General features: G+C 70.7%; 44 protein-coding genes and 1 riboswitch (1 of these 45 running past the window's edge). Of the genes, 23 read left to right on the top strand and 21 right to left on the bottom strand.

Annotated elements, in window-relative coordinates:
- Positions 1-1,005 carry the 3' portion of an ABC transporter transmembrane domain-containing protein gene (locus tag ACT3SQ_RS12080; protein WP_444501746.1) on the top strand. The gene continues 786 nt to the left of window position 1, outside the view, so 1,005 of the gene's 1,791 nt are visible here — the last part of the coding sequence; the start codon falls outside the window, past its left edge; the stop codon is at positions 1,003-1,005.
- Positions 1,002-2,834, top strand: coding sequence for an ABC transporter ATP-binding protein (locus ACT3SQ_RS12075; RefSeq protein ID WP_444601157.1), 1,833 nt, complete (start codon positions 1,002-1,004; stop codon positions 2,832-2,834). Before ACT3SQ_RS12080 ends, ACT3SQ_RS12075 begins: the two co-directional genes overlap by 4 nt.
- A gap of 58 nt (positions 2,835-2,892) precedes the next feature.
- Here the strand turns inward: ACT3SQ_RS12075 and ACT3SQ_RS12070 are convergent, their stop codons facing one another.
- Positions 2,893-4,278: a hypothetical protein gene (locus ACT3SQ_RS12070; RefSeq protein ID WP_442331708.1), complete on the bottom strand. Its 1,386-nt coding sequence runs from the start codon at positions 4,276-4,278 to the stop codon at positions 2,893-2,895.
- 129 nt (positions 4,279-4,407) lie between these two features.
- Here ACT3SQ_RS12070 and ACT3SQ_RS12065 point away from each other — a divergent pair, with 129 nt between their 5' ends.
- Complete coding sequence (locus ACT3SQ_RS12065) at positions 4,408-5,760, top strand: serine/threonine-protein kinase (protein ID WP_442331707.1); 1,353 nt, start codon at positions 4,408-4,410, stop codon at positions 5,758-5,760.
- Positions 5,761-5,811: 51 nt separating this feature from the next.
- Here ACT3SQ_RS12065 and ACT3SQ_RS12060 read toward each other — a convergent pair whose 3' ends face one another.
- Entirely contained in the window at positions 5,812-6,492 is a 681-nt protein-coding gene (locus ACT3SQ_RS12060; RefSeq protein WP_441444138.1) for a response regulator, read from the bottom strand.
- A gap of 38 nt (positions 6,493-6,530) precedes the next feature.
- On the opposite strand from ACT3SQ_RS12060, the gene ACT3SQ_RS12055 reads away from it, so the two are divergent.
- The 6 genes from ACT3SQ_RS12055 (at position 6,531) to ACT3SQ_RS12030 (ending at position 14,639) form a co-directional block, all read left to right on the top strand.
- Positions 6,531-8,369 (top strand): sensor histidine kinase, encoded by a 1,839-nt coding sequence (locus ACT3SQ_RS12055; RefSeq protein WP_444601156.1) that lies wholly within the window; start codon positions 6,531-6,533, stop codon positions 8,367-8,369.
- 62 nt (positions 8,370-8,431) lie between these two features.
- Positions 8,432-9,553 carry a fatty acid desaturase family protein gene (locus ACT3SQ_RS12050; RefSeq protein ID WP_444501745.1) on the top strand — a complete coding sequence of 374 codons (1,122 nt, stop codon included), beginning with the start codon at positions 8,432-8,434 and terminating at the stop codon, positions 9,551-9,553.
- A 139-nt stretch (positions 9,554-9,692) separates the two neighbouring features.
- Positions 9,693-10,346, top strand: a complete 654-nt coding sequence (locus tag ACT3SQ_RS12045; protein ID WP_441444141.1) for a DUF402 domain-containing protein — start codon at positions 9,693-9,695, stop codon at positions 10,344-10,346.
- 70 nt (positions 10,347-10,416) lie between these two features.
- Positions 10,417-12,966 carry an aminopeptidase N gene (gene pepN / locus ACT3SQ_RS12040; protein ID WP_441444142.1) on the top strand — a complete coding sequence of 850 codons (2,550 nt, stop codon included), beginning with the start codon at positions 10,417-10,419 and terminating at the stop codon, positions 12,964-12,966.
- 218 nt (positions 12,967-13,184) lie between these two features.
- Complete coding sequence (locus ACT3SQ_RS12035) at positions 13,185-14,135, top strand: mechanosensitive ion channel family protein (protein WP_441444143.1); 951 nt, start codon at positions 13,185-13,187, stop codon at positions 14,133-14,135.
- Between the two features lie 54 nt (positions 14,136-14,189).
- Complete coding sequence (locus ACT3SQ_RS12030) at positions 14,190-14,639, top strand: globin (protein WP_441444144.1); 450 nt, start codon at positions 14,190-14,192, stop codon at positions 14,637-14,639.
- A 7-nt stretch (positions 14,640-14,646) separates the two neighbouring features.
- Here ACT3SQ_RS12030 and ACT3SQ_RS12025 read toward each other — a convergent pair whose 3' ends face one another.
- Positions 14,647-15,177: an acyl-CoA thioesterase gene (locus tag ACT3SQ_RS12025; protein WP_441444145.1), complete on the bottom strand. Its 531-nt coding sequence runs from the start codon at positions 15,175-15,177 to the stop codon at positions 14,647-14,649.
- A gap of 40 nt (positions 15,178-15,217) precedes the next feature.
- Between ACT3SQ_RS12025 and ACT3SQ_RS12020 the strand changes: the two genes are divergently transcribed.
- The gene (locus tag ACT3SQ_RS12020) at positions 15,218-16,147 is read left to right on the top strand and encodes an acyl-CoA thioesterase (protein ID WP_441444146.1); all 930 of its coding nucleotides are present in this window, start codon (positions 15,218-15,220) and stop codon (positions 16,145-16,147) included.
- 120 nt (positions 16,148-16,267) lie between these two features.
- Here ACT3SQ_RS12020 and ACT3SQ_RS12015 read toward each other — a convergent pair whose 3' ends face one another.
- From ACT3SQ_RS12015 to glgP, 7 genes are all read right to left on the bottom strand, one after another.
- Entirely contained in the window at positions 16,268-16,609 is a 342-nt protein-coding gene (locus tag ACT3SQ_RS12015) for a TfoX/Sxy family protein (RefSeq protein WP_441444147.1), read from the bottom strand.
- Between the two features lie 63 nt (positions 16,610-16,672).
- Positions 16,673-17,314 (bottom strand): thiamine phosphate synthase, encoded by a 642-nt coding sequence (locus ACT3SQ_RS12010; protein ID WP_441444148.1) that lies wholly within the window; start codon positions 17,312-17,314, stop codon positions 16,673-16,675.
- Positions 17,311-18,087 (bottom strand): hydroxyethylthiazole kinase, encoded by a 777-nt coding sequence (thiM, locus tag ACT3SQ_RS12005; protein WP_441444149.1) that lies wholly within the window; start codon positions 18,085-18,087, stop codon positions 17,311-17,313. Before thiM ends, ACT3SQ_RS12010 begins: the two co-directional genes overlap by 4 nt.
- A complete protein-coding gene (locus ACT3SQ_RS12000) occupies positions 18,084-19,472 on the bottom strand; it encodes an MFS transporter (RefSeq protein ID WP_444601155.1) in 1,389 nt (462 codons plus the stop codon). Before ACT3SQ_RS12000 ends, thiM begins: the two co-directional genes overlap by 4 nt.
- Positions 19,469-21,103: a bifunctional hydroxymethylpyrimidine kinase/phosphomethylpyrimidine kinase gene (locus ACT3SQ_RS11995; protein WP_441444151.1), complete on the bottom strand. Its 1,635-nt coding sequence runs from the start codon at positions 21,101-21,103 to the stop codon at positions 19,469-19,471. The genes ACT3SQ_RS12000 and ACT3SQ_RS11995 overlap by 4 nt, the downstream gene beginning before the upstream one ends.
- A riboswitch (TPP riboswitch) is annotated at positions 21,095-21,188 on the bottom strand. Its footprint overlaps the gene before it by 9 nt.
- Before the next feature lie 64 nt (positions 21,189-21,252).
- The gene (locus ACT3SQ_RS11990; protein ID WP_441444152.1) at positions 21,253-22,572 is read right to left on the bottom strand and encodes an extracellular solute-binding protein; all 1,320 of its coding nucleotides are present in this window, start codon (positions 22,570-22,572) and stop codon (positions 21,253-21,255) included.
- Between the two features lie 37 nt (positions 22,573-22,609).
- The gene (gene glgP, locus ACT3SQ_RS11985; RefSeq protein ID WP_441444153.1) at positions 22,610-25,174 is read right to left on the bottom strand and encodes an alpha-glucan family phosphorylase; all 2,565 of its coding nucleotides are present in this window, start codon (positions 25,172-25,174) and stop codon (positions 22,610-22,612) included.
- Between the two features lie 299 nt (positions 25,175-25,473).
- On the opposite strand from glgP, the gene ACT3SQ_RS11980 reads away from it, so the two are divergent.
- On the top strand, positions 25,474-27,030 hold the full coding sequence (locus tag ACT3SQ_RS11980; protein ID WP_441444154.1) for an RNA polymerase sigma factor: 1,557 nt from the start codon (positions 25,474-25,476) through the stop codon (positions 27,028-27,030).
- Between the two features lie 82 nt (positions 27,031-27,112).
- On the opposite strand, the gene ettA is transcribed toward ACT3SQ_RS11980, so the two are convergent.
- The 3 genes from ettA to ACT3SQ_RS11965 form a co-directional block, all read right to left on the bottom strand.
- Positions 27,113-28,795 (bottom strand): energy-dependent translational throttle protein EttA, encoded by a 1,683-nt coding sequence (gene ettA, locus ACT3SQ_RS11975; protein ID WP_442331705.1) that lies wholly within the window; start codon positions 28,793-28,795, stop codon positions 27,113-27,115.
- 278 nt (positions 28,796-29,073) lie between these two features.
- A complete protein-coding gene (locus ACT3SQ_RS11970; RefSeq protein ID WP_441444156.1) occupies positions 29,074-29,766 on the bottom strand; it encodes an HAD family hydrolase in 693 nt (230 codons plus the stop codon).
- Complete coding sequence (locus ACT3SQ_RS11965) at positions 29,763-30,896, bottom strand: YlbL family protein (protein WP_441444157.1); 1,134 nt, start codon at positions 30,894-30,896, stop codon at positions 29,763-29,765. Before ACT3SQ_RS11965 ends, ACT3SQ_RS11970 begins: the two co-directional genes overlap by 4 nt.
- Before the next feature lie 101 nt (positions 30,897-30,997).
- Here ACT3SQ_RS11965 and ACT3SQ_RS11960 point away from each other — a divergent pair, with 101 nt between their 5' ends.
- Positions 30,998-32,686, top strand: a complete 1,689-nt coding sequence (locus tag ACT3SQ_RS11960; protein ID WP_444501744.1) for a zinc-dependent metalloprotease — start codon at positions 30,998-31,000, stop codon at positions 32,684-32,686.
- A 7-nt stretch (positions 32,687-32,693) separates the two neighbouring features.
- Positions 32,694-33,308 carry an NUDIX hydrolase gene (locus ACT3SQ_RS11955; RefSeq protein ID WP_441444159.1) on the top strand — a complete coding sequence of 205 codons (615 nt, stop codon included), beginning with the start codon at positions 32,694-32,696 and terminating at the stop codon, positions 33,306-33,308.
- Here ACT3SQ_RS11955 and ACT3SQ_RS11950 read toward each other — a convergent pair.
- Entirely contained in the window at positions 33,284-34,024 is a 741-nt protein-coding gene (locus ACT3SQ_RS11950) for a M48 metallopeptidase family protein (protein WP_441444160.1), read from the bottom strand. The two genes, ACT3SQ_RS11955 and ACT3SQ_RS11950, sit on opposite strands and share 25 nt — an antisense overlap.
- Before the next feature lie 539 nt (positions 34,025-34,563).
- Between ACT3SQ_RS11950 and ACT3SQ_RS11945 the strand changes: the two genes are divergently transcribed.
- Positions 34,564-34,722 carry a DUF5679 domain-containing protein gene (locus ACT3SQ_RS11945; RefSeq protein ID WP_137771171.1) on the top strand — a complete coding sequence of 53 codons (159 nt, stop codon included), beginning with the start codon at positions 34,564-34,566 and terminating at the stop codon, positions 34,720-34,722.
- Between the two features lie 225 nt (positions 34,723-34,947).
- On the opposite strand, the gene ACT3SQ_RS11940 is transcribed toward ACT3SQ_RS11945, so the two are convergent.
- The 3 genes from ACT3SQ_RS11940 to nudC form a co-directional block, all read right to left on the bottom strand.
- The gene (locus ACT3SQ_RS11940; RefSeq protein ID WP_441444161.1) at positions 34,948-35,241 is read right to left on the bottom strand and encodes a WhiB family transcriptional regulator; all 294 of its coding nucleotides are present in this window, start codon (positions 35,239-35,241) and stop codon (positions 34,948-34,950) included.
- Positions 35,242-35,562: 321 nt separating this feature from the next.
- Positions 35,563-37,686: an ATP-dependent DNA helicase UvrD2 gene (locus ACT3SQ_RS11935; protein WP_444501743.1), complete on the bottom strand. Its 2,124-nt coding sequence runs from the start codon at positions 37,684-37,686 to the stop codon at positions 35,563-35,565.
- Positions 37,687-37,765: 79 nt separating this feature from the next.
- Positions 37,766-38,683, bottom strand: coding sequence for an NAD(+) diphosphatase (nudC, locus tag ACT3SQ_RS11930; RefSeq protein ID WP_442331702.1), 918 nt, complete (start codon positions 38,681-38,683; stop codon positions 37,766-37,768).
- A gap of 48 nt (positions 38,684-38,731) precedes the next feature.
- On the opposite strand from nudC, the gene ACT3SQ_RS11925 reads away from it, so the two are divergent.
- The gene (locus ACT3SQ_RS11925) at positions 38,732-39,697 is read left to right on the top strand and encodes a phosphotransferase (RefSeq protein ID WP_441444164.1); all 966 of its coding nucleotides are present in this window, start codon (positions 38,732-38,734) and stop codon (positions 39,695-39,697) included.
- 59 nt (positions 39,698-39,756) lie between these two features.
- Here the strand turns inward: ACT3SQ_RS11925 and ACT3SQ_RS11920 are convergent, their stop codons facing one another.
- A complete protein-coding gene (locus ACT3SQ_RS11920; protein ID WP_444501742.1) occupies positions 39,757-43,128 on the bottom strand; it encodes an ATP-dependent helicase in 3,372 nt (1,123 codons plus the stop codon).
- Entirely contained in the window at positions 43,125-46,292 is a 3,168-nt protein-coding gene (locus tag ACT3SQ_RS11915) for a PD-(D/E)XK nuclease family protein (RefSeq protein WP_441444166.1), read from the bottom strand. The genes ACT3SQ_RS11920 and ACT3SQ_RS11915 overlap by 4 nt, the downstream gene beginning before the upstream one ends.
- 154 nt (positions 46,293-46,446) lie before the next feature.
- Between ACT3SQ_RS11915 and ACT3SQ_RS11910 the strand changes: the two genes are divergently transcribed.
- The 4 genes from ACT3SQ_RS11910 (at position 46,447) to ACT3SQ_RS11895 (ending at position 51,217) form a co-directional block, all read left to right on the top strand.
- Entirely contained in the window at positions 46,447-47,109 is a 663-nt protein-coding gene (locus tag ACT3SQ_RS11910; RefSeq protein WP_441444167.1) for a TetR/AcrR family transcriptional regulator, read from the top strand.
- 58 nt (positions 47,110-47,167) lie between these two features.
- The gene (locus ACT3SQ_RS11905; RefSeq protein WP_441444168.1) at positions 47,168-47,389 is read left to right on the top strand and encodes a DUF3107 domain-containing protein; all 222 of its coding nucleotides are present in this window, start codon (positions 47,168-47,170) and stop codon (positions 47,387-47,389) included.
- Positions 47,390-47,412: 23 nt separating this feature from the next.
- Positions 47,413-49,131, top strand: coding sequence for a metallophosphoesterase family protein (locus ACT3SQ_RS11900; protein ID WP_441444169.1), 1,719 nt, complete (start codon positions 47,413-47,415; stop codon positions 49,129-49,131).
- A 103-nt stretch (positions 49,132-49,234) separates the two neighbouring features.
- Entirely contained in the window at positions 49,235-51,217 is a 1,983-nt protein-coding gene (locus tag ACT3SQ_RS11895; RefSeq protein ID WP_444501741.1) for a DEAD/DEAH box helicase, read from the top strand.
- A 131-nt stretch (positions 51,218-51,348) separates the two neighbouring features.
- Here the strand turns inward: ACT3SQ_RS11895 and ACT3SQ_RS11890 are convergent, their stop codons facing one another.
- Positions 51,349-52,233, bottom strand: a complete 885-nt coding sequence (locus ACT3SQ_RS11890) for a PHP domain-containing protein (protein WP_441444171.1) — start codon at positions 52,231-52,233, stop codon at positions 51,349-51,351.
- A gap of 97 nt (positions 52,234-52,330) precedes the next feature.
- On the opposite strand from ACT3SQ_RS11890, the gene ACT3SQ_RS11885 reads away from it, so the two are divergent.
- From ACT3SQ_RS11885 to ACT3SQ_RS11870, 4 genes are read left to right on the top strand one after another with little or no spacing between them, the layout of a single operon-like run.
- Positions 52,331-53,821, top strand: a complete 1,491-nt coding sequence (locus ACT3SQ_RS11885; protein ID WP_441444204.1) for an aminopeptidase P family protein — start codon at positions 52,331-52,333, stop codon at positions 53,819-53,821.
- Positions 53,818-55,167: a magnesium transporter MgtE N-terminal domain-containing protein gene (locus tag ACT3SQ_RS11880; protein ID WP_441444172.1), complete on the top strand. Its 1,350-nt coding sequence runs from the start codon at positions 53,818-53,820 to the stop codon at positions 55,165-55,167. Before ACT3SQ_RS11885 ends, ACT3SQ_RS11880 begins: the two co-directional genes overlap by 4 nt.
- A 2-nt stretch (positions 55,168-55,169) precedes the next feature.
- The gene (locus tag ACT3SQ_RS11875) at positions 55,170-55,772 is read left to right on the top strand and encodes a DUF1003 domain-containing protein (RefSeq protein ID WP_441444173.1); all 603 of its coding nucleotides are present in this window, start codon (positions 55,170-55,172) and stop codon (positions 55,770-55,772) included.
- Complete coding sequence (locus tag ACT3SQ_RS11870; RefSeq protein WP_444501740.1) at positions 55,769-57,028, top strand: Mrp/NBP35 family ATP-binding protein; 1,260 nt, start codon at positions 55,769-55,771, stop codon at positions 57,026-57,028. The genes ACT3SQ_RS11875 and ACT3SQ_RS11870 overlap by 4 nt, the downstream gene beginning before the upstream one ends.
- A gap of 184 nt (positions 57,029-57,212) precedes the next feature.
- On the opposite strand, the gene ACT3SQ_RS11865 is transcribed toward ACT3SQ_RS11870, so the two are convergent.
- The gene (locus ACT3SQ_RS11865) at positions 57,213-57,626 is read right to left on the bottom strand and encodes a twin-arginine translocase TatA/TatE family subunit (RefSeq protein WP_441444175.1); all 414 of its coding nucleotides are present in this window, start codon (positions 57,624-57,626) and stop codon (positions 57,213-57,215) included.
- Positions 57,627-57,671 lie beyond the last annotated feature (45 nt).

Genomic DNA, 57,671 nt, shown 5'->3' with positions numbered 1-57,671 from the left:
GTCACCGGCACCATGCTCGCCGCCGTGGTGGTGCTCGCCGCGCTCCGCGCCCTCGACGGTGCCCTCGCCCTCGGAGTGCTGATCGCGGTCGTGGGGGTCGCCCGCTACGTGATGGGCATGCTCCAGGGGCTGTCCGGCGCGCCGGTGTGGTGGGCGAGCATGTCCACCTCGGCGCGACGGGTGCGGGATCTGTACACGGACCTGGGGCGCACGGTCGACGATCCGGAGCTGGGCCTGGATGTGCTCACCGTCCAGCGCGATGATCGCGGCGATGTCGCCAGCACTGCCGCCGGTACTGCCGGGACCGACGTCGGCCGTCGGGGCGCCGCGGGTGGCCTGCAGCTACCGCAGCTTTCCGTCGCCGACGGCGAGGTCGTCGCGCTGGCCTGTGCGGATGCCCGTGATGCGGAGGCCGCGATCGATGCGGTCAGCGGCCGGGTCGATGCCGGGGCGCGCGTGGGAACCACGCCGATCACGCCTGCCGACCGGCTGACGCTGCGCTCCGAGCTGCTGGTCGAGCCGCACGTGGTCGACCTCTTCGACGGCACCCTGCGCGAACAGCTGGCCACCCGCGCGCCCGCAGGCACCACGGACGGCGCCGACGGCACCTGGGCTGACCACGCCCTGCATGCCGCCGGCGCGCAGGATCTGCTGCGGATCCTGCCCGACGGCTATGACACCCGCATCCTGGACCGCGGCTCGAACCTCTCCGGAGGGCAGCGCCAGCGCATCGCCCTGGCCCGGGCGGTGGCGGCAGATGCACCCGTCCTGGTGCTGCACGACCCCACCACCGCAGTCGACGCCGTCACCGAGCAGAACATCGCCGAGGCGCTGATCGCCGCGCGCCGTCGCACCGACCGGGCCACCCTGCTGGTGACCCGCGCACCGGCGCTGCTGCGCGAGGCGGACAGGGTCGTGTTCATGCAGAACGGAGCGGTCGCCGCTGAGGGCGCGCACACCGACCTGATGGGGATCGAGGCCTATGCGGAGGTGGTGCGACGATGAGCGACATCGACTGGAAGCGCCCGCTGGACGAGGTGCTGGGGGACGACGCCACTGCACGCCGGCAGCTCGCCGAGCATGCGCAGCTGCTGCCGATCGCCGACGCGCGCACCTCCCTGCGGTTCATCACGGCCCGGCTGCGGGAGCACTGGGTCTCGGCACTGGCCACCCTTCTGATCACGATCGGCGGTGCGGTCGCCGCGGCATTCCTGCCGCGGCTGATCGGCGCGGCCGTGGATGTGGTCGTCGACGGCGAGTCGAAGGACCAGGTGTGGATGCTGGGCGGCCAGATCCTGGGCGTCGGCATCCTCCAGGCCGTGCTCATGGCGCTCGGCTGGGCGATGATCTCGGCGCTGGGCCAGCGGATCCTGGCCGGGATGCGCGAGGACGTCATCGATCGGGCGCTGGACCTGCCCGCGCAGACGATGGAGCGCACCGGCATCGGGGACGCCCTCTCGCGGGTTGCCGATGACGTCGACGTCGCCGCGCGCGCGGTCAACAACCTGGTGCCGAACCTGATCCAGCTCGGCTTCCTGGTCGTGATCACGCTGGTGGGGATGGCGACCCTGTCGCCCTGGCTGCTGCTGATGGTGGTCATCATCGTGCCGATGTACGTGCTCGCCGCGACCTGGTACCTGCGTCGCACCGCCCCGATCTATCGGCGGGAGCGGATCGCGATGGGCGCCCGCGCGCAGGGCCTACTCTCGGCGATCCATGGGATCCCCACCGTCCATGCCTACGGCATCGAACGGCGCGAGACCCGCCATGTGGCGGTGCTCTCGGAGACCGCCTCGGTGCTGAACATGCGCGTGATGTATCTCGTGAGCCGCCTGGTGATGGGCCTGAACGTGCCGGAGAACCTGGCGCTGGCAATGGTGCTCCTGCTGGGCTTCGTGATGGTGCAGGTCGGTGGGGCGCCGATCGGTCTGGTCACCGCCGCTGCGATCTACCTGGTCACCCTGTTCTGGCCGATGATGTCGGTGATCTTCAATCTCGATGAGGTGCAGTCGGCGCTCGCGAGCCTGGCCCGGATGGTCGGGGTGATCACCTCGATCGACCCGGCCGCCTCCCCCGGCACCGAACGCCCCGGCGACGCATCGATCCGGCTCGAGCAGGTCTCCCATGCGTACACCTCCGACGAGGAGGGCGTCGAACGGATCATCCTGCAGCCGCTGGACCTGGACATCGCCTCCGGGGAGACGATCTCGCTGGTGGGTGCCTCCGGTGCCGGCAAGTCCACGCTCGCCGCGATCCTCGCCGGCACCCTCGAGCCGCGCCACGGCCGGGTTCTCCACGGCGGTGCGGACCTCGTGCGCGCCGACCTCGAGGCGATGAGGTCCCACGCCTCGATCGTGAGCCAGGACGTCCACGTGTTCCGCGGGACGCTGCGGGAGGACCTGAAGCTCGCGGACGCGGAGGCGAGTGATCAGGAGCTGCGCGAGGCGCTGGGCAGGGTCGATGCGCTCACCTGGGTGGACCGGCTTCCCCAGGGCCTGGACACCCAGGTGGGTGAGAAGGGTGCCCGGCTCACCGCCGAGCAGTCCCAGCAGCTCGCCCTGGCCCGGATCGCCCTGCGCGATCCCGCGGTGCTGATCCTCGACGAGGCCACGGCCGACGAGGGCTCCTCCGGGGCCCGGGTGCTCGAGCGGGCTGCGCTCGAGGTGGCTCAGGGCCGGACCACGATCATCGTGGCGCACCGGCTCTCCCAGGCACGGATCGCCGATCGCATCCTGGTGATGGCCGATGGCGCGGTCGTCGAACAGGGCACCCATGATGAGCTGGTCGCCCAGGGCGGGGACTATGCGCGCCTCTGGGAGGCGTGGAGCAGCTAGGCCATAGGAGGCGAAGCTGCTGGCGCCTGGATGCTCAGACCCTCTGACGCCGGCACCTCTAGCGCCGGCGCAGCCTCAGCACCAGCACGCCCGCGATGCCTGCCAGCAGTCCCAGCACCGTCAGCATCCCGGCACCGCCGAACTTGACCAGCTGGCCCCACGAGGCGTCGATGCCGAGGACCGCGAGGGGACCGTGCTCGAGGGTGGTCTGCCCGAGCTCGAGCACCGATCCCTCGGGCGCGTCCTCGGCCGGGTCGCCCTCCACCTCGAGCGTGAGCACGACGGTGACCGGTTCGTCGCCGGCCGGCTCCGCATCGGCAGGGCGCTGCAGTCTCTGCAGGCTGACCGTGTGCATGCCCGGCAGCCACGCCGAGGCGACGGAGGACAGCTCGGAGCTGCGGTTCCCACGATCCACCGGGGTGGTCATGCCCCCTCCCGCCACTCGGTCAGCAGGGTTCATCCGCCAGCTGCCACCGCCCACGGTCACCTGCCCACGGACGGCGTTGGTGACCCGCAGAGCGAGCTCGCCGGCGGCCTCGGGCTGCGACGTCTCCTCGACGCGCCAGCGCAGGCGTTGCCCCTCCTGGACAGGGATCCTCACCAGGCCCACCTCCCCCGGATCCAGTTCCATGACGTAGGAACCAGGGTCGACCTCGGGCGCCGTCGCGAAGGAGCGACCGGCCTCGAAAGGCTCGTCCTGGGCTGGCGGCACGGGAGCGGCGCCAGCATCCTCGATCTCCTCGGTGACCGCCGGAGCGCCGCCGCCCACCCCGGCGGGTTCGATGGCGATCTGGATCTCGACCGGCAGCGGGCTGTCGTTCGCTCGTGGTCCCCTGCGGGTGATCTGCAGGAACAGCTCATCACCCGCGCAGCCATCGAAGCTCATCACGCCGGAGATGGCGGTCGAGGTGATCGGACCGTCGCCCGTCCGCCCCTGACCGACGTCATCGATCCCGCTGTCCTCGCAAGCATCCCCGCCCGCGGTGAGGAAGGTGACGCCCAGACCCAACTCGCCTCCGCTCCCCGGTACCCCGTCGGCATAGGGCGCGGCGGCGATCGTCGCCGCGGCGTGCACTCGCTGCCCGTTCCCCACCGCGATGCGGTAGTACTTCGAAGTGCCGGCATCGTCCTCGTCGCGCTGGGCTCCGAGAGCGAAGGTGTCCAGGTGGACCCCGGGCAGCAGCAACGGCGCCTGGGCCTGGGAGCCCGCGCCGGCGACCGCCGGTCCGACGGCCTGATAGGCAAAATCCGGCACCGCGGCCGGCTCGTCCGTCGGCTCGGCCCACGCCGCGGGCAGCCCTCCCCACATCAGGAGAGCCGCCACCAGCATCAGCACGGCGATCCCGGGGGCAGGGACGAGGACACCTCGGGCACCGGCTCCCCCGGCACGTGAACCCCAGGCACCGGCGCCCCGTGCACCGCGGTCGCGCGCTGTGCGGCTCATGCGTTCTCCTGAGGTCGGTGGGCGGAGTGGGCCAGCTCGGCGAGGTGGAACTGTTCAGAGGACAGAGTGCCAGATCCTGCGCTTTCGGGCCGACCGACTCGGGCGGGGTGCCCTAGCATGACGTCCATCATGTCCGATGTCATCGCTGGTCGAATCGAACTGCTCACTCCCCTCGCCCGGGGTGCCTCGGGCTCCCTGTGGCGTGCGATCGACCGCCGCTACGGGGCGGTCTGCGCAGCCAAGGTGATGCGGCAGCGGGACGGCGCTGATGTGCTGCGCTTCGTGCGGGAGCAGACGGTCGGTTCCGCCCAGGGGCTCGGGCAGCACCCCCACCTGCTCCCTCCGTACACCTGGGTCGCGGAGGACGACACGATCGTGCTGGTGATGCCGCTGTCGCATGGCGGCACGCTGGCCGGGGCCATCGCGGAGCACGGTGCGCTGTCGCCCAGCCTGGTCGCTCAGCTGCTGCGCCAGCTGCTGGACGCACTGGCGGCGATGCATGAGGCGAACTGGGTCCATCGCGACGTCAAGCCCGCCAACCTGCTGCTGGAGCCCACCGCGGACGGCTCCCCCCACCTGTTGCTCGCTGATTTCGGGATCGCCCTGCATGAGACCGACGTGCGGCTGACGGAGACGGGATTCCGGCACGGCACCCCCGGTTTCATGGCACCCGAGGTCCTCGAAGGGATGGGCACCTCGGCATCCCAGGATGTGTGGGCCGCCGCGGCCTGCGCGCTCGAGGCCCTCGCACCACCGCGGCCCCGGGAACGGCTGCTGCCCGCCGAGCTCCCCGAGCGCGCGCACGACGTGCTCGCCGCCAGTGCGGACCCGGCTGCCCGGCCGCTCGCGCAGCTGCTGCAGGAGATGCTCACCCCCGAGCCGGCAGCGCGACCGGAGGCGGCACAGGCCAGGGACCGGATCCCGCTGCCGTCCTCCCCGCCAGGCTCCTGGTCCCGCGCCGCGAACGGGGCCCTCGTCCAGGTGACCGACCGGATCGAGGCGTCGGACTCGCTGCAGGAGGTCCCCCTCGATGGGCCCGGCAGCCTGGCCGGACTGGCGCCGGGCCTCCACGAACGGCTGAGCGCCCTGTCCCGGTCCGCCAGCTCGCCACCCGCGGCATCGTCCGCCGCCGCTCCTCCGGCGCCGCCAGCGCAGCAGAGGCAGGCCGTGCGGCCGCAGCATTCTGCGGGCAGCTCAGGCTCATCGGGGAACACCACAGAGCGCTTCTTGCACGACCCGACCAGGCGGAGTCCTGCGATGCCGCAGCCCCTTGGGCCGCAGTCCATGGAGCTGCACGGCACCGCGCAGAACCCCGGTGCGCCCTGGGCCGACGCGCAGTCATCACCGTTGCCCCCTGCGCCGGCGCGACCGGTTCCGACTCCTGGTCGCGCCCGGGCGTCGTGGACCGGTGTGCTGCTGCTGGTGATCTCGGCGCTGTGCCTCGTCAGCGCAGGTGTCCTGCTGTGGTCGGCGCTGGGTTGACCCCGCTCAGGCCATTCACCCGTCAGCTGACGCGCCGGGTGACTTCTCGACTCAGTCGCCGGGGCGCACCAGTCCCGACTCGTAGGCGGCGACCACCAGCTGGGTGCGGTCGCGCAGCATGAGTTTTCCGAGCACCCGGGAGACGTGCGTCTTGACCGTCTGCTCCGCCATCACCAGCTCCGCGGCGATCTCGCGGTTCGCCATCCCGCGGGCGACCAGCCGGAGCACGTCCAGCTCCCGCTCGGTGAGCACCGACAGGCTCGCATCAGCGCCATCGGGCCGCTCGGGACGAGCCACGAAATCCGCGATCAACGCACGGGTCACCCGCGGGGCGAGCAGCGACTCGCCCGCGGCGACCACGCGCACGGCGTGGACCAGCTCCTGGGGTGTGGAATCCTTGAGCAGGAATCCACTGGCTCCGGCCCGCAGCGCCGCGAAGACGTACTCATCCGCATCGAAAGTGGTCAGCATGATGATCTTCGGCGGTGTCCCCGGCATCCCGAGCACCTCACGGGTCGCCTCGAGCCCCCCGACGTGCGGCATCCGGATGTCCATCAGCACCACATCCGGACGGGTGCGCGCGACCACGTCCGTGATCCCGGCACCATCGTCCGCGGTGCCGACCACCTCGATCCCGTCCTGGGCGTTCAGCAGAGCCTCGAAGCCGCCGCGGATCATCGACTGGTCATCGACGACCAGCACCCGGAGGGTGTCGTGCGCAGCGGGTTCCATGAGCACACCGTATCCCCGTTCGATGAGAGGTCCCCGCCATGTTCCTGGTCCCTGACCGGCGCAGCCTGCGCCAGCTGGGCCCCGATCTGGCGCTGCTCTTCTCCGGGCTGGGGCTGACTCTGCTCTCCGTGCTGGTGCTGGTCCCGCTCACCGCGGTCTCCGCCACTCTGGCGGTCCTCTGGATCGGCGTCCTGCTGCTGCCCTTGACGCTGACCCTGGCATCCGGTTTCGCCCGCTGGGACCGGGCTCGGCTCCTCCGCTGGGGACTCGAGGTCTCCACCCCGCGATACCGACCGGCGGGACCCGGCGCCGCCGGTCCGCTGCGCCGCGTCACCGATCCGCGCCGGTGGCTCGACCTCGGATTCGAGGGGCTGATCGCCCTGCCGGTGCGCGCACTCACCGGGACGCTCGCCCTGCTCTGGATCCTCGGATCGCTCAGCGGGCTCACGCACTGGGCATGGGGACGGCTGCTGCCTCCGGATACCCGAGAGGTGCCGGGACAGTGGGCGCTGGCCGCGGTCACCGGTCTGATCCTGGCGCTGACCCTCCCTGCCGGCGTGCATCTGCTGGCCCGCCTCGACGCGGTAGTCACCGCATCCCTGCTCGGTGGTGCAGCCCCCGGCGCCCGCCTCCCCGGGGGCGTCCCTGCTGGGGCGGCCAGGATCTCCCCGCTCGCCGCCTCCGACCACCGCCTGCGCGAGAACGCGTGGAGCCGGATGACGATCGCCTACCTCGCCTTCGTGCTGGTGGTCGTCGGATGGCCGGTCACCACCGTGGTCTACGAGGTGCATCCTGCGGCGGCGATGGTGGTCTCCGCAGCCGCCGGCGCCGCAGCCCTGCTGGGAGCCCGCTGGCCCTGGGCTGGCCTCGCGCTCTCTGCTGTTGCCGCGCTCGCGGTGCTGCTGGTGACCGCGCCCGGTCACGGGACAGCGCCCTGGCCATGGCCGGTGACCGCGCTGCTGGCCCATTGCCTCACCCTGGCCGTCCTCGCGATCTTCCATCGCTGGTACTGGGCACTGTCGGCGTGGTCCGCAGGAGCGATCCTGACCCTGCTGGTGCTGCTGGTGACCGACCCGGCGAAGCTGCCGGAAGGGACCCTGCGCGCGGTGACGACCAACGGGGTGGTGCTGGTGGCCATCAGCGGCGGCGTGGTCCTGCTGGGGCTGACCGCCCGGCAGTGGATCCTGGCTCGAGGGCAGGCCGAGCAGGCGCAGAGCGTGAGCGTGGAGGAGATGCGTCGCCGCCGGGAGCTCGAGGAACGGGGCCGGATCGCTCGCGAGCTGCACGACGTGGTCGCGCATTCGATGTCCGTGATCACGGTGCAGGCGGGGACCGCGAAGTACCGCTTGCAGCATCTCGATGCCGAGACCGTCAGCGAGTTCGAGGACATCGCCGGGTCGGCCCGCCAGGCGCTGGGCGAGATGCGTTCGCTGCTGACGATCCTGCGCACCGACGAGTCGATCGCGGAAGTCTCGATGCCGGGCCTCTCCCAGATCGAGGAGCTGGTCGAATCCAGCCGCAGCGCGGGCGCGCAGATCAGTGCCGAGCTCGACGACGTCGAAGTCCTGCCGACGACCGGCCTCACCGCCTACCGGGTGGTGCAGGAGGGCCTGAGCAATGCCCTGCGGCATGCCCGCGGCGCGGCGATAGAGGTCCGGATCCTCCGTCTCGGCGGCGTTCTGGAGATCAGCGTCCGCAACCAGGCTCCCCCGCCGTCGGCTGTCCTGCACGACCCGCTCCCCGGGGCCGGGATGGGGCTGGTAGGCACCCGGGAGCGCGTCGGCGCCCTCGGCGGGACCGTCGAGAGCGGGCCCACGCCGGCCGGTGGTTTCCTGCTGCGAGCACGGATCCCGCTGGCCGACCCCCTACCCGGGTAGGGGGTGGAAGTTCGCTCCGACGAGGGACGCGCCGCACCGCCGCGCCTCGTAACGTCGTGACCATGACCACCACTGTCGAGCCCAGCACCGCTCAGTACCGTGCTGCGGACCACACCCGCGACTACTTCGAGCTCTCCGAGCGCGTCAAGGCCGCAGGACTGATGGGCCGGAACGTGCGCTCCTACATGGTCCGCACCGCGATCCTCGCCGCAGTGTTCGCCGGCGCCTTCACCCTGCTGCTGACCCTCGGGAACACCTGGTGGCAGCTGGCCGTCGCCGTCCTGTTCGGGGTCCTGTTCACCCAGGCCGCGTTCCTGGGCCACGACGCCGCGCACCAGCAGGTGTTCGCCAACGGCCGCCGCAACGAATGGTTCTCCCGGATCATCGGGAACCTCGTGGTGGGGCTCAGCATCGCCTGGTGGAATCGCAAGCACAACAAGCACCACGCCCACCCCAACACCATCGGCCGCGACGGCGACATCGCCCCCGGCTGGCTGGTGTTCGTGCCCGGCGACGCGCAGGAGCGCACCGGGTTCATGGGCTGGCTCCTCCGCCGCCAGGGCTACGCCTTCATCCCGCTGCTGAGCCTGTTCGCCTTCGTGCTCCACTACGAGGCGATCTCCTCGCTGCTGCGTCAGAAGAAGGTCAAGCACCGTGCGTTCGAGCTGACCTTGGTCCTCATCCGGATCATCGGCTTCCCCGTGATCGTCCTGGTGACCCTCGGGCCGGTCCTCGGTGCCGCGTTCCTCGCCGTGCAGCTGGCCGTCTTCGGCATCACCATGGGTGGCTCCTTCGCCCCGAACCACAAGGGCATGGCCCTGATCCCGCAGGGCATGGAGGTCGACTTCCTGCGCCGCCAGGTGCTCACCAGCCGCAACATCACCGGCGGTCGCCTGATGAACATCGCGATGGGTGGGCTGGACCTGCAGATCGAGCACCACCTCTTCCCGCGGATGCCCTCGGCGAACCTGCGCAAGGTGCGGCCGATCGTCCGGGAGTTCTGCGCCGAGCGCGGCATCATCTACACCGAGACGAACCTGATCGCCTCCTACCGAGTCATCATCGGCTACCTCAACAAGGTGGGCCTGGGCTACGCGGACCCGTTCGACTGCCCCCTCGCCTCACAGCTGCGCGGCGCGCCCCTGCCCTCCTCGCAGCTGCGGAGCGCACCCCTGGCCTCCTGACGGCGCGCCGCACCTCCCGCGGAGAGGGAGGCGGTATGGTCGCTCCATACGCCTACCCCTTCACGGGCAGTGCAGCCCCGGCTCGGTGGCCGGTCGGTACGGGGCGTCCGTGGAGGCCGATCCGGCCGGGATCACCACCATGTCTTCCACCCCGCGCTGGTCGCCCGGCGACCAGGTGACCTGGACCTACTACACCCCACAGCACCCCACCCGCACCGTCCGCCCCGGCACAGTCGTGCTGGACGATGACCGCGGTGTTGTGGTCTGGATCGCGCCCGGCACCGAGGTGCTGCTGCCCGTGCTGGAATCCGGTGCAGCGTTGCGCCGTGCCGGGGACGAGGGCATGTTCACCGCGCCCCGCATCCAGTCCAAGCAGCTGTGGACCGGCAACGGCATCCTGATGATCGGGCTGCCGGACTCCCCCTACTCGATCTGGCTGTTCTACAAGGACGACGGCTCGCTGGGCTGCTACTACGTGAACCTCGAGACGCCCTACGAGCGCACCGCGGAGGGCATCTGCACCCGGGACCTGGTGCTGGACCTGGTGGTGCTGCCTCGCCGGGACTGGCACTACAAGGACGAGGACGAGCTCGAAGGCGCGGAGCGCACCGGGTACTTCTCCGCCGAGGAGATCGCCTCGATCCGCGCCGCGGGCCACCGGGCCGAACAGCACATCGCCGACTGGACCTACCCCTTCTCGGCGGGCTATGAGTACTTCTTCCCGGATCCGAAGTGGCCGTTGCCCACGCTGCCCGCCCACTACACCTGGGATCTGGACCTGACGCAGCGCTGAGCAGGATTGCTTCAGCACAGGGAGCCGCTTCAGTTCCGAGGCATGCAGGGTCGGTGGCAGGATGGAGCCCATGTCATCCGAGAACCTCACTCGCGACGAGGCCCGCAGCCGTGCCTCGTTCCTCAGCACCGATTCCTACGAGATCCGTCTTGATCTGACCACCGACGAGCGGACATTCCTCACCGAGACGACGATCCGCTTCTCGTCCACCTCCGCCCAAGACACCTTCGTCGACCTCATCGCAGCATCCGTCGAGGAGATCGAGCTCAACGGTGAGCTGCTGTCCGATCCCGCCTCGCACTTCGACGGAGCGAGGGTGCGCCTGCCCGCGCTCCGCGAGGGCGCGAACACCGTGCGGATCCTGGCGACCGGTCGTTACATGAACACCGGTGAGGGCCTGCACCGCTTCGTGGACCCGGTGGACGACGAGGTCTACCTGTACTCGCAGTTCGAGGTCTCCGATGCGCGCCGCATGTTCGCCTGCTTCGAGCAGCCCGATCTCAAGGCCACCTACCAGCTCACGGTCACCGCCCCGGCGCACTGGCGGGTCATCTCCGTCTCCCCCACCCCCGCCTCGACCCCCGCCGGGGAGGGCATCGCCACCTGGGCCTTCGAGCCCACCGAGCGCATCTCCACCTATCTCTTCGCCCTGATCGCCGGGAACTACCAGGGCGGCACCGGGGAGATCACCACCCGCGACGGCCGGACCATCCCGATGGGCGTCTTCGCCCGCGCCTCGCTCGCCGAGCATGTCGACGCCCAGAACGTCATCGACGTGACCAAGGCCGGCATCGACTTCTACGAGGAGGCGTTCGACCAGGACTTCCCGTTCCGCAAGTACGACCAGATCTTCGTGCCGGAGTACAACATGGGGGCGATGGAGAACCCCGGCGCCATCACCTACGTCGAGGCGTACGTCTTCCGCTCCGAGGTTTCCGACGCGGTGCGCGAGCGACGCGACCTCACGATCCTCCACGAGCTGGCTCACATGTGGTTCGGCGATCTGGTCACCATGCGCTGGTGGGACGATCTGTGGCTGAACGAGTCGTTCGCCGAGTACGCCTCCACGCTCGCGAGCGCCGAGGCCACCCGCTGGACCGGCTCCTGGACCACCTTCGCGTTGTCGGAGAAGGGCTGGGCTTACCAGCAGGACCAGCTGCCCTCCACCCATCCGGTGGTGGCCGACATGGTCGACTTCGAAGCCGTCGAGACGAACTTCGACGGGATCACCTACGCCAAGGGCGCCTCGGTGCTGCGCCAGCTGGTCGCCTACGTGGGCCGGGAGGAGTTCTTCGCCGGGGTCCGCGCCTACTTCGCCAAGCACGCCTGGGGGAACACCGAGCTGACGGATCTGCTGGTCGAGCTCGAGGCCACCAGCGGCCGTGACCTCAGCAGCTGGGCCGAGCTGTGGCTCCAGCGCGCCGGGGTGAACACGCTGCGCCCGGTGATCGAACGTGACGCCACCGGTGCCGTGACCCGCTTCGCAATCTCCCAGACCGCTCCGGCGGAGCACCAGACCCTGCGCCCGCACCGCCTGCAGGTGGGCGGCTTCTCGCTCCAGGACGGGGCGCTGGTGCGCACCGAGTCCGTCGAGCTGGACGTGGACGGGGAGCTCACCGAGGTGCCCGCGCTGACCGGGAAGCGCGCCGACCTGTGGCTGCTCAACGATGGTGACCTCACCTATTCGAAGGTGCGCCTCGACGAGAAGTCCCTCGCCGTCGCGATGGAGCACCTGCGCGATCTGGACGACTCCCTGGCACGGACCCTGCTGTGGTCCGCCGCCTGGGACATGGTCCGCGACGGCGAGCTGCCCAGCCGCCGCTACCAGCAGCTGGTCCTCGCGAACCTCACCGGGGAGGACTCCTCCTCGGTGGTGCGCACCCTGCTGCAGCAGCTGGAGACCGTCGCGGGCCCCTATGCCGCCGTCGACCAGCGGGCCCAGCGCACCGAGGCCGCCGCGAGCGCCGTCTGGGAGCTCGCGGTCGCGGCTGAGGCAGGCTCCGATGCCCAGCTGCAGTTCGTCGAGAGCTTCGCGCATCTGGCCCGCACCGAGGAGCACCGCCACACCCTCGAGGGGCTGCTCGGCGGGACGGTCACCCTGCCGGGCCGAGAGATCGACACCGATCTGCGCTGGAAGCTCGTGATCGCCCTCGCGGTGCTGGGCGGGATCGACGTCGCCGGCATCGACGAGCAGCTCGCCGCCGACGACACCCAGTCCGGCCGGAAGCATGCGCTCACCGCGAAGGCGGCGCTGCCCACCGAGGTCTCCAAGGCCAAGGCCTGGCGCCGCACGGTGGAGAAGGACACCCTGGCCAACGAGTCGGTCACCGCGGTGATCCAGGGATTCCGCCGAGTGGTCGACGAGTCGCTGCTGGCCCCCTACCGACAGCGCTACTTCTCGATGATCGACCAGGTGTGGAAGGAGCGCTCGAACGAGATCGCCACCCGCCTCGTGGGCGGCTACTTCCCGCACAGCTATGGCGGTCAGGCCGTGCTCGATGCCGCCGATCAGTGGCTCGCCGATGCCGAGGAAGCCCCCTTCGGGCTGCGCCGCATCATCATCGAGGGCCGCGACACCGTCGCCCGCCAGGAGCGCGTCCGCGCGGCGGACATCGGCTGAGCGACGCGCTGTGAGCCCGCGAACGGCAGGAGCACAGCCCAGCAGACACCGCTGAGCGACGCGCTGTGAGCCCGCGAACGGCAGGAGCACAGCACAAAAGACGCCGCTGAGCGACGCGCTGTGAGCCCGCGAACGGGGCCGGGGCGAGGCGGGTCGGTGACCCACCTCGCCCTGGACTCCTCCAGACTTCTGGCGGCCCGGGCGATATCGTCGAAAGTATGTTGGACGACCCCCTGGATCTCGAACCGCTGCTGACCTCACCCACCACCGATGAGGCGCTGAGCCTGATGGATCAGCTGCTGCGCTGGCTGGCCACCAGCGGCGTCAAGATCGTCGTCATCCTGCTGGCCGCCACGATCGCGAGTCTCCTGGCCGGTTGGCTGCTGCGCCGGTTCTTCCGCACCATGGTCCAGTCCGGATCGAAGCTCTCCACCGTGGCCGGGACCGTGATCAAACGGGATCCACGCTCGCAGAAGGCGGCCCAGGCCCGTCGCGAACAGCGTGCGCACACCCTGTCTAACGTGGCCCGCAACATCGCGCACGTGATGATCTGGGCCGTGGCCTCGGTGATGATCCTCTCCGAGATCGGGGTGAACATCGCCCCGGTCATCGCGAGTCTCGGGGTGGTGGGCTTGGCGGCCGGCATCGGTGCCCAGACCATCATCAAGGACGTGGTCGCGGGCGTGGTGATGCTCTTCGAGGACATCGTCGCCGTCGGCGACTGGGTGGACATCGAGTACGCCGAGGGCACCGTCGAGTCGATCAACCTGCGCGCCACCCAGGTGCGCGGCATCGACGGGGTGCTGTGGACGGTGCGCAACGGCGAGATCATCCGGGTCGGCAACTACGCACGCGGCTTCTCGAATGCCGTGGTGGTGCTCGACATCGACGCTGCGGCGGATGACGACCAGGTGACCACCGTGCTCGAGTCGGTCACCGCCGAGCTGGCCGCGGATCCCGAATTCGAGGACCAGATCCTCGCCGCCGCGAGCATCACCGGCATGCTCGCCGTGGATGCGAACCGCTACCAGCGCCGTGTCGTGATGCAGACCCCTCCCGGTCAGCAGTGGGGCGTGGAGCGAGAGCTGCGCGCCCGGATCCGAGACGGCTTCGCCGCCGCGGACATCGCCTTCGCCATGCCCCGTTTCGTCGAGACCGTCCAGAAGTGACAGCCCGCAGATGACTCCCACCTTCGTGACCCCCAAGACCGGAGAGCGCCAGCTATGACCACCCCGTCCCCCCAGCCCGAGCAGATCAGCTTCTACGAAGCCGTCGGCGGCCATGAGACCTTCGTACGGCTCGTGGACCGCTTCTACGAGGGTGTCGCCGAGGATCCCGAACTGCGTCCGATGTATCCGGAGGAGGACCTCACCGGGGCGCGCCACCGGCTGTGCACCTTCCTCGAGCAGTACTGGGGCGGTCCGAAGACCTACGGCGAGGAGCGCGGCCATCCGCGGCTGCGGATGCGGCACGCCGTCTTCCCGGTCTCCCCCTCGGCCCGCGATGCGTGGCTGCGACATATGCGCGCCGCCCTCGACACCCTGGACCTCGCACCCCTGCACGAGCAGACGCTGTGGGACTACCTGGATCGGGCCGCGCATTCACTGCTCAACACGGTCGACGGCGGCGAGGCACCGGCGGCCGGGCAGACCGTCCCCGATCAGCTGAGCTGAGCTGGGCTCAGTCGCGGAAGCGCAGCGGTTCGCCGGAGAACTGCTGGAGCTGGTCGCGGGTCTCCTGCTCCAGGCGGACGGGCGCGCCGGACTCGGCGTCGACCAGCACCACCACGGTGCGTGCCCGGGCGTAGGGAGTCCTTGCGTCGGGATCGTCGCGGGTGAGCACGAGGTAGTCGACGCTGAGGCTGGCTCCACCGATCCGGGAGAGCCACAGCCGCACCACCACGCCGTCGCGGCGATGGCCGAGCGGCCGCGCGTATTCGATCCGCTGCGAGGCGATGACCGTGCTGACCGCCGCCCCGGCCCCGCCGACCGGAAGCGCTGCCGGCGGCTGCGGCGCACCGAGCTCGACCTGTTCGGCTGGCGGCTGCCAGAAGGCGGCGATGCGCGCCTCCTCGAGCAGGCGCACCACCGCGGCGTTGTTCACGTGGCCGTAGGCATCGAGGTCCGTCCAGCGGACCGCGACCGGGATATCCAGGGGCTGCGGCTCTCCCGGCGTGAGATCGGGTGCATCGGCGAGGGAATGAGGTGCCATGGTTCTCATCGTAGGCGTCATCGCCAGTACGATCGGCCGCATGACCTCTGCGCACACCGACCCCTCGAAGATCGCCGCCGGTCTCGTGGATCTGCTGGATCTGCGCGAGAGCGCCCCCTTCGGCGAGTTCTCGACGACGGCTACCGTCGCCGCATATCAGGGTGATTCCTCCCCTCATCCCGGCGGGCACGTCTTCGGCGGGCAGGTGATGGGCCAGGCCGTCACGGCGGTGGGCCGCACGGTCTCCCCCGATCGCCGCATCCACTCGATGTACTCCTACTTCCTCGCCCCGGGCGATCCCTCGCATCCGATCCGCTTCCAGGTCGATGCGCTGCGCGATGGCGGCTCGTTCTCCGTGCGCCGGGTGCTGGCCACCCAGCCCGGCAAGGAGGCTGATGAGGAGGAGCGCACGATCCTCGCGATGACGGCGTCGTTCCAGGAGGACCAGGACGGGCTCGAGCATCAGGAGCGCGCCCCCGAGGCGCCGGATCCCGAGGGGCTGCCGACCACCGCCGAGGTGCTCGACGGGATCGATCATCCGGTGGCGCGCTTCTGGGCCACCCAGCGCCCGATCGACATCCGTCACGTCACCGATCCGATCTATCTGCGCCCGGATGCGGCAGGTGCGGAGTCGCAGATGGTGTGGATGCGCATGCTCGCCCCGATCGAGGCGGAACCGCTCACGCATGATGCGATCCTCGCCTTCGCGAGCGACTACACGCCCTTCGAGCCGATCCTGCGCCGTCAGGGGCTGAGCTGGATGACGCCCGGCCTGAAGATGGCGACGATCAACCACGCCATCTGGTGGCACAAGCACGTCGACACCAACGACTGGCTGCTCTACGTCCAGCGCTCCCCCTCCGCGAGCGGCGGGCGCGGCCTGACCCACGGCCAGCTCTTCGACCGCAGCGGTGACCTGGTCGCGACCGTCACCCAGGAGGGCATGATCCGGGCCAAGCAGGCCCGCTGACCAGCGGGTGCTTGCTGGCAGGCGCTGACCGGCGGGCGCTGAACGGCGGGTGCTGTCCGGCGGGCGCTGAGGAGCAGCGCCAGCAGCACCCGGATCCAGCGGCCGGGAGCGTTCCACCGCTCAGCGGTCGTGGAACTCGAGTGCGTCCTGGAGCCACCGGCCGAGGGCCATGTCCTCGGCCAGGGCGCGGGGCTCGACGTCGATCCAGCCCTCCCCCATCGACCGTTGCGTCCCCATCACCGCCTGCCGGGCACCATCCTGCGTCAGCAGCTCGGTGTGGCGCGTGGGCTCGACCCTGACCAGCAGCGAGCCGTCACCTCCGACGGAGACCAGCATCGCGTCCTCGAGCATGACGGCTCTGCCGCCGAACATCGAGACTTCTCGGACAGCTCGCCCGGGCGGGAGCAGGCTGCGGATCCGATTCAGGAGCGCCTCCTGAGAGGGGTGGGCGACAGTGGCCATGGGATCCCTCCCTCGATGCACGCGGATGGTCGGTCTTGAGTCTTCCTCACCGGAGCCGGTCTGTCACGGCCCGGCCGCGGTGACGACGTCCCGAGCGGCGCGCTCCGGATCGTCGGCGTCCATCAGGCCCCGCACCAGCGCGATCCCGGCGATCCCTGTCCGTGCGAGCGCCGGGACGTCCTCGACGGTGATGCCGCCGATCGCGACGATGGGGAGCCTGGTCGCCGCCACGAGGCTCCGGTAGCCGGCCAGGCCGAGGGGAGCACGACCGGAGTCCTTCGTCGGTGTGGGCCGGAACGGTCCGGCGCCGACGTAGTCCAGCAGCTCATGGAGTTCCTCCGCCCGGCGGACCGTCTCCAGCGTCCCCGTGGTCAGGCCGATGATCGCCTCCGGGCCCAGCATCGCGCGTGCCGCGGCGACTGGGAGATCGTCCTGCCCCAGATGCACGCCGTGCACCGCGGCGCCCCTGCGGCGTGCGGCGAAGGCGACGTCGGCGCGGTCATCGACCAGCACCTGGGCGGCGGGCCGCGCCTCGTGCACGGCGGCGGCGACGGCGCAGGTCAGCTCCAGCAGCTCGGTGGTCGTGGCGTCCTTGGCCCGGACCTGGATCACCCCGGCACCGCCCGCGGCGGCAGCCGCCGCGGCCTCGACCGTGCGCCGGCCAGTCCCCGAGGTCACCAGATAGCAGCGCAGATCCAGGGTCATCGTCCCACCTCGTCCAGTGCGTCCAGCAGATGCATGCGGAAGGAGCCCGGCCGGGTGGAGCAGCGCTCGGCCGTCTCTCCTGCGAGGGCCATCCAGGTCGTCGCGGCGAGCGCGGCCGTGAAGGCGTCGGGTTCGACGGCCCGGCAGGTCGCGGTCAGCGCGGCGAGCAGGCACCCGGTGCCGGTGACCCGTGTCAGCAGCTCGCTCCCCCTCGCCAGGCGGGTCCGCCGGTCGCCGCAGAGCACGAGATCGGCGGGGCCCGAGACCGCGACGGCGCCGCCGGTGTGCGCTGCGATCTGCATAGCGGCGTCCTCGGCGCTCCCGGGATCCGTCTGGGAGTCCGCGCCGCGCCCGCCACGCCCGGTTCCGGCCAGGGCGAGCACCTCGGAAGCGTTCCCTCGCACCACGGAGGGGTGGGAGTCGAGCAGGGTGCGCGCGAGCGCGGTCCGCACCGGGGCGATCCCGATCGCGGTCGGGTCCAGCACCCAGGGGCGGGCATCCCGCACGGCGGCGGCGACGGTCGCCGGGATGCCGTCCATCGCGTCGGTGCTGAGGGTGCCCAGGTTGATCACGAGCGCATCGGCCAGCGTCGTGAGGGTGGGGGCCTCTTGGAGGGTCTCGGTCATCATGGGGCGTGCGCCGGCGGCGAGCAGCCCGTCGGCGACGATCCCCATGGAGACCGTCGCGGTGAGGCAGTGCACCAGCGGCTGGCGCCGGCGGACGGCAGCGAGCACGTGCGCCACCGGGGCGAGGTCCGGGTCCGTCGGGCTCATCGTGCTCCCTCCGTCGTCTGCACCGGCCCGTGCTCGCGGACCCCGTCGGCAACGGTATCGATGTCAGCGTCGACGTCCCGTGGGGAGAGTCGGGGCCCGAGCGCGGCACCGAGCACGAGGAGCCCGCCGCCCAGACTGATCAGCGCCATCACCGACCCGTGACGCCCGAGCAGCGCCTCGAGCCACGGCAGGTAGAAGGGGTAGAGCGCGGGAAGGACGAGGGAGAGGCTGTAGCCCATGCCGTAGCCGGTGGAGCGCACCTCGGTCGGGAACCGCTCGGAGAGGTACGCCGAGACCGGGCCGTAGGCAGAGACGGTGATGACCTGCAGCACGGCCGCGAGCACTGCCGCTCGGCCGAAGGACTGCGAGGTGACTGCGAGCCACCACACGAGCGGGCCGGCCACCGCAGCGACCAGTCCCCAGGCCATGAACAGGGTGCGTCGACCGGTTCGGGTCGACAGGTGACCGGCGAGCGCCATCACGACCGCTTGGGCGATGGAGGCGATCCCGATCGCCATCGAGACGCCGGTCGCGGGCAGTCCGGTGTCGGTCCCCAGTCGGCCGGTCAGCAGCAGCACCGTGGTGTTGGTGAGCAGCCAGAGCCCCGTCATGAGGAGGAAGACCTGCCAGAACGACGAGGCCCAGCGGCCGGTGAGCAGATCCCGCAGGCCCGCTCGTGGGCGCACCGACGTGGTCCGGGCCCGTCGGTGGAAGACCGGGGCGTCGGTGACCTGGCGGCTGTAGTAGATCAGCATGCCGATCGAGGCCAGTGCTCCGAGCACGAAGAGCAGCCTCCACCCCCACGCCGCGTAGGCATCGGGGCCCAGCATCATCAGCAGCATCGCCACCGAGAAGGCGATGCTCGCCTGCGCCCACGGCGCCATCGAGAGGATCAATCCGCTCATGAGGCCGCGCCGTCGGGGCCGGGACCATTCCATGGCGAGCGGGATGGCAGCCGAGTACTCCCCCGCCACGAAGATTCCGCCGAGGAACCTCAGCGCGAGGATGAGGGCGATCGTCCCCGCACCGAGGATCTCGTGGGTGGGCGTCATGGCGATCGCCAGCGCACAGGCGGCGGTTCCGGCGATCGCGACCCGGGTGGTGCGGGTGCGCCCGAGACGATCCGAGATGCGCCCGAACACGATCCCGCCGACGGGCCGCCCGAACAGCATCGCGACGACGATCAGGGACCCCGTCGAAGCTGCTGCCGCGGGCCCGGCGAGCACGACCATCGCCGGGGCCAGCGCGGTCAGCGGCAGGAAGACGTGGATGTTGTCCACCCAGTTGCCCACGACGCCGGCGCGCAGGGCGGCCCGGCCGGCCGGGGGGAGGCGCTCATCGGTGGTCGCGATCGGGGTCCCCGGCAGCATATGGGTCCCGCTCACAGCGCCCCCTCCAGGATCGTCTCGTGCTGGTCCGCTGGAACCGGTGCCGCCAGGCGCAGCGCCTGGTCGAAGAACTCCAGCTCATGCCGGCTGGCGAGGAGATAGGCACGGACCGCTGCGGAGCGGACCGCTGGGGAGGCTGTGGCGAGCTCCCGTTCGACCTGCTCCAGTGCTCCTTGCGTGGCGATGACGAAGCCCGGGTCACGGTAGGTGTCGAGCCAGTCCGCATAGGGGTGATCGCTCGGGACGGAGGGCAGTGTGGCCCCCGTCTGCGCGTACAGCCAGTAGCAGGGCAGCACGGCGGCGGTTCCCACAGCACGCTCCTCCCCGAGGGTGGTGGCCAGCAGGAAGTCGGTGTAGGCGCTGGTCACCGGGGAGACCCCGATCTCCTCCTGCTCACCGAGCCGGCCACGGTGCAGCGCGGACTCGACGGTGAGGCAGCTGCTCGCACCGCGGGCCCAGAACACCTGGGCCACGACATCGGTCGAAGCGGCCGAGAGCGCCGCGAGCGCGCGGGAGTAGCGACGCAGGTACAGCGAGTCCTGGGCGAGGTAGAACGCGAAAGCGTTCGGGGGCAGACTGCCGTCGACCAGCTGACGGACGAGGTCGGACTCCGCGATGTTGCGAGCGATGGGCTCCCCCGCAGCCCACAGCGCCTGCGTCCATGGCCCGGCCGGGGCGACGGCAGGCTCGATCCGCGCCGCTGCCGGGAGCGCGGCACCGAGCGCCGAAAGGATCTGGTCCGGGGAGTCGAGGATGGGTGGGACAGCTCCCGGACCGAGCCAGGGGGTGGATTCCCCGGCGGCCTGCAGACGGCGGGCGCGGTGGGAGTGGTCCACCGGACCGTGGCCGCTCCCGACCCGCAGCGCCTCCCCGTGGGAGATGGCCTCATGCAGCCACTGGGTGGACCAGGCGAGCGCCTCCTGCGGCGACTCCCCGCTGCCCAATCGGGTGGCGAGCGCCGAAGCGAGGGAGCATCCGGTGCCGTGGGTGCTGGTCGAGCTCACCCGCGTCGAGGGGACCGGGAGGCAGATGCCGTCGGGGCCCACCCAGGTGTTCGTCACCGTCGCGGAGTCCAGATGTCCGGTCTTCACCACGACGGCGACACCTGTCCGTGCGGCCCATCCTCGGGCCTGCTCGAGGGCGGCCCGCTCATCACGGGCGCGCTCGCTCCCCGTCAGGCGTGCGAGCTCCTCGATGTTCGGGGTCACGACGGTGGCGCGCGAGCAGAAGGTGATCATGGCCTGCTCTGCGTCCGGCGCCAGGAGGCTGTCACCACTGGTCGCGACCATCACCGGATCGACGACGAGGATCTGCGGGGGATGCTCGTCGAGCCACTCGGAGACCGTCGCGATGAGCGCGGCAGTGCCGAGCATGCCGGTCTTGACCGCATCGATCACCACATCGTCGCTGACCGCGCGGAGCTGCCGGTCCAGGAACGGGGCCGGCGGGACGTGGATCTCCCGCACGCCGCGGGTGTTCTGGGCGACGAGCGCGGTGACCACGCTCATGCCGTAACCGCCTGCGGCGGTGATGGATTTGAGATCCGCGGCGGTGCCGGCTCCCCCGGAGGGGTCCGTGCCGGCGATCGAGAGCACACGGGGAATTCGGGCAGGGTACGACGGAGCCATGGAGGACATCCCTTCGCTAGTACGAACTAGATCAGGTTCCACGGGTGTGATCTCAGCGTCGTACGACGCACCCCGTGTCCGCGGCCGAGTATAGACCCAGCTCTCGCTTCAGATCTCCGTGCAGCCCTCGCCGCTCCGTCGAGCCCTGCTCAGCCCATCGCCTCCCGGGCGGCCTGCTGCGCCTCGGGGAGCGCCTCGGCGGCGGTGGCCTCGCCACGGAAGATCTTCGCGATGCCCTGCAGAGCGGTGCCGGTGGCGATCGCCGAACGATCCCCCGTCTCGGGGCGCGCCGCGGACTCGGGCGCCTCGATCACCGAGACGTCCACCCCGGCCTCCGCCCAGCTCTCCTCCCAGGCGCCGCGCAGATCGCGATGGGCCGGGATGCCCAGGCGGTTCTCCGCGAGCACGCGCTGGCCGTCCGCGCCACCGAGCCAGTTCAGCAGCTCGGCGATCGCTGCGGCCCGCTCATCCTTCTTCGCCTCGACGCCGACGGCGGCGATCGCGTGGACCAGCGGGCGGGGGCCCTGGGAGCCGGCGACGACGGGATGGATGCCCCAGTCGAAGCTGCCACCGATCTCCTCGGCCAGGGTGTGCAGATCGTAGGTGCCCGTCTGCAGCAGACCGAGCTTGCCCTGGAGGAAGAGGTTCCGACACAGCGTCGGGTCCGCGGTGGTCTCCGACCCCGCCGGGCCGAGGTGCGAAGAGGCGAGATCGGCGAGGTACTGGACCGCAGCGGTGCCCGCGTCGGAGGCGAAGGACATCGTCCCGTCCTCGTCCTGCCAGCTGCCGCCCTGAGCAGCGATGAACGGTCCCAGCACCGCAGTACGGTCGGGATGCGCACTGAAGCCGAACGTCGCCCGGGTGCCGGGGTCGAAGCCCTCGTCCCCGGGGTGGCGGCCCTCCCCGTCGACGGTGATCGCGCGGGAGAGGTCCCGCAGCGGGTCCGTCGGCGCGCCGGGGTCGAAGCTCAGCGCGGTCGCGTCACCCTTGGCCGCGGCGACCAGGCCCTCGTGCGCGACCAGGATGCTCTGCTCCCAGAGCTGGGGAACACCCCACAGCCCGTCCTCGAGCCGATAGAGGTCCGTCGCGACGCCCTCCCACCGGGAGGAGGTCTCGCCGACGATCTCGCCGATCTCGAGCAGCCGCCCGCTGGCATGAGCCTGGGCGAGGTTCGCGGTGTTCATCCACAGCACGTCGGGCAGGTTCTTCGCCGCCACGTCCAAGGGCAGCTGGGTCCAGTAGTCATCCCAGCCGAGCACCTCTACCTCGACCGCGATCCCGGTGCTGTCGGTGAACTCCGCGAGGGATTCCTCGTACGCCGCCGCTGCCGCCTCGCTCCACACCCGCATCCGCAGCGTGTCGCCGTCCTCGAGCTCGACGGACCGATCCGAGGAGCAGCCGCTGAGCGCCCCGGCCCCGGCCAGTCCCATCGCAGCGGTGGTGAGCAGGAGCTGGCGGCGGGTCGGCACGGGGTCGGGGCCTTTCAGTGGTGGTGCGGCGGGTCGCTCAGGCGGTGGCGACCAGCCCGAGCTCGGCGCGGGAGGCCAGCACCGGGTGCTGCGGCGTGACCCGCACGGTGTAGCCCACCTCGCCGGGAGCGGCGAGCGCGAAGCGTGCGGCCCAGCGGCCGTCGTCCCCGCGCTGCAGAGGGATCAGCTGAGGATCGATGATCTCATCATCCGCGCCGATCTCACCGAGCACCGCCTCGATCAGCACGTCCGTGTCGCGAAGGCCGCCCAGCTCGACGTCTGCCACCAGCGTGACCTCGGCGCCGGTGGAGACCGTCGACCCGTCGGTGCCCTCGAGGGTCACCCCGCTCACGGCGATCGCAGACCAGGCCTGCTGCACTGCGGCCTTCCACTCGGTGAACTCGCCGGCCAGCGCCGGATCCGAGGCGAAGGCGGACGCAGCCCGGGCGGCAGGCAGATAGAGGTCGGTGACGTAGTCACGCACCATGCGTGCCGCGACGATCTGCGGGGCGACCTTGACCAGCGAGGAGCGGACCTTGGTCATCCAGCCACGCTGCATGCCGCGCGCGTCACGCTCGTAGAACAGCGGGACGATCGACTGCTCGAGGATCTCGTAGAGGGCCTCGGCCTCGATCCGGTTGCGCTCGGACTGGTCGGGGACCTCCGCGGTGGGGATGGTCCATCCCGCCTCGTCGTCCTTCATCTCGTCCCACCAGCCGTCGGACACCGAGAAGGTGAGCCCGCCGTTGAGGACGGCCTTCATGCCGGAGGTGCCGGAGGCCTCCTCCGGTCGGACCGGGTTGTTCAGCCACACGTCCGAGCCGGCGATCAGCACCGAGGCCATGCGGATGTCGTAGTCGGGCAGGAAGGCGATGCGATGGCGCACGCCGTGGTCATCGGCGAACTGCACCAGCTGCTGGAGGAACTCCTTGCCGGGGCGGTCGGCCGGGTGCGACTTGCCCGCCACCACGATCTGGACCGGACGCGACTCGTCCAGCAGGATCTTCTTGAGACGCTCAGGGTCCGAGAGCATCAGCGTGAGGCGCTTGTAGGTCGAGACGCGGCGGGCGAAGCCGATGGTCAGGGCGTTGGGATCCAGGATGTGCTCGGTCCAGGCGAGCTCTGCCTCGTCGGCACCGCGGCGCAGCCACGACTCCTTGACGTGATCCCGAGCCATCGTCACGAGATCCGCGCGCAGCGCGTTGCGGGTCTCGGTGAGCTCATGGTCGGTGAGGGTCGCCAGGGCGCTCCAGTCGCTCAGCGAGGAGATGTCGACGTCGCCGAGCGCCTTCTTGTACAGGTCATCCATGTGCGCCGAGGTCCAGGTGCGGCGGTGCACGCCGTTGGTGACCGAGCCGATCGGCACCTCGGGCACGTCGAAGCCCGGGTAGAGGTCCTGGAACATGCCGCGGGAGACCGCGCCGTGGAGCTTCGCGACGCCGTTGGCGCGCTGGGCGATGCGGAATCCGAGCTGGGCCATGTTGAACACGTCCCCGCCCTTCTCGATCCCGAGGGCGAGTGCGGCTTCGACGGGCAGCGAGGGGATCAGGCGGGACAGGCCCGTCTCGTCGGCGTCGAGGTAGCTGCGCAGCCGGGAGGCGTCGAAGCGGTCGATGCCGGCCGGCACCGGGGTGTGGGTGGTGAACACGGTGCCCGCCCGCACTTCGGCCACGGCCTCGGAGAAGCTGGCCCCGGCGTCGATCCGGCGGCCTACACGCTCGAGGCCAGAGAAGCCCGCGTGGCCCTCGTTGAGGTGGAACACGGTGGGTGCCGGAGCTCCGGTCGCCTGGGCGTACGCCTCGACGGCGCGGACGCCGCCGATCCCCAGCACGATCTCCTGGACGATGCGGTGCTCGTGGTCGCCGCCGTAGAGCCGGTCGGTGATCTGGCGGGCATCCTCGTCGTTGGTCTCGAGGTTGGTGTCGAGCAGAAGCAGGGGGACCCGGCCCACCTGCGCCTTCCAGACGGCGATGGCGACCTCACGGCCGCCCGGCATCGTGACCGAGACGGTCAGCTGCTCTCCGGCGGAAGTGAGCACGGGAGAGATGGGCAGCTGCTCGGGATCGTTGTGATGGTAGTTCTCCTGCTGCCACCCGCTGGGGTCCAGCGACTGGGAGAAGTAGCCCCACTGGTAGAGCAGGCCGATGGCCACCAGCGGCACCCCGAGGTCCGAGGCGGACTTCAGGTGGTCACCGGCGAGGATGCCGAGGCCCCCGGAGTAGATCGGCAGGGTCGGGGTGATCCCGAACTCCATGGAGAAATATGCGATCGAGGAGCCGTCACCGGCGCCCTGTGCCCCGGGGACGGTGCGCTGGAACCAGCGACCGGAGTCGAGGTAGGTGCGCAGGTCACCAGCCTCAGAACGCATCTGCGCGAGGAACGTCTCGTCGCGGGCCGCCTCGGCCAGACGCCCCGCCGGGACCCGGGAGAGCATCGCGATCGGGTTCTCCCCGCTGGCGGCGAACACCTGCGGGTCGAGCGAGCGGAACAGGTCGACGGTCTGACGGCGCCAGGTCCAGCGCAGGTTCAGCGCGAGGTCGCGCAGAGGCTCGAGGACGCTGGGGAGGTCGGAGGAGACCGTGATCGTGGAGATCGGCTTCATGGCACCACGGTACCCGAGGACGTTGACAGGTCTTGCACATTTCTTGCGCTTCGGACGACGATGTTCTGCCCGCATTTTCCGCCGCCCTACCAGGGGAGATGCCCGATTGCCAGATCGTCCGACACGCAGAACTCCCTCGCTGTGCAACATTCTTGCAAGAGCTTTCCTCCCGGTGGGGCCGCCCGTTCCCGCGCCGACAGCGGCATTCGCCCCTCACCGGCGTCACTGCCTGCGACAATGGTGCGGCACCGTGGGGGACGGTGCCCCGACGACGAGAGCAGAACGCACGGAGGCGCCCGATGGGGAGCGACATACGGACCGGGGAGATGCCCGCGATCCCGGAGGACACCATCGACCTCGGAGAGCGCCTCGATCCGACGCGCACGCTGCTGCGGCGAGCAGCCGGTGGGGATCAGCGTGCCGCGGCCGCACTGGTGGACGTGCTCGGGCCCCGCATCCACGGCCTCTCCGTGCATGTGACGGGCTCCTCGGCGCGGGCGGAGAAGCTCGCCGTGACGGTGCTGCGCTCCTGCCTTCGAGAGGCCGGCGATCTCGCCGCGAGCGGGCTGCCGGGCGAGGCGGCGGTGCTGGACCGGGCCCGACGGGCCGCAGTGGCCACCAACCCCAGCGGTGACGTGCGCTCCCTGGTCGCACCGGACCTGGTCAACGACCGCACCCGCGACCGACGGGAGGTGGAGGTGCTGCGCGTGCTGCTGGAGCTGCCGCCGGCACATCGTGCGCTGGTCGAATCCGCCGCCCAGGGGCGGTTCTCCTACACGGGGCAGCCTCGCCAGCAGAACGCCGTGATCCTCTCCCAGGCACTGGATCAGCTGGTCCCCTTCGGCGGTCCGCCCGATGTGGAGACTCGAGCGCTGGCCGCACTCGATGCCCTGGCCCTCGCCGAGGAGGGTGAGCGGCTCCGACTGCGCGAGCTGACCCGGTATCCGGAGACGGCAGGGATTCATCGCCATGCCATCGAGGCCGCGGCGCGTCTCGCGCTGCTGACCACGGTCCCGCCGTCTCGCGATCTGCGCCTCGCCGTGCTCGAGGGCTTCGGTGCAGTGCGGACCGATGGCGCCAGCTCGAGTCCGCTCTCGGCCCGTCCTGCAGGCGCCGCAGAGCCCGAGCCCAGCTATCGGGGCGACTACGCCACTCCGGTGCTCGGAACCGACTCGCAGCGTCGGATGGTCGGCCCGCCGGCGATGGCGGGCGGACGCCACTCCAGCGCCGTGGAGCCACAGGACGGCTCGTCGATGGCCGCCAGCAGCGAGGCGGCTCTGCCGACGGGCGCTCCGGAGGGCGCCTCGTCCCCCGCCTTCTCCTTCCGCGCCACCGATGAGAAGCAGCGTTCGCGTCGCGACCGCCGGCGCGAGAAGCGGCGCACTGAGCAGGGGCGCCGCGGCGTCCCGTGGTTCTCCCGCACCGTCGCAGCAGCTGCAGTGGCCGCGTTGCTGGTGCTCGGCTATCTGCTGTCGGATGTCCACCATCAGCTCGAGGAGTCCGAGCGCCTCGCCTCAGCCTGGGCGAACCACACCATGACCGCCGGCGCCCAGCTGGTCCCCGGAGTCAGCGACAACGGGACCTGGCGCGCGGTCATCACCGAGGACGGCATCTCACTGCGCGCCGAAGGGGTCGTGGGCTGGGAGGACGAGGTCCTCGAGCTCTGGGGCGAGACCGATGGGGTGCAGCGCAGTCTGGGGGTGCTTGATCTCGCCGACGACGGCTCTATCAGGTTCACCACCGAGGAGAGCGATGAGCGTCTCTTCGTGACCCGCGAGATGCCCCCTGGGAATGAGTCCGGGACACCCTCCGAGCGTGTGGTGGCGAGCCTGGACCCCGCCGTCTCCGGGGTCTGATCCTTCTGAGCATGACGCCGCCCCGCTCGCGATGGCGAGCGGGGCGGCGTGTCGTGCGGGCGCGTCCGGCAGATCGTCTGTCTCAGTCGCGGGTCAGGCGGCGGTAGGTCACGCGGTGGGGACGTGCGGCGTCCTCGCCGAGGCGCTCGACCTTATTGGTCTGGTACGACTCGAAGTTACCCTCGAACCAGTACCAGTTCGCCGGGTTCTCCTCGGTGCCCTCATAGGCCAGGATGTGGGTCGCGACCCGGTCCAGGAACCAGCGGTCGTGGGAGACGACCACGGCGCAGCCGGGGAACTCGAGCAGCGCGTTCTCGAGCGAGCCGAGGGTCTGCACGTCCAGGTCGTTCGTGGGCTCATCGAGAAGCAGCACGTTGCCGCCCTGCTTGAGGGTCAGCGCGAGGTTCAGGCGGTTGCGCTCACCGCCGGAGAGGATCCCCGCCTTCTTCTGCTGGTCCGGGCCCTTGAAGCCGAACTGGCTGACGTAGGCGCGTGAGGGGATCTCGACCTTGCCGACCTGGATGTAGTCCAGCCCGTCGGAGACGACCTCCCAGAGATTCTTCTCCGGGTCGATGTTCTCGCGGTTCTGGTCGACGTAGCTGATCTTGACGGACTTGCCGATCTTCAGCTCGCCGTCGTCCAGCGGCTCGAGGCCCACCATGGTCTTGAAGAGCGTGGTCTTGCCGACGCCGTTGGGGCCGATGACGCCGACGATGCCGTTGGGCGGCAGGGTGAAGGAGAGCCCGTCGATGAGCACGCGCTCCCCGAAGCCCTTCTTGAGATCCTTGGCGTCGATGACCTGGTTGCCCAGCCGCGGGCCAGGCGGGATGGTGATCTCCTCGAAGTCGAGCTTGCGGGTGCGCTCGGCCTCGGTGGCCATCTCCTCGTAGCGGGCCAGTCGGGCCTTGGACTTCGCCTGGCGGCCCTTGGCGTTGGACCGCACCCACTCCAGCTCCTCCTTGAGGCGCTTGGCGAGCTTCTGGTCCTTCTTGCCCTGGACGTTGAGGCGCTCTTCCTTCTTCTCCAGGTAGGTGGAGTAGTTGCCCTCGTAGGGGTACAGGTGACCGCGGTCGACCTCCGCGATCCACTGGGCCACGTGGTCCAGGAAGTACCGGTCGTGGGTGACGGCGATGACGGCGCCCTCGTACTGCTTGAGGTGCTGCTCGAGCCAGAGCACGCTCTCGGCGTCGAGGTGGTTGGTGGGCTCGTCCAGCAGCAGCAGGTCGGGCTTCTCCAGCAGCAGCTTGCACAGCGCCACGCGACGGCGCTCACCACCGGAGAGGTGGGTGACCTTCTCGTCGCCGGGCGGGCAGCGCAGGGCGTCCATCGCCTGCTCGAGCTGGGAGTCGAGGTCCCAGCCGTTGGCGGCGTCGATGTCGGTCTGGAGCTTGCCCATCTCCTCCAGCAGCGCGTCGAAGTCGGCGTCGGGCTCCGCCATCTCCTCGCCGATGGCGTTGAAGCGCTGGACCTTCTGGAACAGCTCGCCCATGCCTTCCTGGACGTTCTCCAGGACGGTCTTGGACTCGTCCAGCGGCGGCTCCTGCAGCAGGATTCCGACGCTGTAGCCCGGGGAGAGCTTCGCCTCGCCGTTGGAGGGCTGGTCCAGCCCCGCCATGATCTTCAGGATCGTGGACTTGCCGGCGCCGTTGGGGCCGACCATGCCGATCTTCGCACCGGGGTAGAAGCTCATGGAGACGTCATCGAGGATGACCTTCTCGCCCACGGCCTTCCGGGCTTTGTACATGGAGTAGATGAATTCAGCCAACTCGTGTTCCTGTTCGGAGAGGGGTTCTGGGGATTCTCACCGGCGCGCCGCAGAGCGGTGCCGCACGGGATGTGTCGCACTGCCCGACTCTACCCGCATCCGGGCCTCTGACCCCCGATGGCGGGGCCGAGATTGACGCGTGCCACCCATATCGCCCGTGCGGCGCCGGATCGGTCCCCATTGCGTGCGGGTCGCACGCGCTCAGTCCAGTCGAACAGTGCAGTCGAGCAGTCCGGGCGGAAGAGCTCAGCCCAGTCGGAAGCGCTCGGTCCAAGCGCTCAGTCCAGCGGGACGCCGCGTTCGGCGAGCAGCCGGCGTGCCGTCACCGCGCCGTGCTCGGTCCCCTCGGGGTGCACATCGCCGTTGCGGGGCCAGAAGTGGGCGTCGATGCCGCGTTCCTTCGCGGCGTCCACGTTCTCCTGGCGGTCGTCGAAGTAGATGACGGCCGAGGGGATGGACACTCCCCCGGTCTCGTGGGCGAGGACGTCGAGCATCACCTCGTAGATCTCGCGTTCCGGCTTGGCCGCTCGCTCCTCGCCGGAGACAACGGCGAGGGTGAACGCCTCGAACCAGTCCGCACGGCGCACCTCCTCCGCGAAGGACACCGACGCGTTGGACAGCAGGGCCAGGCGCACCTCGTTGCGGGCGAGATCGTGGATCAGCGACCTCGACTCGGGGTCCATCCGCAGGAAGTAGCGGTTGTCCGCCTTCTGCAGCTCGGCGATCTCGTCCTCGGAGAGCTCCTCGACCCCGACGGCGGCGGCCACTGCGGCCCAGTACTCGGCGAGGGTGGTGTCCCCGCGGTCGTAGGCACCCCGTTCACGCCACAGCGCCTCCTCGAGGACCGACGGCTCGCCGCCGAGCAGCTCATGCAGGTCCGGCACCGGGTCATGCCCGGCGCTCAGCACACCCCCGTAGTCGAACACCACTGTCGGCTTCGGCGGAGTGCGGCGTCGATTGCGCTTGCTCATTCGTTGTTCACGTCCTCACAGGTGGGCAGGCCTTCGGCGCTGCCGGTCTCGGCAATGGTCTCGGTGGCGTCGAGCGCGTCCTCGAAGTCCGTCACGGCGACGACCTCGAGCCCTTCGGGTTCGTAGCCGACGACCTCGTCGCAGTTGGCGCTCGGCGCGAGGAAGAACTCGGCGTCGGACTCGTCGGCGCCCACCATCTTCTGGCGGATCCCTCCGATGGGGCCGACCGCGCCGTCCACGGCGATGGTCCCGGTGCCGGCGATCTGGTGGCCGCCGGTCAGGGCGCCGGGGGTGAGCTCGTCATAGACGGACAGCGAAAAGATCATTCCGGCGCTGGGTCCGCCGATGTCCCCGACCGCGATCTGGACGTCCATCGGGAACTCATAGCCTGCGGCGAGCACCACGCCCATCCGGGGTGATCCGTCGGCCATCTCGGAGGGGACCTCGAGGTCCAGCTCCTCACCGGCGCGCCGCACCCGCATCGGGACCGTCCCACCCTCGGGCGTGGCCCGGATCAGCTCGCGGTAGCCCTCGAGGGAGCTCGCCGTCTCGCCGCCGACGGAGACGATCACGTCCCCGCCCTCCAGGGTGCCGTCGGCCGGCGCCCCCTCCTCGACTCCCGCGATCATCACCACGGACTCGTACTCGAGTCCGAGCTCGTCCAGCGCCACGGCGACCGCACCCTGCTGGGAGGTGCTCATCGCGGCGGTGTTGTTCAGCACGGTCTGCTCGCGGGTCTGCCCCTCGGGGAACACCGCCTCCTTGGGCAGCACCATCTTGGAGCGGTCGAACCAGGCGGCGACGACCTCCACCGGAGTCACCCGGTATCCCGGCCCGCCGTCGACGGAGACCGTGGTCATCATCAGCGCGCCATCGGTCGGATGGGTCTCCGCCCCGTCGATGACCAGGATCTGCTCGCCGTCGTACTCGCCGAGCACATCGATCGCGGGCCCCGGACGCTCGATGACATAGGGCACCGGGATGAAGGAGCCGCCCAGGATCATCACGCACAGCAGCAGCAGCGAGACCAGCGCCAGCACCGGGCGTGCGAGCTGCGCGTCGTCGACGGACCGGGCGAGCAGCTTGCGCACCCTGCGGGCGGGCGACGGGGCGGTGGGGTCTTCTGTCACCCCGACATTGTGCCCCACCGTCCGCATGCTCCTCGCGGCGCGCGGAGCGACGATCAGGCGCGGTCGGTAGGCTGGGGACCCACGCACAGCTGGAGGTGGCCATGAGTGATTCCCCGATCCCGGGTGGACCCGGTGATATGGACGAGGAGGCGCTGAAGCGCTTCCTGAAAGAGACGTTCGGAGACGCCCTCCCCGAGGGTGCCCTGGACGGGTTGGACCTCTCTGCGCTCGCGCAGCAGGCCGATCTCCCCCAGGACCCCGCCCAGCTGCGGGCGGCTGCCGCCCAGATGCAGCACATGTTCGCCGCACAGGGCGATGACCCTGTGAACTGGCAGATGGCTGAGGACATCGCCCGGCGCACCGCCGCCGGGCAGGCCGGGATCCCCGGCGCCGAGTCGCCGGCAGGGACTCCCGGCGATCCTTCGCCCGGCGACACCGCGATCGCGGACCTCCGGCAGGCTGCGCAGGTGGCGCGGCTGTGGCTGGATCCGGTGATCGCGATCGACGTGCCCACCGCGGAGCTCGGCGTCTACAGCCGCGGTACCTGGCTGCATCGCACCCTTCCGCACTGGAAGCCCATCGTCGAACCGGTCGCGAAGTACATGGCCGGCGCGATCGGCGAGGCGATCGCCGCCCAGTTGGGGCAGATGGGTGACATGGGTGCTGGGATGCCACTGCCCGGTGGCGATCCGGCCGCGATGATGGAGCGGATCGGCGGGACCATGTTCGGCGTCCAGTTCGGTCACGCCATCGGCGCCCTGGCCCGTGAGGCCGCCGGCACGACCGATCTCGGGATGCCGCTGGGCCGGGACGGGGAGCCCGCCCTGGTCGCCGCGAACGTCGAGGACCTGATCTCCGCGCATTCTCTGGACCCTGCCGCTGCGCGCATCTTCCTTGCCGCCCGCGAGATCGCGCACACCGCGCTGTTCAGCGCTGCACCCTGGCTGGGCAAGGCGCTCTTCTCGGCGATCGAGGACTACTCCCGCGGAATCACCCTGGACCTCGATGCGCTCGATGAGATGGTCCGGGATCTGGACCTCTCCGACCCGGCCGCGATGCAGGCCCGGCGTCCCGAGGACATGTTCGTCTTCACCCGCCGCGCCTCGCAGGAGCGTGCTCTCGAGGAGCTCGCCACCACCCTGGCTCTGATCGAGGCATGGGTGGACCACGTGACCACCAAGGCGCTCGAGGGCAAGCTGCCTGATCTCGAGGCCCTGCGTGAGGTGCTGCGACGACGCCGAGCCGCTGGCGGGCCTGCCGAGCAGATGCTCTCGAAGACGGTCGGCATCGAGCTGCGTCCACGGCGGGTGCGCGAAGCCCTCTCCTGGTGGGACAGTGTGCTGGCCACCGAGGGTGAGTCCGGACGCGAGGCGAAGTGGGATCATCCTGACCTGCTGCCCAGCGCCGAGGTGCTCTCCGGCCGCCCGCGGGCTCCCCAGCAGGCTGCCTCCGAGGAGGAGGCCGAGGGGCTTGCACAGGTCGCGATCCCGGAGGACTTCGACGCCGAGCTGGCGAAGCTGCTTTCCGGTGATGGCCAGGAGCAGGCACCACGTGAGGATGAGCAGGGCGGGCTGCGAGGCCCCGGCCCCGCTGGCTCTGCTGGCCCTGCCGGACCCGAGGGCTCTGCCGGCCCTGCCGGACCCGAGGGCTCCGACAGCCCCAAGGGTTCCGACGGCCCCGAGGGCTCCGACGGCACGAAGGGTCCCGACGGTCGCGAAGGACCCGCCGGTCCCGAGGGAGGCGACAGTCCCGAGGGAGGCAACGACACCCCCGATGCCGAGGGGCGCTGATCATCTCGTGACTGACGCCACCAGCTCCACCAGCTCCTCCCCCGCGCTCGCAGAGCTGGACAGGGCCCGTCACGCGGTCAACGGGCCCGCGCTCGCCGCTCAGTACCTCGAGCTGCTGCAGCAGAATCCGCGGGCGCTGTACCGGGACGGCGGGCCCCGGCATCTCACCGCGAGCGCGATCGTCGTCGACGGTCCCGCCGAACAGGTGGCGCTGGTGTGGCATCTCAAGGGGCGCTTCTGGGTGCAGCCGGGCGGGCACCTCGAAGAGGGTGAGACCAGTCTGGAGATGGCCGCGCGTCGTGAGGTCTCCGAGGAGATCGGGATCGACGACCTCGAGACTCTGGGGCAGGGCCCCGCCGTGCTGAACCGTCATGGTCTCGATGCGGCGTTCGGCGCCTGCCGCGAGCACTGGGACGTGCAGTTCCTGTTCCGGGCATCGGCACCCGCCGCGGAGCTGCCGCTCACTGTGAGCGAGGAATCCGGAGAGGTGCGGTGGGTGCCTTGGCCGCTGCTCGGTGCCGGTCCGGCCCGCGACAGCTCCGCGTTGCCTGAGGGCACCGTGCCCGATCTGGCGGCGAGCCTCGAGGGCCTGGCGCCCTATCTCGCGCGGTGGAGCGGCTGAGCGGGCGCTGAGGCCCTCCTGCCCTCTCGGGCGTCGCCGTCCACGCTGCGCTCGCGGTTGTCGCTGTCGTCGCCGTCCGCGCTGTCCTCGCCGGCTTCGCCTTCCACGCTGTCCTCGCGGACGTCGCTGTCGTCGCTGCCCCCGCTGTGCCTCCAGCCCTCGCCGTCCTGCGGCAGATTCTTCGCCCAGGAGACGCCGTCGAGGAATCCCTGCGCCTTCTGCGCCTGCGGGTAGTTCGCCATCAGCGCCTTGAACTCCGGCCCATGGCCCGGCACCAGCAGATGTGTCAGCTCGTGCATCATCACCGAGCGCACCACATAGTCGGGCATTCCCTGCAGATGATGCGAGAGCCGGATCGTGCCGTCGGATGGCGTGCACGACCCCCAGCGGTGGTTCTGCCGAGTGGACCAGGTCACGGAGCTGGGATGCGCACGCCCGCCGAGATAGGCCTCACTGACCTCCCGTGCCATCGCGAGCAGCGAGGCGTCGCTGCGACGCGCCGGCGCCCGGCGAGCCTCCTTGCTGACCAGCTGGTCGACCATCTTCGTCACCCATTGACGTTCCTGGCGGGCACTGAACGTCGCCGGGATGGCGATCACCAGATCGCCTTCACGACGGGTGATGGAGACGGTGCGACGGCGGCGCGCGCTGCGCCGCACCAGCACCCGCTCCCCGCGGGGACCGGCGACATGCTCATGGAGGACGAGATCACTCATGGATCACAGCCTGGCACGTCTGCGGGGCAAGAAAAGTTCATCCACAGCTGTGCACTGCAGAAGCGCCGGTCAGACCGTTATGGCCGGGAAACATGACGGTTCCTCCACAACGGCGGCACCGTGATCGACATTCTGTCCACAGTGGGAGGAGGGTTGTCCACAATCGGTCCCCGATCGTTCTTTGACCTGCGTGGTCCACAGGCGCTAAGTTCTCCTGCACGTGGGACCCCGGGATAACTAGTAGGACGCACACGGGGAAGGTGCGCGTGGTACTGAGCGCCCCCGAGGTCCCACGGCCCTTCCAGGCTTCTTGCCGCCTTCGGGGCCTCCGATGTCGGCTCGTTGCGCGCACTTCCTCGGCTCTTCTCAGAGCCCCCTGAACCCGAAGCGCGCGACGGGCCGCCCCGATCGGGCCACACCCCACAGTCTCCTGATTCGTGCCCGGCCTTCCCGCACCATTACAGTGGAGCGGTCCCGGCGTCGCGGTGAGAGCTGCGTATCTGGGAATGTTCATCATCGACAAGCAACGAGGAGCGGATATGGCCGACGAGACCTATGCCGGAGAGTTCTACTGCGTCAAGTGCCGCGAGAAGCGAGAGGCCGAGGGCAACGTCGTCGTCTCCAACGGTCGTCGCATGGCCAAGGCCGTGTGCCCGGTGTGCGGCACCAAGCTGAACCGAATCCTCGGCAAGGCCTGACGTACCCCCTTGATCGACGTGCTGCGAGGGACGAGCGGCAGAAGCTCGGGCCGGGTCACGCCCACCTGAGCGACGTACCGCGTCCCGCAGCACCGAAGAAGGCCCCGAACCACACGGTTCGGGGCCTTCTTCGATCTCGCCGTCGTCGATCTCGTCGCCCGGCGCCCAGGAGCTGCGCCGGAACGACCGGGGCCGGCACGCCCGAGACGGCGAGGCCGGAGCCGCTCATGCGGCGTCCTGCTCCCGGTTCTTCCGGGGCCGGCCACGGCCGCGCTTGACGGCGATGATGCTGCCGCCATCGAAGATGGCACCGCCCCAGACTCCCCAGGGCTCTGCCCGCTCGAGGGCACCCTGCCGGCACTCCGCGATGAGCGGGCAGCCGGCGCACAGGGCCTTGGCCTGTTCGAGCTCTGCGGGCCGCTCCGCGAAGAAGAGGTCGGCGGCGTCCGTGTCATGGCACGGCAACATGGTCGCGGAGTCATCCGCGGGGTTCAGGAAAGTGGTCAGAAGAGTAGTCATCGTCTCGCTGCTTAGAAGTCCGTCGGGAAGGACGTGCCCGGTGGGGGCGGGGGGTGCGGCGGCGGTGCCGCACCGGCAGCGAGGGAAGGCCTCGTCAGCTCAGGCTGGGCACCGCGGGGGCATTGCCCCGTTCGCGCTGCAGAAGGGAGGGCGCGCCCGTGGGGCGCAGTCCTGCTCCTGCAAGATTCCAAGTGCTGTTCACAGAGGCCACCCCCTTTCGTAAGCGCGCGTCCCGGTGTCCCGGACCACGACGTGGACGATTGACATGGATGACTCTACACCTCACGCCAGGATCGCAAAAGTATTTTTTGACCTGCAGTTTCAGTCTTTTTCGGAGGGCGCTCCGAGCAGGTCGAGCAGGTCGTCGCCGAAGCTCGCGACCTTCCCGGGCCCGATTCCGGGAACGGCCAGCAGCTCCTGTTCGGAGCGCGGCGCCCTCTCGGCGACCGCTTCGAGGGCGGCGTCGGTGAGGATCGCGTAGGGCGGGGTGCCGCGCAGACGGGCCTGGTCACGGCGCCAGCTGCGCAGCGCGGTGAGCAACCCCTCCCCTGCGGGCGAGGGACAGCCGTCATGCCGTCCGCGACGCTGCTCCTTCGGGGTCACGAGACCCTGCCCGCACACCCGGCATTCCGCATAGACGGTGGCGGTGCGGCGACCGGTGCGGCGGGCCGCGGTCCCGGGGGCCGTCTTCGGCGCATCGGGATGGTCAAGGACCCCGTCGAGGAAGCGTGAGGTCTTGCGTGAGCCGCGCGCTCCGGGGGTGCGTGCGGCGGACCAGCTCACCGTGAGCAGGTCGCGGGCCCGGGTGAGGGCGACGTAGAACAATCGCCGCTCCTCCTCCACCTCAGCGGGGGTCTTCGCCATCGAGATCGGGAGCAGCCCGTCGCTCGCGCCGACCACGAACACCACCGGCCATTCCAGGCCCTTCGCAGCATGCACCGATGCCAGGGTCACCCCGTCCACGACCGGCGCGGCCTGGGACTCCGCCCGCTCCTCGAGCTCGCGGACCACGTCGGTCATGGTGGTGCCGGGCCGTGCGGTGATGGTGTCGGTGAGACCCACCAGGGCGTTCAGCGAGTCCCAGCGGTCGCGGATCGCCCCGGTGGTCTCCGGGGCGGCCGGCGCCCAGCCCTGCTGGGAGAGGATGTCGCGCACGGCACGGGCCGGGTCGAGCTGCTCGACGCGGGCGGCGGCGCGCAGGGACACCATGGCGCGGCGCACCTCCTGGCGTTCGAAGAAGCGGTCCCCTCCGCGCACCAGGTATCCGATGCCGCGGAAGGTCAGCGCCTGCTCGAGCGCCTCGGACTGGCTGTTGGTGCGGAACAGGATCGCGATCTCGGAGGCGGGCCTGCCCCCAGCCACCAGATCGGAGATCCGATCTGCGATGCCGTCGGCCTCGGCAGGGTCGTCGGCGAAGGACTCCACGATCGGCGGCGGGCCGCTCTCGCGCTGGGAGATCAGGGTGAGACGGGTATCTCGGGTTCGACCCTGCGCGCCGTCCAGGACCGTGTTGGCCATCCTCACGATCTCGGGGGTCGAGCGATAGTTCCGCTCGAGCCGGATGGTGCGGGCACGTTTGAACTCCTTGCGGAAATCCAGCAGGTAGGAGGCACGGGCGCCCGCGAAGGTGTAGATGGTCTGGGCGGCGTCACCGACCACGCAGAGGTCATCCGAGGTGCCCAGCCAGAGTCGCAGCAGGGCGTGCTGGAGGGCGGAGACGTCCTGGTACTCGTCGACCACGAAGTGCTTGTACTGGCTGCGCACCTCCCGGGCGACGTCCGCGCGCTCGGTGAGGAAGCCGACCATGTGCAGCAGGACGTCCTCGAAGTCGATCACCCCGCGCTCCTTCTTCACCTCCTCGTACTGGGTGAGGATGCGCGAGATGGAGCGCGAGTCGAAGCCTGCGACGCCCGGCCGACGGGTCTGCAGGGCCGCCTCCGGATAGGACTCGGGGGTGAGCATCGAGACGCGCGACCACTCGACCTCGGCGACGATGTCCCGCAGCGCGGCCCGATCGACGCTCAGGTGCAGTCGCTGGCAGGCCTCGCCGATGCCGGCGAACTTGTTCGGCAGCAGATCCGGCATCGCCCCTCCCACCACGCGCGGCCAGAAGTGGCGCAGCTGCCGCAGCGCCGCGGCGTGGAAGGTGCGGGCCTGCACCGCGGGGACGCCGAGGTCCCGCAACCGCGAGCGCATCTCGGCGGCGGCCTTGGCGGTGAAGGTCACCGCGAGCACATGGCGCGGGTTCAGCTGACCGGTGGCGACCCCATAGGCGATGCGGTGGGTGATCGCACGGGTCTTCCCGGTGCCGGCGCCGGCGAGCACGCAGATCGGGCTGCCGAAGCTGCTCGCCACCTCGCGCTGCTCGGGATCGAGCGCGGCGAGCAGCGACTCGGCATCGGTGGGTGCGGAGGGGTCAGCGGCGGGGGCGGAATGGTCGGTCATCACCGTTCATCCTGCCAGGACCGGGTGACGGTCCGGGGGCCGCTGTGGACGGCGGGTGCCCCACACCACCTCTGGGGGCTCACCGCTCGGCGGAGCGCCCGTACCAGTCGTCGATGAGGGCACGGCCCATGGAGGCAGAGCCGGGCAGCGCGATCTCCTCCGCCTCGAGAGCTGCGGCGAGCTCCTCGCGGGTGAACCAGCGGGCCTCGGCGATCTCGTCCTCCTGCAGCGTAAGCTCGGCGGCGTTCGGAGCCCAGGCGCGGTAGCCGAGCATCAGCGAGCGGGGGAAGGGCCAGGGCTGGCTGCCCACGTACTGGACCTCCTCCACGATGACCCCGACCTCCTCGGCCACCTCGCGGGCCACCGCGTTCTCGAGGCTCTCACCGGGCTCGACGAAGCCGGCCAGCACGGAGTGGAAGCGGCTGGGGAAATGCGCGTTGCGGGCCAGCAGCAGACGGTCCTGCCCGTCGCGCACGGCCATGATCACGGCGGCGTCGGTGCGGGGGAACTGCTCGACGCCGTCCTCCTGGCAGCGCAGCACCCAGCCGCCCATCTCCGCCTCCAGCATCGCTCCGCACAGCGGGCAATGACGCATGGACCGGTGCCAGAACCCCATCGCGACGGCCGCTGCGGCCAGATCGGCGTCGTGATCGTGGAGCCTGTCGGCGACGCGTCGCAGGTCACGCAGGTCACGGCCGGGAGCGTCGAGCTCGGCGCTGGGCTCGGGCACCTCGACACCGAGCACGCGGTATCCGTCACGCCGTCCCAGCAGCACCAGCGGCTGCAGGGTCCCTTCGCGGGGATCCTCGGTCTCCAGCAGCGCGTGGAGAGTGCCGTCCTCGTCCTCGCGCAGGGCGACCGCACCGGCCCTGGTGACCAGGTATCGGGCGTCGTCCCCCGGGGAGAGGATCTCCGGGTCGCTGCGCAGCAGCGCATCGCGGTCGGAGCCCAAGAGGGTGAGCGGGGTGCTGAGGTGGGGGCCACGGATTTTCGCCATGCTCCGAGCCTACGTGGAGCGGACGCCTCGGCCGGGTACGGTGGTCGGGTGCATCGCAACTCCTATTCCCTGGCTGCCCTCTCCGCGGCGGCGGTCCCCGGGCTGATCCCGGTGAGGACCATGCCGATCGCCACCCCGGCCGAGGATCTCGACGTCGCCGGCATCGTCGGCGAGGACGGCCGACGGGTGATGATCCTCTCCCCCGCCTCGACCGCGTCGGGGATCCGGCTCGAGCGCGATCTCAAAGTGGCCGATGCTCTCGCGGGCACCCCGCTGCGCAGCGTGATCCCGCCGGTGCTCGGATTCGTGAAGCTCTCCGAGGGAGGTCGCTGCGTGGTCACCGAAGCTCCCGCCGGCCGTCCGCTGATGCTCGATGCCCTGCACGGGAGCGCGGATCTCGCCCGCTCGCTGGGACAGGTGCTGGCCCGGATCCATACCGTCCCCCGCTACGCCGCCGAAGCCGCTGGAGTCGAATCCTTCACCCCCGAGGTGCTGCTCGCCGAGCATCGCGCACGGATCGCCACCGCCAAGGCCGGCGGGCATCTCCCCGCCGCCGTCGCCCAGCGCTGGGACGCGCTGCTCGAGGACGAGGAGCTGTGGGACTTCACCCCGCAGTTCGTGCACGGGGACCTCTCGGAAGAGAGCCTGTTCATGTCCGGTCACCGCGTCAGCGCGCTGCGTGACTGGTCCTCCTCGAAGGTCGCGGATCCCGCCTCGGACCTGGCCTGGCTGATCTCCTCCCTGGATCCGGAGCGGTTCGATGAGCTCTACGGCTCGTACCGCGAGGAGCTGCCCACCTCGACCCACCCGCGGCTGATAGAGCGTGCTCAGGCGCTCGGCGAGTTCGCCGTCGCCGAATGGCTCGCACACGGTCTGGAGATCGAGGACCAGGAGATCGTCGCCGACGCCCGAGGGATGATCGCCGACCTCGATGCCGACCTCGCCCAGATCGCCCGGGACGAGGCCGAGCGCGCCTACGAGGAGATGAGCTCCCGGGAGGACGGCTCGCACTGAGCCCGCAGCGCAGGACGAGCCCTCCCGTGGGGCGCCCTCACGTCACTCCCCCATGAACGTCACTCCCCCGCGAGCATCTGCGCGATCTTCTCGCGGGAGGGGTGACGGCGCACCTCGTGGGTGACCCCATCGGCCACGAAGTGGAAGGCGGTGCGGATCCGGGCGAGCGGCAGCCCCGTCTGCTCGTGCCAGGCCAGGCGGTAGAGCGAGAGCTGGAGGGCGCGTTCGCGCAGCTGGGCGGGGCGCGGGACTCGGCCGGTCTTCCAGTCCACGATCATCACGCCCTGGGTGCCGTCGGTCCCCTCGGGGTCGGCGAAGACCGCGTCGATGATGCCCCGCACCGCGATCTCCCCGATCCGGGTGTGGACGGGCTGCTCGACCGCGAGCGGTGAACGGTCAGCCCACTCGGATGCCGCGAAGGCGTCCCGCAGGCTCCGATCGTCGGCGCCGGGCCCCTCCTCGTGGTCCTCCGCGTCCTCCAGGTCCAGCAGGTCCTCGAGGTCCAGCAGGGTCGCGCTGTCGTAACGGGACTCGAGCCAGGCATGGAAGGCGGTGCCGCGGGCGGCCGCCGGAGAGGGGCGGCGCGGCAGGGGGCGCAGCAGGTCGATCGCCGCGGCGTGGGGATCCCGGGCCTGGTGGACCACCTGAGAAGCTGAGAGCCGCGGCGGGGAGTGGACCAGCGGCGGGGCGGCCTGCTGCTCGATGTCCGCGACGGCGCGCCGCACCAGCTCGGCGAGCTGCGGGTCCGCCGGCGCATCGTCCGTCGCTGCGGCGTCGGTGAGCAGCGCTGCGGCGCGGGCCCGGGCGCGCTCCTGCTCCCCGGGGGCCGGCGGCCACTGCGCCTGCGGGCGTTCGCTCTCCAGGGGGTTCTGCTCGGGGATCTCCTGGACGGTGCGGAAGCGCTCGGGCACCAGGTCCCCCACTTCGGTGAGATAGCGCGAGCGGGGCCGGGCGGAGGCGAGCCCGCTGCGCCAGGCGGCAGAGGTCAGCAGCAGGCGGCGGCGCGCCCGGGTCACCGCGACGTACATCAGCCGGCGATCCTCCCGCAGCGACTCCTCGCCCTGGGCGAAGCGGTAGTCCTCGATGAGTCCTTCGGCGTCGACCTGGGTATCTGCTTCGGCCCAGGCCAGCTCCGGGAGGGTCTCTGCGTCGCCGCGCAGGGCGGTGGGCACCGATGCGGAGGCGAGCTTGCCCAGCCAGCCGTCCCCGGGTACCCGGGTGCGGCCCGCCTCATCGGTCTTCGCCCGACGCAGGTCGTAGGAGGGGACGGTGCCCTCGGTGAGCCCGGCGACGGCGACCAGGTCCCATTCCAGGCCCTTGGCGGAGTGCATGGTGACGATCGTGACCGCGGCCGGGTCATGCGCGGTTTCGGGGGCGGCGGTGACGGCGAGCCCTGCCTCCTCGTCCTCGCTGATCTCGAGCAGGTCGAGATAGGCGCCGAGCCCACCGCGCCTGGCGGTGCGGTCGAACGCTGCAGCGTGGTCGCGAAATGCCTCGAGATCGGCGAGCGCCCGGGAGTCGGGCTCGGATTCCAGCAGTGTGAGGTCGACGTCCAGCAGCCGGGTCGCGGCGGTGATCAGGTCCGGCAGCGGCAGCGGGAGCAGTCGTCGCAGCTCGCGCAGGAGCTGCTGGACCTGGAGCAGCCGGGCCCGTCCGGTGGTGGTGAGGGATCGATCGGAGGGGTCGGTCCAGTCAGCGGGCGGGAGGTCGTCGACCGCGTCGATGAGCGAGACGGTCTCCGCCTCGTCCTGACCGCCCGGAGCCTCTCCATCGCGGCGCAGGCGAGAACCCATCCGGTCCCGCCAGCGGCCCAGCACCGCGAGGTCCCGGGCTCCGAGCCGGAACCGGGGCCCGGTCAGCAGGCGCATCAGCGCGTCCCCGCGGCCGGGGTCGTAGGCGCATTCCAGCACCGCTCGGACATCAGCGACCTCGGGGCGGTGCAGCAGCCCGCCCAGACCCACCACCTCGACGGCCAGCCCCTGCTCCTGAAGTCCTTCGACCAGGGCGGGGATCTGGCGGCGGGCGCGCACCAGCACCGCGGCCGACGCCGGCGCCTCGTCATCTGCGCCTTCCGCCCGGCGCTCGAGGACCCAGCGGCCGATCGCGCGTGCCTCGGCGCGCTCGTCGGCCGCCTCGATGATCTCGCAGGCGCCCTCCCCCGCCCCGGGCCGGGGCTGCAGCTCGGGGATGGTGAGCCCCGCATCGGCGTGGCGCAGCGGGGCTGCGAGCCGGTTCGCCGTTGCGAGCACTGCCTGGTCGTTGCGCCACGAGGTGGACAGCGTGCGCTGCAGGACACTCTGCTCGGGGGTCGCGAAGGCGTCGGCGAATCCCGCGAGCGAGGCGGCGGAGGCTCCGCGCCAGCCGTAGATCGCCTGCTGCGGGTCGCCGACGGCGCAGGCGGCATGGCCGGGACCGAAGAGGTCGGTGAGCATCTGCAGCTGCGCCACGGAGGTGTCCTGGAATTCGTCCAGCAGCACCACCTTGTGCATGCGCCGCGCGAGAGAGCTCGCGGCCGGTACCTCCCTCGCCACCCGGGCTGCGAGGGAGACCTGGTCGGCGAAGTCGAGGGCGGAGGCCTCGGCGCGGATCTCGGCGAAGCGTTCGAGCAACGGGATCAGCGCGAGCCGGGACTCGAGTGCCCCGAGCACCTTGGCGACCTCCTTCGGGGTGGTGCGGCGGCGCCCCTCGACCTGCAGCGGGATCTGGGACAGATGCTCGTGGATCTCGTGCAGGTGGGCGGCGAGCTGTGCCGGGGTCACCAGGTGATCGGCCAGCGACGAGGTCAGCGAGAGCAGTGCGGCGGTGAGGGTCGCCGGGGAGGCCTCGAGGTCCAGCGAGTCGTCCCAGCCCTCGATGATCTCGTGGGCGAGCTGCCAGGAGGCGGAGGTGGACATCATGGTCAGCTCGGGGTCGATGCCGACGGCGAGCGCATGCTCGCGCACCAGGTCCAGGGCGAAGCCGTTGTAGGTGTGGACCACCGGGCGCTGCCCCACCAGGTCATCGCCCCCGCGCTCGAGGCCGCGCGGGAGGGGCAGGCCCTCTGCGCGCAGCGCGGTGGCGAGGGTGCCGAGGCGGGCACCGATCCGCTCGGCGAGCTCGTGGGCGGCCTTGCGGGTGAAGGTCAGGCCCAGCACCTGGCGGGGCTCGACGATCCCATTGGCGATCAGCCACACCACCCGGGAGGCCATGGTCTCGGTCTTCCCCGAGCCGGCTCCGGCGACCACCAGCATCGGGGCCAGCGGCGCCTCGATCACCGAGGTCTGCTCGGCGGTGGGCGGGGGCTGTTCGAGCAGTGCTGCGAGGGATGCGGCGGAGTGGCGGGCCCTCTCGGCGGTGCTAGCGGTGCTAGCGGTGCTAGCGGTGCCGGCGGTGCCGGGGGTGCCGGGGGTGCCGGGGGTGTCGGGGGTGTCGGGGATGTGCGGCGAGGTCACAGCTGATCTCCTTCGGGCTGCAGCGGGCAGCTGCTGCGCACGGCGCAGTGGGTGCAGTGGGCGTTCACGCGGGCGGTGACCTGGTCTCCGGACACGTCGCGGGAGACCTGCTGGACCAGGTCGTCGAACCAGGCGGGGTCCTCGGCGCGAGGCAGGGCAGTCTGGGTGCGCACCGCGGCCTTCTTCCCGCCGGTGCCGACGTAGACCAGCTGGGCTCCGTTGAGCCGCTCGGGGGCATCCTCGCCGAGCTCCTCGTTCAGCGCGCCCTCGCGCACCGCCGCCTGGTAGGCGGCCAGCTGGAGATCCTCCTCGGCCTTGGCAGCGCTCTTCGCGGCGCGCCCGGATTTGAGGTCCACGACCCGCAGCCCGGTCGCATCGCCCTCGATCCGGTCGATGCTGCCGCGCAGCTGGACCCTGCCGAGCTCCACCTCGAAGGCGGCTTCGACGGCGAGCGGCTCGCCCGCACTGCGCAGATGCTCGGCGAGCAGGCGGGCGGCGTCCTCGGCGCGACGCACCCGGCGCCGGCCGGACCAGGTCTCGGTGCCGGGCACGGTGCGCAGCAGGGTGTGCAGCTCACCGAGCAGGTCCTCCTCGGGCCCCTCCGGGCCACGGGGATGGACCTGCGCGAGATGGTGGAGGGCGGTGCCGATGAGCTGCGCGGGCCCGCCTGAGCGGGTGCCGCCCGCCCGTTCCATCAGCCAGGACTGCGGGCAGTCCACCGCGCGTTCGAGGGCGGAGGGTGAGAGCCGGATCGGGGTGCCGTCCTCGTGCAGCGGCTCGGTGGAGCTGGGCTCCTGGTGATACCAGCGGGCGGGATCGGCGCCCGGGGCCCCGGCGCGGCCCAGGGCTGTCAGGGCGAGCGCCGCATCACGGATCTGCTGGGGGTCCTCGTCCTGCAGACGGCGTCGCAGGGCCGCGACCAGTCGACGGGCGTCGGGCGCGGGGCCGGGGTCCCGACGCAGGGTCTCGACATCGACCCACGGCGCCTGGACCAGCGCCTCGAGGGCGTCGAAGAGTGCGGAGGGCTCGCTCTGCTCATCCTCCACCGCGGTGACCAGCACACGCCGTCGGGCCCGCGCGAGAGCGCTGACGGCCAGGCGCAGCTCGTCGGCGAGCACCTGTTCGCGCTGGAGCGCCCGGAGGGCTTCGAGCTCGAGCGGGAGCTCGCCGCCGCGGCGAGCTCCTGCCCACAGCGACAGCTCGGCGGCGCCGAACAGGGTCGAGCGCAGGCGCAGGTCGGGCCAGGCGCCTTCCTGCAGGCGGGCGAGCACCACGGTGTCCCGGTGCTCGCCGGCGAGCTGGGCGGGGGTGAGCACGGCGATACGGCCGCGGGCGGTGGCGGCCGGTGCGAGGGTGTCCTCGACGACGGCCTGGGCGCGGATCTGCTCGACCAGGTCCAGCGCCCCGGCCCCGGGGCGGCGGTCGGTGAGTCGTTCTGCCGCGGCGAACAGCTCCAGCAGGGCGTCGAGCCGGGAGGACGCCATCCGCGAGCGCGCACCGTCGACGTCGCCCGCATCTCCCAGGGCGGCGCGGCGCCAGCCGGAGGCGAGGCCGGAGGCGTCCCAGGCGTGCCAGAGCACCTGCTGGGCGTCGGCCCGGCGATGCTCGCGCACCGCACGGATCATGTCCCGCACCCGGTGCACGGGAGCGGCGGCGCGGCCCTTTGCGTCCGGTGCGGGGAGCCCCGGCAGCTCGGGGTCGACCAGAGCGCGGGCGAGCAGCTGCTCGCTGGTCGCCGTGCTGTCCGGCTCCGTGGCACGGTGGGCTCCCAGCAGCAGCCGACGGATGCGTCGCAGGCGGAGGGTGTCCGCATCGCCGAAGGGACCGCGCAGCAGCTCATCGGCGATCCTCGGGTCGAGCGCTGCGTCCGCGGGGGCGAGGCCGATCTCGAGGATGGTCATCAGATCCGCGACCGCGGGGACCTCGCGCAGCGGCTGGGGACGGCGCGGTGCCCGCACGGGCAGACCAGTGCGGGAGAGCAGATCTGCGACGTCGGCCACGGCGGCTCCGGAGCGGCACACCACCGCCATCTCGTCGTAGGGGACATCCTCACGGTGGTGGAGGTCTCTCAGCGCGGAGCCGATCAGCCGTGCTTCGTCGAGCGGGTCCTGTGCCCGCAGCGCCACCAGTCCCCCGCGGCGGGTGCTGCGCGGGCGTCGGGAGTCCGCCGGTGCGCCCGCCAGCGGAAGCCTGCCCCGCAGCGTGTCGACCACGGCGGTCAGACCCTCCATCTGGGCATGCATGCCGTCCAGGAGCACCTCGGTGAGCGGCCGCGGCAGCAGCTCGCGCAGCCGGTCCCCGGCATCGGGCAGAGCGCCCCGGAAGGTGTCGACCGCAGCATCGGGGCTGCTGCACACCATCACCCTCGCTCCGGCCGCGCGCAGCGCTGCGATCAGGTCGATCCCGGCAGCGGTGAGGTCCTGGGCATCGTCCACCACCACGGCACGGAAGGGCAGGGGGGTCTGCGGGTCTGCGAGCAGGCGCACGGCACGGCGCACGAGGGCGCCGGAGTCCAGGCGGGGTCCGGCGTCCAGGGCGGCAGAGGCCTCGAGGTCGAGCACCCCGAGGTAGTCGCGCAGAAGTGCGGCGGCATCCTGCCAGGCGGGTCTCCCCCGGTCGCGGCCCAGGGACTCGAGCTCGGACGGGGAGAGCCCGAGCTCGGTGGCGCGGGTGATCAGATCCCGCAGCTCGGTGCGGAATCCGGGCAGGGTGCGGGCCGTGGCGTCGACGTCGAGATGCCAGCTCTCGCGCTGTGCGATCAGCTCGGCCAGCAGCGCGTCCTGCTCGGCGCCGGTGACCAGGGTCGGCGCGCCCAGGCCACGTCGAAGGGCGTCGGCGCGGGTGATCGCGTGGCCGAGTGCCGGCGGAGTCATCGCTCGGATCTGTCCGCTCCCGTGCACGGCCAGGGCGTCCCGCAGCCGGCCGGCGGCGACACGCCGGGGGGCCAGCAGCAGCGTCCCTTCGCCGGAGAGCTCGGCGGCGGCCAGCGCGAGCGACGTGCGCCCGCTGCCCGGACCGCCGTGGACGAGCACATCTTCTCCGCCGAGGAAGCTCTCCAGCGCCCGTTGCTGGGCAGGGTCCAGGGCACTGGCGGGGTGGACGGCAGGCAGCGCCTCGAGATCGGGTCCGAGCAGTCGGATCCCTGCACCGGTGATCGTGCCCATCGTTCGCATGACTCCATTCCACCCCACGGGGCCCACAAGCGTTCATACCACCGGGGAGAGCTGACGGCGGTAGAGTGTTCGGGATCACGACGAACCCGACATTTGTCCCGCGGCACGCGCCCACCGCTGCGGTCCGAGACGGAGGCCGATGCCCATGTCCACGTCCGCCACGGCCAGGATGCCCCGTGCTCAGCGCCGCATCCAGCTGCTCGAGCTTGCGACCCGAGTGTTCACCGAGAAGGGCTACCAGGCCACGTCGATGGACGACATCGCCGCCTCGGCAGGGGTCACCAAGCCCGTGCTCTATCAGCACTTCAGCTCCAAGGAATCCCTCTACATCGAGGTCCTCGACATCATCGCCGAGACGATGCTCGAGGAGGTGCGGGCATTGAGCGAGTTCCAGGGCGACACCAGCTCCCGGGTTCGCCGCGGGCTGCATCGCTTCTACCGGTTCGTGGCATTGGACAACTCCCTGCGGCTGTTCACCGGCCACGAGGTGATCTCCGAGGCGGTGCAGGAGCGCGTGGTCGTGGTCCTGGATCGGCTCGCGATCGCGCTGGCCGGCGTGCTGACAGCTTTCCGCCAGGTCAGCGTCGAGGAGTCGCGGATCCTCGGCCGAGGGCTCATCGCCGTCACCCAGACCACCGCGCAGCTGCTCCACAGCGCGGAGGACGAGGAGGCACGCGAGACGATCCTCCACACGATGACCACCACTGTGGTGCACGGGCTGATGGGCTTCGCAGCTCTCGAGAATCCACGGACCGGCGAGGTTGTGCTGGGGGCGGACAGAGAACCCGTGCCCTCCTCCGACGCGTAGACTTCGAACGGCACAGCAACGAACGTCCCCGCCCTGGTGGCGGAGGGAAGGTCAGGTCATGGAGATCCGAATCGGCATCCAGCACTCCCCTCGCGAGATCGTGATCGAGTCCGAAGAGAAGGCTGACGCCCTGCTCGAGCGGCTCGGCACGGCCATCACCGACGGCACCCCCGTCACCCTGGTCGACGACAAGGGACGCACCGTGCTGATCCCCGGGGCGAAGGTCTCCTACGCCGAGGTCTCCACCGAGGAGCCCCGCCGCGTCGGCTTCCTCGGCTGAGACCTGATGATCCCGCGGTCCCTGTGAACGCCGACGAGGACCGGCCCCGCAGCGCGTCGGAACTCGACGAGGACGGCCACGCCGTCCCCGCCGAGGAGCAGCCGGATCCTGAGGAGTCCCCGATCCGTCGGCGCCGACTGCGGCGCCGCCGCGCACGCCTGCTGCATGTCACCACCACGGCGGTGGTGGCGGTGCTGGGCGGGATCGTGGGCCTGCTCCTGGTCCCTGCCACCACGGTCGAAGTGGGCCCGCTGACCGCCAGCGTGCACCTGCGCCCCTCCCTCTCCTCGCAGACGGTGATCCTGCTGCCGCCGGTGGGCGAGGTCACCTTCGACTCCCACACCGCCCCGGTGCGCATCGAGGCCAGGGTCAAGGCCGTGGACGTCGAGAAGGCGGAGGCGCTGTTCTACGCAGATTCCGGGTTCACCGAGCTCCAGCAGTCCGCCCCCGAGGCCATCACGGCCGCCGCGGCGAAGAATGCCGCGCTGAACGCATTGTTCGCCGCCGCCGGTGCAGGGCTCGCTGTGGGGCTGACCTTCCGCCGGGTGCGCCGTGCACTGGTCGCCGGCGGCAGCGCGGTCGCGGTGGTGGGAGCGTCGGTGGCCGCAACCTCGGTGACCTTCTCTCCCGAGTCCCTCAGCCAACCGAAGTTCGAAGGGCTCCTGTCCCAGGCCGCGTACATCGCGGACCTCGGCCAGGGCAAGGTCATCGACTACCAGAGCTATCGCGACACGCTCGCCGAGTTCGTGGGACAGGTCTCCGCGCTGTACATCGCCGCGGATTCGCTGCCGGTGGGGCTGGATCAGGAGAACCTGATCACCGTCCTGCACGTCTCGGACATCCACGACAATCCCCAGGCCTATGACGTGATCGAACAGCTGCACACGCAGTTCGCGATCGACGTGGTGATCGATACCGGGGACATCGTCTCCTGGGGCACTCCGCTGGAGAACGAGCTCCTGCACTCGATCGGCTCCCTCGACGTCCCGTACGTCTACGTCAGCGGCAATCACGACGGCGCCGCGGCCGCGGCCACGATCGAGTCCCAGCCCAATGCCACCGTGGTCGACAACGAGGTGGTCGAGGTGGCGGGGCTGCGCATCGCGGGCATCGGCGATCCCCGCTTCGCGGCCGACGACGACTCCGATGCCGGGGGCTGGCGCGAGGGCGACGAGGCGGTGATCGCAAGCGCCTTCCAGCTCGGGGACACCATCACGGCGTACGACGGCGAGCATCCTGCGGAGCCTGTGGACATCGCGCTGTTCCACGATCCGACCAAGCCTGAGGGGCTGCTGGGGCGCGCACCGCTGGTGCTGTCCGGGCACATGCACACCTCGAAGGTCGAGTTGGATCGCGATGATTCCGGGACCGACTGGCTGACCGTCGGCTCGACCGGCGGCGCGCTCGCGTCCGGCGGGGTCTCGCCGGTGCTCCAGGGAGACGATCCGCTGGACCTCACCGCGCGGATGCTCTATTTCGACAAGAACACCCGGCGCCTGGTCGCCTATGACGACATCGTGATGGGTGGGCTCGGCCTGGTGTCGGTCTCCATCCAGCGCTCCCAGATGCCTGATGAGGTCCCGGAGCTCGAGATCCCCGAGGGCGCCGAGACCCCCGAGGGCACCATTCCGCCCGAGCAGGAGGTCGAGCCCGGCGAGGGCCTGCCCGACGAGGACCGCGTCACGCCGACCGATCCGGTGAGCCCTCTGCCCGATCCCAGCGACGGGGGTCAGGAAGGGTAGGGCTGAGCAGGATCACTGTGAGTGGGAAAGAACCTGATCCGGGTGCCGATTCGGGCATGGGGGCTACGATGGCTATGCATATCCATGATCAGAGAGTTGAACGGTGCCTGAAACCATCCCGCACACCGATGAGGCCGTGTCGGCCTCCCCTGCCGTCGAGCTGAGCTCCGGCACCCCTGCCCCGGCCGAGCCGGAGCAGACCTTCGCCCATTTCGATGTTCGCACGGACATCGTCGAGGCACTGGCCGCGAAGGGCATCACCACTCCCTTCCCGATCCAGTCGCTGACCCTTCCGGTCGCCTTGCGCGGCCGCGACATCATCGGCCAGGCCAAGACCGGTACCGGCAAGACGCTCGGTTTCGGCATCCCGCTGCTGCAGAACTCCGTGGCCCCGGGCGAGCCGAACCCTCAGAACCGGGTGATCGGAAAGCCGCAGGCCCTCGTGGTGCTGCCCACCCGTGAGCTCGCAGTGCAGGTCGCTCAGGATCTTCAGACCGCGTCGGCGAAGCGGCCGATCCGGATCCTCACGGTCTACGGCGGCCGTGCCTACGAGCCGCAGATCGAAGCGCTCGAGAAGGGTGTCGAGGTCGTCGTGGGCACCCCGGGGCGCCTGATCGACCTGATGCGTCAGAAGTATCTGGACCTCTCCCAGGTGCGCACCGCGGTGCTCGACGAGGCCGACGAGATGCTCGACCTGGGCTTCCTCGAGGACATCGAGAAGCTGCTGCAGGCGGTGCCCGGCGATCGGCAGACGATGCTGTTCTCCGCCACCATGCCCGGTCCGATCATGGCGCTGGCTCGCCGGTTCATGAAGCAGCCCACGCACATCCGGGCGCAGGATCCGGGCGATGAAGCCCGCACGAAGGCCGACATCAAGCAGGTCGTCTACCGTGCCCACCAGCTCGACAAGATCGAGGTGATGGCCCGCATCCTGCAGGCTCGCGGCCGCGGCCTGTCGATCATCTTCATGCGCACCAAGCGCCAGGCGGACCGGGTGGCCGGCGATCTCGCCGATCGCGGCTTCGCCGCCGCTCCCCTGCACGGCGACCTCGGCCAGGGCGCTCGCGAGCAGGCGCTGCGCGCCTTCCGCAACGGCAAGATCGACGTGCTGGTCGCGACCGACGTCGCCGCCCGCGGCATCGACGTCACCGACGTCACCCATGTCGTGAACTGGAACTGCCCGGACGACGACAAGACCTACCTGCACCGCACTGGCCGGACCGGGCGTGCGGGCAAGAAGGGCACTGCGGTCACGTTCGTGGACTGGGAGGACCTGGCGCGCTGGGCTCTCATCGCCCGCCAGCTGGGCCTGGAGTCCACCGAGGCCGTGGAGACCTACTCCACCTCCGATCATCTGTTCGCCGAGCTCGACATCCCTGCAGGGGTGAAGGGCACGCTGCCCAAGGGCGCGCGCACCCGCGAGGGTCTCGAGGCGGAGACGCTCGAGGATCTGGGCGGGACCGACCACTCCGGCCGCAGCTCGCGGGAGAGCCGCGGACGTGACGGCGGCCGCAGCCGCGAGGGCGGCCGTGGTCGTGATGGTGGCCAGGACGGTGGCCGCGCTCGTGAGGGAAGCCGGGGACGGGACGGCGGTCGCGAGGGCAGCCGTGACCGTGACGGCAGCCGTGACCGTGATGGCAGTCGTGACGGCAGTCGCGGACGTGACCGCTCCCGTGGTGGGCGCAGCGAGAGCCGCGTCCAGGATGGCGAGAGCACGGAGAGCACCGCGAGCCAGGACGTCGCCGGCACCTCGAGCGACGCCGGTTCGAACACTGCTGGCTCCCACACTGCCGGCTCGAACGCTGCCGTCAGCGGCGCGTCCGCCTCCGAGCGTCCCCGCCGCAGCCGTTCGCGGTCGCGCACCCGTCGGGTCAACGGCGAGGTGGTCGACGAGACGCCGACCGGGACGTCGGCCAGCGACAAGAGCGGCGAAAGCAAGAGCGGCGAGAACAAGGGCAGCGGAAGCAAGGGCGGCGAGAGCCGGGGCGAGTCCTCGGGCGATGACCGTCCGCGCCGTCGCCGGTCCCGGGGCGGCCGCGGTCGCTCCGGCGGCAACAGCTCCGGAGCTGCTCCGCAGGAGGGCTGAGGCCCGCGGAAGGTCAGCTCCTCGAGGATGCTGAACCCCGCACGGTCGCAACCGAGCCTTCACGGTGGGCCATGAACGGCGGCCCATGAACGATGGCCCATGATCAGGCAGATCATGGGCCATCGTCATGCTCAGGGCCGGATGATGCGGGTGCCGCTGGTGGCCCGTGCTGCGATCGACTCGAGCACCTCGGGGGCGGTGAGATTCTCGCCCAGCTCATTGGGCTTGCCGCTGCCGTGGAAGTCGCTGCCGCCGGTGATCAGCAGGTCGTGCCGCCGGGCGAACTCGCGCAGCCGTGCGGTCTCCGCCTCGTCGTGCTCGCGGTGGTCGACCTCGATGCCGTCCAGCCCCGCGTCGACCATCGCCTCGAGCAGCGCGAGCGGCAGGTCGTCGTCGCGGGTCACCGAGCCGGGATGCGCGACGATCGAGACGCCGCCCGCCTCCCGGATCGCACGCACGGCGGCCAGCGGCGAGGGGGCATAGTAGGGCACGTAATAGGGGCCGGAGGGACGCAGCACCTCGGTGAAGGCCGCAGAGCGGTCCGGGACCACCCCGGCGGCCACGAGCGCGTCCGCGATGTGCGGGCGACCGATCACGGTGGTCTCGCCGGCGACCTGGGCGGTGACGTCCTCCCAGCTGAGCGGGTGGTCCACGGAGATCAGCTCGACCATCCGCCGCGCGCGCTCGACCCGTGAGGCGCGGGCGCTGGCCATCTCCTCAGCCAGGTCGGAGTCCGGCGAGGGGTCCACCAGCAGCGCGAGGATGTGCACGCTCGAGCTCTCGTGCTCGCTCGAGACCTCGATCCCCGGCACAGCCGCCAACCCGCTGGCGGCCACCGCCGCCGGCAGCTCGGACCAGCCATCCACGGTGTCGTGGTCCGTCAGAGCCAGCACGTCCAGGCCTGCTGTGCGGGCCTGCGCGAACAGCTCCCCCACTCCCGTGGTGCCGTCGGACCACGAACTGTGGGAATGCAGATCGATGCGCTGGCTGTCTGGGGAGTCTGACCTCTCACTCATACGACCAGGGTAGACCGCGACATGAGAACATCGTGGTGTGAACACCGAGAGCGTCAAGAGCACCCAGAACACCGAGAGCGCCGAGAGCGCCGAGCGGATGAGGGACCTCGCCTGCCGAGGAGATTCCCGCTCCCAGCGCCCCAACAATGAAGCCTTCCGAGAGTTCATCTCCTCCGGCTGGGACGAGACCGTCCCCGATGCCGCCCGCCTCGAGTCTGCGGACGCCACCCCGGCGCGCCGGGATGCGCTGGTGCGCCGCCTGCCCGGTACCCGCCTGGTGCTGCCTGCCGGTGTGCTCAAGGTGCGCTCCAACGACACTGACTACCCCTTCCGGCCCGATACCGCCTTCGCGTACTTCTCGGGCCTCGGCACCGATGAGGAGCCGGACAGCGTGCTCGTGGTCGAGCCTTCTGCCGAGGACCCCGAGACTGCGGAGGCGACCTACTTCTTCCGTCCCCGCGCCGGGTTCGACACCGATGAGTTCTATGCCGATTCCCGCTATGGCGAGATGTGGGTGGGACGTCGGCCCACTCTCGTCGAGGCCTCGCAGCGCCTGGGCATCGAGGTCCGTCACATCGAGGATCTGCGCGATCACCTTGCGAAGGATGTCGGCGCCCAGCTGTCGCTGAGCGTGATGCCGGGCGTGGACGCCGCCGTGGAGTCGATGGTCGAGGAGATCCGCGGCCAGAACGGCCTGCCCGGCGGGGACGAGGCCCTGGGCGAGCATGCCGCTCTCAAGGAGGCCGCGAGCGAGCTGCGCCTGGTCAAGGACGAGTACGAGATCGGGCAGCTGCAGAAGGCGGTCGACGCCACCATCCGCGGCTTCGAGGACGTCATCCGCCACCTGCCGGAGGCCGTCGGCCATCCGCGCGGCGAGCGCGTGATCGAGGGAGTCTTCGCCGCCACCGCACGGGCCGACGGCAACGGCGTCGGCTATGACACCATCGCCGCCGCCGGCGACCATGCCTGCACCCTGCACTGGACACGCAACCACGGCGTCGTGCGCGGGGACGAGCTGGTGCTGATCGACGCCGGGGTCGAGGTCGATTCGCTGTACACCGCCGACATCACCCGCACCCTGCCCGTCGCCGGCACCTTCTCACCGGTGCAGCGGAAGATCTATGAGGCGGTGCTGGCAGCCTCGGACGCCGCCTTCGCAGTGGCCCGTCCCGGGCTGCGATTCCGTGAGCTGCACGCCGCGGCGATGGAGGTCCTCGCCCATACGCTCGAGGAGTGGGACCTGCTGCCCGGCACCGCGGAGGAGTCACTCTCCCCCGAGGGCCAATGGCATCGACGCTGGATGCCCCACGGCACCAGCCACCACCTGGGGATGGACGTGCACGACTGCGCCCAGGCTCGCCGCGAGATGTACCTCGACGCGGAGCTCGAGCCGGGCATGGTCTTCACCATCGAGCCCGGGCTGTACTTCAAGGAGAACGACCTGCTGGTCCCCGAGGAGCTGCGCGGCATCGGGGTGCGCATCGAGGATGACGTGCTGGTCACCGCCGACGGCGTCCGGAACCTCTCCGCCGCCGCACCTCGCGGCGCCGACGAGGTGGAGCGCTGGATCGCCGAGCTGCGGCAGTGAGCACCACGGCTCAGCCGCGCTTCTACGCGGCCCGGCTCGCCGGCACCTCGGTCTTCGATCCCATCGGAGACGTGGTGGCGACGGTCCGTGACGTGGTGGTGGTGCCGCAGTCCCGCACCAGCGCGCGGGCCGTCGGCCTGGTGGTCGAGGTGTCCGTCAAGCGCCGGGTGTTCCTCCCGATCACCCGGGTCACCTCCATCTCCCCCGGCCAGGTGATCTCCACCGGGGTGCTCAACGTGCGACGTTTCGAGAAGCGCACCGGCGAGCTGCTGGTGATCGGTGAGCTGCTGGATCGGGCGGTGACGCTCCTCGACGGCACCGGCGAGGCGACGGTGCTGGACATCGCGCTGGACCAGAACCGTCACCGCGACTGGGACGTCTCCCGACTGCACCTGCGCCGCCGCCGCGTGGGCAGCTCGCTGAGCCGGCTGGTCACCCGCGGCCAGACCCTCACCGTCGAGCTGTCCGAGGTCTCGGGGCTCTACGGCACCCAGGCTGAGCAGTCCGCGCATCTGCTGGCCGCGTCCTATCAGGATCTGAACCCTGCCGACCTCGCCGAGATCATCCAGGAGCTCGAGCCCAAGCGCCGGATCGAGCTCGCCGGTGAGCTGGCCGACGAGCGCCTCGCCGACGTTCTCGAGGAGCTCCCCGAGGACACCCGGGTCGAGGTGGTCACCGGGATGGACGCCACCCGCGCGGCGGACATCCTCGATGCGATGGATCCCGACGACGCCGCGGACCTCGTCCAGGAGCTCCCCGAGCATGTCGCTGCGCACCTGCTGAACCTGATGGAGCCCGAGGAGGCGGAGGACGTCCGCCGCCTGCTCGCCTATGACGAGTACACCGCCGGCGGCATGATGACCACCGAGCCGCTGATCGTCGCGCCGGAGACCCCGGTGGCGCACTGCCTGGCGATGATCAGCCGCGAAGCGGTCCACGCCGCTCTCGCCTCGACCGTGCACGTGTGCCGCTCCCCGCTCGAGACACCCACCGGGAAGCTGCTCGGCATCGTCCACTTCCAGCAGCTGCTGCGGGAGCGTCCGGACCGCCCTGTCGGCGAGATCATCGATCCCGACCGGGTCGCGGTCGAGCCCTCCGCCCCGCTGTCCACCGTCACCCGCGAGATGGCGACCTACAACCTGGTCTCCATCCCGGTGATCGATGAGGACGGCCGCCTGCTGGGCGCGGTCACGGTCGATGACGTGCTCGACCATGTGCTGCCCGATGACTGGCGCGAGCAGGACGAGCCGCCGCCCGCCACCGGACAGATCGATCTGTCGGAGATCGCCCGGGCCACCGCCCGGGACGCCGAGGCCGCCGCCGCGGACCGCACGAAGGGAGAGTGAACATGGCAGAGCGCAACCCCGCCCCGCTCGATGATCCGGCACCCCGGCGCCGGCCGCTGCTGCGCAACCCCTTCCGCGGAGACACCTTCGGGCGCGGTGCGGAGGGCTTCGCCCGGATGATGGGCACCCCGGCGTTCCTGGTCGGCATGACCATCTTCTGCGCGGTGTGGCTGACCTGGAACTCGCTGATGCCGGAATCGGCGCAGTTCGATCCCCGGGCCCTGAATTTCACCCTGCTGACGCTGATCCTCTCCCTCCAGGCCTCCTACGCCGCGCCCCTGCTGCTGCTCGCGCAGAACCGTCAGGACGACCGTGATCGCGTGCAGGTCGAGCAGGATCGCCAGTCCAACGAGCGCAACCACGCCACCACCGACTTCATCACCCGAGAGATCGCCTCGCTGCGCCTGGCGCTGAACGATGTCGCCACCCGCGACTTCGTGCGCGGCGAGCTGCGCGATCTGCTCGACGATCTCGAGGCGCCTCCCGCGCCCGCCCCCGACGCCGACGCTCTGCGCGCGATCCTCCGTGAGGAGGTCGAGGCGGCGCTGGTCCGCCGTGACGCAGGCGACGGCGCCACGTCATCGAAGGAGCAGCATCCTCAATGAACGCTTCCGACCCCATGAATGCATCAGACCCAGTGAACGCGTCCGACCCCCGGAACGCCTTCGAACAGCCCGCTCCCGCGCACACCACCGGCGAGCAGCCCACCGAGCATCCCGGTGACGGACAGAGCGCTGAGGATTCGCGCGTCGCGCAGATCCGCGAGGCCCTGAACGGGGTGATCGACCCCGAGATCCGCCGTCCCATCACCGAGCTCGGCATGGTCGGCTCCGTCGACGTCGATGCCGAGGGCGTCGCGAAGGTTCATGTGCTGGTCACGATCGAAGGCTGTCCGATGCGTGATCGCATCGAGCGCGAGACTGCGGAGGCGACCGCGACCGTGCCCGGACTCTCGCGGGTCGAGGTCTCGACCAGCGCGATGACCGAGGAGCAGCGCAGCGAGCTCACCAAGCGGCTGCGCCAGGGCCGCCGCCAGATCCCCTTCAACCAGCCCGGCTCGCTGACCCGGATCTTCGCGATCTCCTCCGGCAAGGGTGGGGTCGGCAAGTCCACGGTGACCGCGAACCTCGCCGCGGCGATGGCGGCCGACGGACTGCGCGTGGGGGTGATCGATGCAGATATCCATGGCTTCTCGATGCCCGGCATGTTCGGCATCACCGACCAGCCCACCAAGGTCTCCGATCTGCTGATGCCTCCGGAGGGCCACGGGGTGGCGGTGATGAGCATCGGCATGTTCGTGCCCGAGGGGCAGGCGGTCGTCTGGCGCGGACCGAAGATGCACCGGGCGATCGAGCAGTTCGCCTCGGACGTCTTCTGGGGTGACCTCGACGTGCTGCTGCTGGACCTGCCGCCCGGCACCGGAGATGTGGCGATCTCCGTGGCCCAGCTGCTGCCCAGTGCCCAGATGGTCGTGGTGACCACGCCCCAGCAGTCCGCCTCGACGGTGGCCGAGCGGGTGGGCTCGCTGTCGACCTCGACCGAGCAGGAGGTCGCCGGGGTGGTCGAGAACATGGCCGGGCTGACCCTGCCCGACGGCACCGTGATGGATGTCTTCGGCACCGGTGGCGGGGATCGCGTCGCCGCGACGCTCGCCCGTGCCGTGGGGCACGACGTGCCCGTGCTGGGCCGGATCGCGCTGGATCCCGCGCTGCGCGAAGGCTCGGACCGGGGCGTGCCGCTGGTGGTCTCCGACCCCGATTCGCCGACCGCGATGGCACTCAAGGGTGTGGCCCGAGCGCTCGTGCGCAAGCCTCGCGGGCTGGGTGGGATGAAGCTGCCGCTGACGGTCGCCCGGTCCTGACAGGGGCACTCGGTCTTCAGGCCCGGGGCCGTCGGCTCCGGGGTGTCAGTTCAGGGGCGTCAGTTCAGGGGCGCCAGATCCGGCTGCGGAGTCCGCTCAGGTGGATGCTGCCGTCAGCTCAGGCGGCTGCCGCCGTAGGCTCAGGTGGATGCCGCCGTCGGCTCAGACGGATTCTGCCGTCAGCTCAGGTGGCTTCGTCGTCGAAGGGCGCCCGCTTCGGGGCCTTGTCCTTCGCCGACTTCGAGCCGGACTTCGCACCCTTCTTGGCGGCACCTGCTGCGGCGCCCCCGGCGGCGATGCTCATCGCCTCCTTGCCGGGCAGCAGCTCCTCGAGGTCGGTGTCACCCCAGGCCTCGCGGATGATGCGGCGAGGATCGTACTGGCGGGGGTCGTACTTCCGGAGGTCCTCGATGGCGATGCCCATCTCGTCCTCGACGGTCGAACGTGAGTCGTCCACCCAGCGGCGCGCCTGGCGCACCCACGAGATCAGCTGCCGGGTGACGTCAGGAAGACGCTGCGGCCCGACGAACACCAAGAACACGATGAGCAGGACGACGAGCTCCCACCCACCGAGGCCGATGAATCCGGTGCCGCCCATTGTCCACCTGTACGTCTCGAGGTCCGCTGATGCCTGACATTATTG

The organism is Brachybacterium sp. AOP42-C2-15, from assembly GCF_052377065.1.
In the GTDB taxonomy this organism is placed as follows: Bacteria; Actinomycetota; Actinomycetes; order Actinomycetales; family Dermabacteraceae; genus Brachybacterium.
Note: the sequence above shows the minus strand (reverse complement) of the source record. Positions and strands in the feature narration are given on the sequence as shown.

Excerpts from the sequence above, each read along its gene's own strand:
- ACT3SQ_RS12075 (WP_444601157.1), top strand. The coding sequence starts at position 1,002 with ATGAGCGACATCGACTGGAAGCGCCCGCTGGACGAGGTGCTGGGGGAC.
- ACT3SQ_RS12070 (WP_442331708.1), bottom strand. The coding sequence starts at position 4,278 with ATGAGCCGCACAGCGCGCGACCGCGGTGCACGGGGCGCCGGTGCCTGG.
- ACT3SQ_RS12065 (WP_442331707.1), top strand. The coding sequence starts at position 4,408 with ATGTCCGATGTCATCGCTGGTCGAATCGAACTGCTCACTCCCCTCGCC.
- ACT3SQ_RS12060 (WP_441444138.1), bottom strand. The coding sequence starts at position 6,492 with ATGGAACCCGCTGCGCACGACACCCTCCGGGTGCTGGTCGTCGATGAC.
- ACT3SQ_RS12055 (WP_444601156.1), top strand. The coding sequence starts at position 6,531 with ATGTTCCTGGTCCCTGACCGGCGCAGCCTGCGCCAGCTGGGCCCCGAT.
- ACT3SQ_RS12050 (WP_444501745.1), top strand. The coding sequence starts at position 8,432 with ATGACCACCACTGTCGAGCCCAGCACCGCTCAGTACCGTGCTGCGGAC.
- ACT3SQ_RS12045 (WP_441444141.1), top strand. The coding sequence starts at position 9,693 with ATGTCTTCCACCCCGCGCTGGTCGCCCGGCGACCAGGTGACCTGGACC.
- pepN (WP_441444142.1), top strand. The coding sequence starts at position 10,417 with ATGTCATCCGAGAACCTCACTCGCGACGAGGCCCGCAGCCGTGCCTCG.
- ACT3SQ_RS12035 (WP_441444143.1), top strand. The coding sequence starts at position 13,185 with ATGTTGGACGACCCCCTGGATCTCGAACCGCTGCTGACCTCACCCACC.
- ACT3SQ_RS12030 (WP_441444144.1), top strand. The coding sequence starts at position 14,190 with ATGACCACCCCGTCCCCCCAGCCCGAGCAGATCAGCTTCTACGAAGCC.
- ACT3SQ_RS12025 (WP_441444145.1), bottom strand. The coding sequence starts at position 15,177 with ATGGCACCTCATTCCCTCGCCGATGCACCCGATCTCACGCCGGGAGAG.
- ACT3SQ_RS12020 (WP_441444146.1), top strand. The coding sequence starts at position 15,218 with ATGACCTCTGCGCACACCGACCCCTCGAAGATCGCCGCCGGTCTCGTG.
- ACT3SQ_RS12015 (WP_441444147.1), bottom strand. The coding sequence starts at position 16,609 with ATGGCCACTGTCGCCCACCCCTCTCAGGAGGCGCTCCTGAATCGGATC.
- ACT3SQ_RS12010 (WP_441444148.1), bottom strand. The coding sequence starts at position 17,314 with ATGACCCTGGATCTGCGCTGCTATCTGGTGACCTCGGGGACTGGCCGG.
- thiM (WP_441444149.1), bottom strand. The coding sequence starts at position 18,087 with ATGAGCCCGACGGACCCGGACCTCGCCCCGGTGGCGCACGTGCTCGCT.
- ACT3SQ_RS11995 (WP_441444151.1), bottom strand. The coding sequence starts at position 21,103 with ATGGCTCCGTCGTACCCTGCCCGAATTCCCCGTGTGCTCTCGATCGCC.
- glgP (WP_441444153.1), bottom strand. The coding sequence starts at position 25,174 with ATGAAGCCGATCTCCACGATCACGGTCTCCTCCGACCTCCCCAGCGTC.
- ACT3SQ_RS11980 (WP_441444154.1), top strand. The coding sequence starts at position 25,474 with ATGGGGAGCGACATACGGACCGGGGAGATGCCCGCGATCCCGGAGGAC.
- ACT3SQ_RS11970 (WP_441444156.1), bottom strand. The coding sequence starts at position 29,766 with ATGAGCAAGCGCAATCGACGCCGCACTCCGCCGAAGCCGACAGTGGTG.
- ACT3SQ_RS11960 (WP_444501744.1), top strand. The coding sequence starts at position 30,998 with ATGAGTGATTCCCCGATCCCGGGTGGACCCGGTGATATGGACGAGGAG.
- ACT3SQ_RS11950 (WP_441444160.1), bottom strand. The coding sequence starts at position 34,024 with ATGAGTGATCTCGTCCTCCATGAGCATGTCGCCGGTCCCCGCGGGGAG.
- ACT3SQ_RS11945 (WP_137771171.1), top strand. The coding sequence starts at position 34,564 with ATGGCCGACGAGACCTATGCCGGAGAGTTCTACTGCGTCAAGTGCCGC.
- ACT3SQ_RS11940 (WP_441444161.1), bottom strand. The coding sequence starts at position 35,241 with ATGACTACTCTTCTGACCACTTTCCTGAACCCCGCGGATGACTCCGCG.
- ACT3SQ_RS11935 (WP_444501743.1), bottom strand. The coding sequence starts at position 37,686 with ATGACCGACCATTCCGCCCCCGCCGCTGACCCCTCCGCACCCACCGAT.
- nudC (WP_442331702.1), bottom strand. The coding sequence starts at position 38,683 with ATGGCGAAAATCCGTGGCCCCCACCTCAGCACCCCGCTCACCCTCTTG.
- ACT3SQ_RS11915 (WP_441444166.1), bottom strand. The coding sequence starts at position 46,292 with ATGGGCACGATCACCGGTGCAGGGATCCGACTGCTCGGACCCGATCTC.
- ACT3SQ_RS11910 (WP_441444167.1), top strand. The coding sequence starts at position 46,447 with ATGTCCACGTCCGCCACGGCCAGGATGCCCCGTGCTCAGCGCCGCATC.
- ACT3SQ_RS11905 (WP_441444168.1), top strand. The coding sequence starts at position 47,168 with ATGGAGATCCGAATCGGCATCCAGCACTCCCCTCGCGAGATCGTGATC.
- ACT3SQ_RS11890 (WP_441444171.1), bottom strand. The coding sequence starts at position 52,233 with ATGAGTGAGAGGTCAGACTCCCCAGACAGCCAGCGCATCGATCTGCAT.
- ACT3SQ_RS11885 (WP_441444204.1), top strand. The coding sequence starts at position 52,331 with ATGAGGGACCTCGCCTGCCGAGGAGATTCCCGCTCCCAGCGCCCCAAC.
- ACT3SQ_RS11875 (WP_441444173.1), top strand. The coding sequence starts at position 55,170 with ATGGCAGAGCGCAACCCCGCCCCGCTCGATGATCCGGCACCCCGGCGC.
- ACT3SQ_RS11870 (WP_444501740.1), top strand. The coding sequence starts at position 55,769 with ATGAACGCTTCCGACCCCATGAATGCATCAGACCCAGTGAACGCGTCC.
- ACT3SQ_RS11865 (WP_441444175.1), bottom strand. The coding sequence starts at position 57,626 with ATGGGCGGCACCGGATTCATCGGCCTCGGTGGGTGGGAGCTCGTCGTC.